General features: G+C 62.7%; 60 protein-coding genes and 1 pseudogene. 32 read left to right on the top strand and 29 right to left on the bottom strand.

The genetic code is table 11. The features are described from left to right. Positions 1-86: 86 nt before the first annotated feature. From B7Y49_RS10860 to rpsD, 3 genes are all read right to left on the bottom strand, one after another. Complete coding sequence (locus B7Y49_RS10860) at positions 87-1,055, bottom strand: agmatine deiminase family protein (protein WP_374127607.1); 969 nt, start codon at positions 1,053-1,055, stop codon at positions 87-89. A gap of 11 nt (positions 1,056-1,066) precedes the next feature. Further along, positions 1,067-2,701, bottom strand: a complete 1,635-nt coding sequence (locus B7Y49_RS10855; RefSeq protein ID WP_374127606.1) for a M28 family metallopeptidase — start codon at positions 2,699-2,701, stop codon at positions 1,067-1,069. 130 nt (positions 2,702-2,831) lie between these two features. Continuing rightward, entirely contained in the window at positions 2,832-3,446 is a 615-nt protein-coding gene (gene rpsD, locus B7Y49_RS10850) for a 30S ribosomal protein S4 (protein WP_374127605.1), read from the bottom strand. Between the two features lie 249 nt (positions 3,447-3,695). On the opposite strand from rpsD, the gene B7Y49_RS10845 reads away from it, so the two are divergent. Further along, positions 3,696-4,001 (top strand): chorismate mutase, encoded by a 306-nt coding sequence (locus B7Y49_RS10845; protein WP_374127604.1) that lies wholly within the window; start codon positions 3,696-3,698, stop codon positions 3,999-4,001. A 24-nt stretch (positions 4,002-4,025) separates the two neighbouring features. On the opposite strand, the gene B7Y49_RS10840 is transcribed toward B7Y49_RS10845, so the two are convergent. The 7 genes from B7Y49_RS10840 to B7Y49_RS10810 form a co-directional block, all read right to left on the bottom strand. Then, complete coding sequence (locus B7Y49_RS10840; protein WP_374127603.1) at positions 4,026-4,274, bottom strand: hypothetical protein; 249 nt, start codon at positions 4,272-4,274, stop codon at positions 4,026-4,028. A 39-nt stretch (positions 4,275-4,313) separates the two neighbouring features. Beyond that, the gene (locus B7Y49_RS10835) at positions 4,314-5,441 is read right to left on the bottom strand and encodes a TrmH family RNA methyltransferase (protein WP_374127602.1); all 1,128 of its coding nucleotides are present in this window, start codon (positions 5,439-5,441) and stop codon (positions 4,314-4,316) included. 136 nt (positions 5,442-5,577) lie between these two features. Further along, entirely contained in the window at positions 5,578-6,039 is a 462-nt protein-coding gene (gene nrdR / locus B7Y49_RS10830) for a transcriptional regulator NrdR (protein ID WP_374127601.1), read from the bottom strand. Beyond that, complete coding sequence (locus tag B7Y49_RS10825; RefSeq protein WP_374127600.1) at positions 6,040-6,192, bottom strand: hypothetical protein; 153 nt, start codon at positions 6,190-6,192, stop codon at positions 6,040-6,042. It abuts the gene before it with no gap. 2 nt (positions 6,193-6,194) lie between these two features. Next, complete coding sequence (glyA, locus tag B7Y49_RS10820; protein WP_374127599.1) at positions 6,195-7,511, bottom strand: serine hydroxymethyltransferase; 1,317 nt, start codon at positions 7,509-7,511, stop codon at positions 6,195-6,197. Continuing rightward, complete coding sequence (gene rpiB, locus B7Y49_RS10815; protein ID WP_374127598.1) at positions 7,508-7,960, bottom strand: RpiB/LacA/LacB family sugar-phosphate isomerase; 453 nt, start codon at positions 7,958-7,960, stop codon at positions 7,508-7,510. The genes glyA and rpiB overlap by 4 nt, the downstream gene beginning before the upstream one ends. 97 nt (positions 7,961-8,057) lie before the next feature. Further along, the gene (locus tag B7Y49_RS10810; protein WP_374127597.1) at positions 8,058-8,894 is read right to left on the bottom strand and encodes a LytTR family DNA-binding domain-containing protein; all 837 of its coding nucleotides are present in this window, start codon (positions 8,892-8,894) and stop codon (positions 8,058-8,060) included. 97 nt (positions 8,895-8,991) lie between these two features. Here B7Y49_RS10810 and B7Y49_RS10805 point away from each other — a divergent pair, with 97 nt between their 5' ends. The 8 genes from B7Y49_RS10805 (at position 8,992) to B7Y49_RS10770 (ending at position 15,912) form a co-directional block, all read left to right on the top strand. Then, on the top strand, positions 8,992-9,558 hold the full coding sequence (locus tag B7Y49_RS10805) for a DUF1579 domain-containing protein (RefSeq protein WP_374127596.1): 567 nt from the start codon (positions 8,992-8,994) through the stop codon (positions 9,556-9,558). Positions 9,559-9,623: 65 nt separating this feature from the next. Continuing rightward, positions 9,624-10,193, top strand: coding sequence for a sigma-70 family RNA polymerase sigma factor (locus tag B7Y49_RS10800; RefSeq protein WP_374127595.1), 570 nt, complete (start codon positions 9,624-9,626; stop codon positions 10,191-10,193). Next, positions 10,186-10,920, top strand: a complete 735-nt coding sequence (locus tag B7Y49_RS10795; protein ID WP_374127594.1) for an anti-sigma factor domain-containing protein — start codon at positions 10,186-10,188, stop codon at positions 10,918-10,920. Before B7Y49_RS10800 ends, B7Y49_RS10795 begins: the two co-directional genes overlap by 8 nt. A gap of 148 nt (positions 10,921-11,068) precedes the next feature. Beyond that, positions 11,069-11,623: a fasciclin domain-containing protein gene (locus tag B7Y49_RS10790; protein ID WP_374127593.1), complete on the top strand. Its 555-nt coding sequence runs from the start codon at positions 11,069-11,071 to the stop codon at positions 11,621-11,623. Between the two features lie 279 nt (positions 11,624-11,902). Then, positions 11,903-13,126 carry a DUF3419 family protein gene (locus tag B7Y49_RS10785; RefSeq protein WP_374127592.1) on the top strand — a complete coding sequence of 408 codons (1,224 nt, stop codon included), beginning with the start codon at positions 11,903-11,905 and terminating at the stop codon, positions 13,124-13,126. 23 nt (positions 13,127-13,149) lie between these two features. Continuing rightward, on the top strand, positions 13,150-13,779 hold the full coding sequence (locus tag B7Y49_RS10780; protein ID WP_374127591.1) for a class I SAM-dependent methyltransferase: 630 nt from the start codon (positions 13,150-13,152) through the stop codon (positions 13,777-13,779). Positions 13,780-13,784: 5 nt separating this feature from the next. Continuing rightward, a complete protein-coding gene (locus tag B7Y49_RS10775) occupies positions 13,785-14,225 on the top strand; it encodes a DUF3429 domain-containing protein (protein WP_374127622.1) in 441 nt (146 codons plus the stop codon). Positions 14,226-14,367: 142 nt separating this feature from the next. Continuing rightward, positions 14,368-15,912: a DUF1570 domain-containing protein gene (locus B7Y49_RS10770; RefSeq protein ID WP_374127590.1), complete on the top strand. Its 1,545-nt coding sequence runs from the start codon at positions 14,368-14,370 to the stop codon at positions 15,910-15,912. Between the two features lie 2 nt (positions 15,913-15,914). Here the strand turns inward: B7Y49_RS10770 and murI are convergent, their stop codons facing one another. Continuing rightward, the gene (murI, locus tag B7Y49_RS10765; protein ID WP_374127589.1) at positions 15,915-16,709 is read right to left on the bottom strand and encodes a glutamate racemase; all 795 of its coding nucleotides are present in this window, start codon (positions 16,707-16,709) and stop codon (positions 15,915-15,917) included. A gap of 110 nt (positions 16,710-16,819) precedes the next feature. Between murI and plsY the strand changes: the two genes are divergently transcribed. Genes plsY through B7Y49_RS10750 form a run of 3 tightly spaced genes read left to right on the top strand, consistent with a single transcriptional unit; the run spans position 16,820 to position 19,051 of the window. Further along, positions 16,820-17,425, top strand: a complete 606-nt coding sequence (plsY, locus tag B7Y49_RS10760; RefSeq protein ID WP_374127588.1) for a glycerol-3-phosphate acyltransferase — start codon at positions 16,820-16,822, stop codon at positions 17,423-17,425. After that, the gene (gene dprA / locus B7Y49_RS10755; RefSeq protein WP_374127587.1) at positions 17,418-18,530 is read left to right on the top strand and encodes a DNA-processing protein DprA; all 1,113 of its coding nucleotides are present in this window, start codon (positions 17,418-17,420) and stop codon (positions 18,528-18,530) included. The genes plsY and dprA overlap by 8 nt, the downstream gene beginning before the upstream one ends. Then, positions 18,527-19,051 (top strand): hypothetical protein, encoded by a 525-nt coding sequence (locus B7Y49_RS10750; RefSeq protein WP_374127586.1) that lies wholly within the window; start codon positions 18,527-18,529, stop codon positions 19,049-19,051. The genes dprA and B7Y49_RS10750 overlap by 4 nt, the downstream gene beginning before the upstream one ends. 31 nt (positions 19,052-19,082) lie before the next feature. Here B7Y49_RS10750 and B7Y49_RS10745 read toward each other — a convergent pair whose 3' ends face one another. Further along, a complete protein-coding gene (locus B7Y49_RS10745; protein WP_374127585.1) occupies positions 19,083-19,787 on the bottom strand; it encodes a CAP domain-containing protein in 705 nt (234 codons plus the stop codon). Between the two features lie 186 nt (positions 19,788-19,973). On the opposite strand from B7Y49_RS10745, the gene topA reads away from it, so the two are divergent. Further along, positions 19,974-22,490, top strand: a complete 2,517-nt coding sequence (gene topA, locus B7Y49_RS10740) for a type I DNA topoisomerase (RefSeq protein WP_374127584.1) — start codon at positions 19,974-19,976, stop codon at positions 22,488-22,490. Between the two features lie 145 nt (positions 22,491-22,635). Here the strand turns inward: topA and B7Y49_RS10735 are convergent, their stop codons facing one another. The 3 genes from B7Y49_RS10735 to panC form a co-directional block, all read right to left on the bottom strand. Next, positions 22,636-23,043: an MAPEG family protein gene (locus B7Y49_RS10735; protein ID WP_374127583.1), complete on the bottom strand. Its 408-nt coding sequence runs from the start codon at positions 23,041-23,043 to the stop codon at positions 22,636-22,638. Positions 23,044-23,122: 79 nt separating this feature from the next. Next, the gene (locus tag B7Y49_RS10730; protein ID WP_374127582.1) at positions 23,123-23,419 is read right to left on the bottom strand and encodes a hypothetical protein; all 297 of its coding nucleotides are present in this window, start codon (positions 23,417-23,419) and stop codon (positions 23,123-23,125) included. A 224-nt stretch (positions 23,420-23,643) separates the two neighbouring features. After that, the gene (gene panC, locus B7Y49_RS10725; RefSeq protein ID WP_374127581.1) at positions 23,644-24,498 is read right to left on the bottom strand and encodes a pantoate--beta-alanine ligase; all 855 of its coding nucleotides are present in this window, start codon (positions 24,496-24,498) and stop codon (positions 23,644-23,646) included. A 144-nt stretch (positions 24,499-24,642) separates the two neighbouring features. On the opposite strand from panC, the gene B7Y49_RS10720 reads away from it, so the two are divergent. The 4 genes and pseudogenes from B7Y49_RS10720 to B7Y49_RS10705 all read left to right on the top strand — a co-directional run bounded on the left by B7Y49_RS10720 (position 24,643) and on the right by B7Y49_RS10705 (position 27,940). Next, complete coding sequence (locus B7Y49_RS10720) at positions 24,643-25,404, top strand: division plane positioning ATPase MipZ (RefSeq protein WP_374127580.1); 762 nt, start codon at positions 24,643-24,645, stop codon at positions 25,402-25,404. Positions 25,405-25,417: 13 nt separating this feature from the next. Continuing rightward, positions 25,418-25,678: a J domain-containing protein gene (locus B7Y49_RS10715; protein ID WP_374127579.1), complete on the top strand. Its 261-nt coding sequence runs from the start codon at positions 25,418-25,420 to the stop codon at positions 25,676-25,678. 38 nt (positions 25,679-25,716) lie between these two features. Further along, a pseudogene (pgmG, locus tag B7Y49_RS10710) lies at positions 25,717-27,103 on the top strand (phosphoglucomutase/phosphomannomutase PgmG). An 81-nt stretch (positions 27,104-27,184) separates the two neighbouring features. Then, positions 27,185-27,940: an exonuclease domain-containing protein gene (locus B7Y49_RS10705; protein ID WP_374127578.1), complete on the top strand. Its 756-nt coding sequence runs from the start codon at positions 27,185-27,187 to the stop codon at positions 27,938-27,940. A 131-nt stretch (positions 27,941-28,071) separates the two neighbouring features. Here B7Y49_RS10705 and gyrB read toward each other — a convergent pair whose 3' ends face one another. Further along, positions 28,072-30,582, bottom strand: a complete 2,511-nt coding sequence (gene gyrB, locus B7Y49_RS10700; RefSeq protein WP_374127577.1) for a DNA gyrase subunit B — start codon at positions 30,580-30,582, stop codon at positions 28,072-28,074. 470 nt (positions 30,583-31,052) lie between these two features. Between gyrB and B7Y49_RS10695 the strand changes: the two genes are divergently transcribed. The 3 genes from B7Y49_RS10695 (at position 31,053) to B7Y49_RS10685 (ending at position 33,380) form a co-directional block, all read left to right on the top strand. Further along, the gene (locus B7Y49_RS10695) at positions 31,053-31,682 is read left to right on the top strand and encodes a hypothetical protein (RefSeq protein WP_374127576.1); all 630 of its coding nucleotides are present in this window, start codon (positions 31,053-31,055) and stop codon (positions 31,680-31,682) included. Positions 31,683-31,881: 199 nt separating this feature from the next. Next, positions 31,882-32,928, top strand: a complete 1,047-nt coding sequence (locus B7Y49_RS10690) for a hypothetical protein (protein ID WP_374127575.1) — start codon at positions 31,882-31,884, stop codon at positions 32,926-32,928. Continuing rightward, positions 32,925-33,380, top strand: coding sequence for a MarR family winged helix-turn-helix transcriptional regulator (locus tag B7Y49_RS10685; protein ID WP_374127574.1), 456 nt, complete (start codon positions 32,925-32,927; stop codon positions 33,378-33,380). The genes B7Y49_RS10690 and B7Y49_RS10685 overlap by 4 nt, the downstream gene beginning before the upstream one ends. A gap of 53 nt (positions 33,381-33,433) precedes the next feature. Here B7Y49_RS10685 and B7Y49_RS10680 read toward each other — a convergent pair whose 3' ends face one another. The 4 genes from B7Y49_RS10680 to B7Y49_RS10665 all read right to left on the bottom strand — a co-directional run bounded on the left by B7Y49_RS10680 (position 33,434) and on the right by B7Y49_RS10665 (position 37,833). After that, positions 33,434-33,886: a hypothetical protein gene (locus B7Y49_RS10680; protein WP_374127573.1), complete on the bottom strand. Its 453-nt coding sequence runs from the start codon at positions 33,884-33,886 to the stop codon at positions 33,434-33,436. A 307-nt stretch (positions 33,887-34,193) separates the two neighbouring features. Next, entirely contained in the window at positions 34,194-35,789 is a 1,596-nt protein-coding gene (locus B7Y49_RS10675) for an isocitrate lyase (RefSeq protein WP_374127572.1), read from the bottom strand. A gap of 131 nt (positions 35,790-35,920) precedes the next feature. Further along, complete coding sequence (gene recF, locus B7Y49_RS10670) at positions 35,921-36,994, bottom strand: DNA replication/repair protein RecF (protein ID WP_374127571.1); 1,074 nt, start codon at positions 36,992-36,994, stop codon at positions 35,921-35,923. A 50-nt stretch (positions 36,995-37,044) separates the two neighbouring features. After that, the gene (locus tag B7Y49_RS10665) at positions 37,045-37,833 is read right to left on the bottom strand and encodes a Coq4 family protein (RefSeq protein WP_374127570.1); all 789 of its coding nucleotides are present in this window, start codon (positions 37,831-37,833) and stop codon (positions 37,045-37,047) included. Positions 37,834-38,031: 198 nt separating this feature from the next. Here B7Y49_RS10665 and B7Y49_RS10660 point away from each other — a divergent pair, with 198 nt between their 5' ends. Together B7Y49_RS10660 and B7Y49_RS10655 are read left to right on the top strand one after the other, a co-directional pair. Continuing rightward, on the top strand, positions 38,032-38,244 hold the full coding sequence (locus B7Y49_RS10660; protein ID WP_374127621.1) for a helix-turn-helix transcriptional regulator: 213 nt from the start codon (positions 38,032-38,034) through the stop codon (positions 38,242-38,244). After that, entirely contained in the window at positions 38,231-38,911 is a 681-nt protein-coding gene (locus B7Y49_RS10655) for a hypothetical protein (RefSeq protein ID WP_374127569.1), read from the top strand. Before B7Y49_RS10660 ends, B7Y49_RS10655 begins: the two co-directional genes overlap by 14 nt. A 3-nt stretch (positions 38,912-38,914) precedes the next feature. Here the strand turns inward: B7Y49_RS10655 and dnaN are convergent, their stop codons facing one another. After that, positions 38,915-40,027 carry a DNA polymerase III subunit beta gene (gene dnaN / locus B7Y49_RS10650; RefSeq protein WP_374127568.1) on the bottom strand — a complete coding sequence of 371 codons (1,113 nt, stop codon included), beginning with the start codon at positions 40,025-40,027 and terminating at the stop codon, positions 38,915-38,917. Positions 40,028-40,224: 197 nt separating this feature from the next. On the opposite strand from dnaN, the gene B7Y49_RS10645 reads away from it, so the two are divergent. From B7Y49_RS10645 to B7Y49_RS10630, 4 genes are read left to right on the top strand one after another with little or no spacing between them, the layout of a single operon-like run. Next, positions 40,225-40,869, top strand: a complete 645-nt coding sequence (locus tag B7Y49_RS10645) for a histidine phosphatase family protein (protein ID WP_374127567.1) — start codon at positions 40,225-40,227, stop codon at positions 40,867-40,869. Then, the gene (locus B7Y49_RS10640; protein ID WP_374127566.1) at positions 40,866-41,354 is read left to right on the top strand and encodes a hypothetical protein; all 489 of its coding nucleotides are present in this window, start codon (positions 40,866-40,868) and stop codon (positions 41,352-41,354) included. Before B7Y49_RS10645 ends, B7Y49_RS10640 begins: the two co-directional genes overlap by 4 nt. Positions 41,355-41,400: 46 nt before the next feature. Then, positions 41,401-42,624, top strand: coding sequence for a 23S rRNA (adenine(2503)-C(2))-methyltransferase RlmN (gene rlmN / locus B7Y49_RS10635; RefSeq protein WP_374127565.1), 1,224 nt, complete (start codon positions 41,401-41,403; stop codon positions 42,622-42,624). Continuing rightward, entirely contained in the window at positions 42,599-43,006 is a 408-nt protein-coding gene (locus B7Y49_RS10630) for a hypothetical protein (protein ID WP_374127624.1), read from the top strand. Before rlmN ends, B7Y49_RS10630 begins: the two co-directional genes overlap by 26 nt. A 13-nt stretch (positions 43,007-43,019) precedes the next feature. On the opposite strand, the gene B7Y49_RS10625 is transcribed toward B7Y49_RS10630, so the two are convergent. After that, positions 43,020-43,634, bottom strand: coding sequence for a flavin reductase family protein (locus tag B7Y49_RS10625; RefSeq protein WP_374127620.1), 615 nt, complete (start codon positions 43,632-43,634; stop codon positions 43,020-43,022). Between the two features lie 104 nt (positions 43,635-43,738). On the opposite strand from B7Y49_RS10625, the gene B7Y49_RS10620 reads away from it, so the two are divergent. Next, the gene (locus tag B7Y49_RS10620) at positions 43,739-44,512 is read left to right on the top strand and encodes a cytochrome b/b6 domain-containing protein (protein WP_374127564.1); all 774 of its coding nucleotides are present in this window, start codon (positions 43,739-43,741) and stop codon (positions 44,510-44,512) included. Then, positions 44,512-45,273: a molybdopterin-dependent oxidoreductase gene (locus B7Y49_RS10615; RefSeq protein WP_374127563.1), complete on the top strand. Its 762-nt coding sequence runs from the start codon at positions 44,512-44,514 to the stop codon at positions 45,271-45,273. The genes B7Y49_RS10620 and B7Y49_RS10615 overlap by 1 nt, the downstream gene beginning before the upstream one ends. A 3-nt stretch (positions 45,274-45,276) precedes the next feature. Here the strand turns inward: B7Y49_RS10615 and B7Y49_RS10610 are convergent, their stop codons facing one another. Together B7Y49_RS10610 and B7Y49_RS10605 are read right to left on the bottom strand one after the other, a co-directional pair. After that, the gene (locus B7Y49_RS10610; RefSeq protein ID WP_374127562.1) at positions 45,277-45,699 is read right to left on the bottom strand and encodes a DUF1801 domain-containing protein; all 423 of its coding nucleotides are present in this window, start codon (positions 45,697-45,699) and stop codon (positions 45,277-45,279) included. A 45-nt stretch (positions 45,700-45,744) separates the two neighbouring features. After that, positions 45,745-46,563, bottom strand: a complete 819-nt coding sequence (locus B7Y49_RS10605; RefSeq protein ID WP_374127561.1) for a hypothetical protein — start codon at positions 46,561-46,563, stop codon at positions 45,745-45,747. A 212-nt stretch (positions 46,564-46,775) separates the two neighbouring features. On the opposite strand from B7Y49_RS10605, the gene B7Y49_RS10600 reads away from it, so the two are divergent. The 3 genes from B7Y49_RS10600 (at position 46,776) to B7Y49_RS10590 (ending at position 51,580) form a co-directional block, all read left to right on the top strand. Next, positions 46,776-48,011 (top strand): argininosuccinate synthase, encoded by a 1,236-nt coding sequence (locus B7Y49_RS10600; protein ID WP_374127560.1) that lies wholly within the window; start codon positions 46,776-46,778, stop codon positions 48,009-48,011. A 242-nt stretch (positions 48,012-48,253) separates the two neighbouring features. After that, positions 48,254-49,984: a hypothetical protein gene (locus tag B7Y49_RS10595; protein ID WP_374127559.1), complete on the top strand. Its 1,731-nt coding sequence runs from the start codon at positions 48,254-48,256 to the stop codon at positions 49,982-49,984. A gap of 9 nt (positions 49,985-49,993) precedes the next feature. After that, positions 49,994-51,580, top strand: coding sequence for a hypothetical protein (locus B7Y49_RS10590; RefSeq protein ID WP_374127558.1), 1,587 nt, complete (start codon positions 49,994-49,996; stop codon positions 51,578-51,580). Between the two features lie 4 nt (positions 51,581-51,584). Here the strand turns inward: B7Y49_RS10590 and B7Y49_RS10585 are convergent, their stop codons facing one another. The 4 genes from B7Y49_RS10585 to B7Y49_RS10570 are packed head-to-tail and all read right to left on the bottom strand — an operon-like array spanning position 51,585 to position 54,160. Next, positions 51,585-52,721 carry a GNAT family N-acetyltransferase gene (locus B7Y49_RS10585; protein WP_374127557.1) on the bottom strand — a complete coding sequence of 379 codons (1,137 nt, stop codon included), beginning with the start codon at positions 52,719-52,721 and terminating at the stop codon, positions 51,585-51,587. A gap of 10 nt (positions 52,722-52,731) precedes the next feature. Next, a complete protein-coding gene (locus tag B7Y49_RS10580; protein WP_374127556.1) occupies positions 52,732-53,211 on the bottom strand; it encodes a RidA family protein in 480 nt (159 codons plus the stop codon). A 32-nt stretch (positions 53,212-53,243) separates the two neighbouring features. Then, positions 53,244-53,867 (bottom strand): HAD family hydrolase, encoded by a 624-nt coding sequence (locus tag B7Y49_RS10575; RefSeq protein ID WP_374127555.1) that lies wholly within the window; start codon positions 53,865-53,867, stop codon positions 53,244-53,246. Continuing rightward, a complete protein-coding gene (locus tag B7Y49_RS10570; RefSeq protein WP_374127554.1) occupies positions 53,864-54,160 on the bottom strand; it encodes a DUF3572 family protein in 297 nt (98 codons plus the stop codon). The genes B7Y49_RS10575 and B7Y49_RS10570 overlap by 4 nt, the downstream gene beginning before the upstream one ends. Positions 54,161-54,201: 41 nt before the next feature. Here B7Y49_RS10570 and B7Y49_RS10565 point away from each other — a divergent pair, with 41 nt between their 5' ends. Further along, positions 54,202-54,564 (top strand): response regulator, encoded by a 363-nt coding sequence (locus B7Y49_RS10565; protein ID WP_374127553.1) that lies wholly within the window; start codon positions 54,202-54,204, stop codon positions 54,562-54,564. Between the two features lie 91 nt (positions 54,565-54,655). Here the strand turns inward: B7Y49_RS10565 and rpmG are convergent. Beyond that, a partial coding sequence (gene rpmG / locus B7Y49_RS10560) for a 50S ribosomal protein L33 (RefSeq protein WP_374127619.1) occupies positions 54,656-54,819 on the bottom strand: 164 nt, incomplete at its 5' end.

Raw genomic sequence — 54,819 nt, 5'->3', positions numbered from 1 at the left:
AAGTCGAAGCCCAGGCGCTGCGCTTGCCCTTCGTCTTCGCTCAGGGCGAACGGATGCGGAAAAATAGGAATCCCGCGAAATGATTCCTACCCCGGAATCTGCTGGCTGATGCAGTGGAAGCTACCGCCGCCGGTCAGGATGTGATCAGCGCGCTGGCCGATGACATCGTGGTTGGGGAACAACGCCGCAACGGCATCGACCGCCGCATTGTCATTGGGTGCGCCATAGAGCGGCACCACGACCGCCGCATTGCCGATGTAGAAGTTCATATAGCTGGCCGGCACGATCTCCTCATCATGCAGGATCCGCCCGGGTGAGGGCATGCGGACGACATCGACCCCGAACGCCTCGGCCTTTTCGGCGGCGACCTGATAAACACGCCAGTTAGGATCATTGTCCGACCCCTCCGGGATCGCCAGCCGCCCCGGTGCCACGAACCGCGCCAGATTATCGACATGCCCGTCGGTATGATCGTTGAGCAGCCCCTCCCCGAGCCAGAGGATGTCGGTAAAACCCAGATCGCGCTTGAGCATCTCGGCGATCATCGGCCGGGTGAAACCGGGGTTGCGATTGGGGTTGAGCAGACATTGCTCGGTGGTGACGACCAGCCCGGTCCCGTCGCCGTCGATCGCCCCACCTTCGAGCACCCAGTGGCACTCCTCCACCTCGACCCGGCGGGTCCGCGCCAGCCGCGCGCCGATATCGTCATCGCCGGGCAGATCATATTTGCCGCCCCAGCCATTGAAACGAAAATCGCGCGCATGATGCGGCGAGACGAAGATCGGGGCGGTATCGCGCAGCCAGATGTCGCCGAACGGCTCGACGATCACCTCGGCAAAGGGCGCGAGTTTGCGCGCGGCGGCGCTCGCCTCGGCATCGGCGGCGACCAGAATCACCTTCTCGCCCGCCCCATCGGCATGCACCGCGCGGGCAAAGGCCACGACTTCCTCGCGCGCGGGATCGATATCGTCGAGCCACAATTCGGGATGGCTCGGAAAGCCGATCCACACTGCCTTGTGCCGCGCCCATTCGGCAGGTTGGACCAATTTCGTCATGACAATCGCGCCTATTTGAGCTTGGCCCGCGACGCATCGCGGATGGCGCGGAATTCAGCCGTCTTGTACCAGTTGGGCCAGCGATCACCATCGGCCAGTTCACGACCAAGGCCGTAAAACAGCGTCAGATCCTCAATCGCACCGTCCCATTTCCAGCTATCGGCATATTCGTCTTGCGGCTTGTGGTAGCGGTTGGTGACATAGTCCTCTGCCGCCGCATGGCCTGCCGCGGTACCGCCCTCGACCAGATCCTCGCCGCTTTCGCCGTAGAACATCGGCACGCCGAGCTTGGCGAAGCTGAAATGATCGGAGCGGAAATAATAGCCGCGCTCGGGCGTCGGCTCGTTCACCAGAACGCGCCCCTGCGCCTTCACGTGCGGTACGATCATGTCCTCAAGCTCGGACTTGCCCGCGCCGACGACGACGAAATCCTTCGTCCGGCCGATGATGTTGACCCCGTCCATGTTCACGCCGCCGACGGTGCGCGCGAGCGGGAACACGGGATGTTCGGCATAATATTTCGAGCCGAGCAGCCCCGATTCCTCGGCTGTTACAGCCAGGAACACCAATGACCGCTTCGCCGCACCGGCTTTCTGGTGCGCCTCCGCCAGTGCAATCAACGCCGCGGTGCCGCTCGCATTGTCGAGCGCGCCGTTGCAGATGTCATCGCCGTTCACCGCATCGCAGCGGCCGAGGTGATCCCAATGCGCCGAATACATCACGACATCGTCAGGCGCGGTGGTGCCGGGCAGAATGCCGATGACATTCTTCGATGCCTGACGGCGGATCGTGTTGGCGAAAGAGACCGACGCGGTAACGCCCAGCGGCACGGCCTTGAAGCCCTTTTGCTTGGCGGCCGCTGCAAGCGCGGTGAAATCCTTGCCCGCGCCCGCAAAGATTTCCTGCGCCTTGGCCAGCTGTACCCAGCCGATCGCCGCGCTTTCGTTCAGGTGATCGCCCTTTTCGTCGAGCTCGAGCTGCGGCCCGGTCCAGGATGATTGCACCACGCCCCAGCCATAAGCGGCAGGCTCGGTATCATGGACGATGATTGCGGCAGCCGCCCCCTGACGCGCGGCTTCCTCATATTTATAGGTCCAGCGGCCATAATAGGTCATCGCCCGGCCTTCGAACAAACCATCCTTGCCGGGCATTTGCCAGTCGGGATCGTTGATGAGGATGACGACCGTCTTCCCCTTCACGTCCACGCCCGCATAGTCGTTCCAGCCGCGTTCGGGGGCGTTGATGCCATAGCCGACGAACACGACGGGCGAGTCCTTCACCTCGATCTTCGGCACCACGCGATAGGTGGCGATCACCATGTCCTGCCGGTACGCGAGGGTGACGGGGGCCTTGCCGCCTGCAATCGTCATCGGGCTGACATCGGTGGCGAGGATTTCGACGAGCGGCACATCCTGCACCCAGCTGCCGTTGTTGGCCGGCTTCAGCCCCGCCGCCTTGAACCGCTCGATCAGATAGGCGACCGTCTTGTCCTCCGCAGGCGTCGCAGGCGCGCGGCCTTCATAGGCGTCGGACGACAAGGTCTGGGTGACCGTCTTCAGCGTATCGAGCGAGATATCCGGCTTGGTCTGCGCGCTTGCGTTGGACGCAGTAGCGGCAAGCAGGATCGGCAACAGGGCAGCGCGCATCGCAACAGACTCCAGGCAATTCGAACGGCGTGCTTGTGCCAAGCCACAAGGTGCTTGTCCACAAACCAGCCCGAAACAAAAAAGGGCGGCCCCGAAGGACCGCCCCATTTTTCTCGCCGATACGAGCGAATTAACGCGAGTAGAACTCGACGACCAAATTTGGTTCCATCTTCACCGGATAGGGCACTTCATCAAGCGTGGGCACGCGGGTGAAGGTGATCTTGGCGGCACCGTCTGGTGCGACATATTCGGGGATGTCGCGCTCGGCCAGGCTCTGCGCTTCCATCACCAGCGCCATTTCCTGCGCCTTGGTACCGAGCGTGATCTCGTCACCGGGGAAGCAGCGACGCGACGCGATGTTGCACTTCACGCCGTTGACCTTGATGTGGCCGTGCGAAACCAGCTGGCGTGCGGCAAATACCGTCGGCGCGAACTTGGCGCGATAGACGATCATGTCGAGCCGCTGCTCGAGCAGGCCGATCAGATTCTGGCCAGTATCACCCTTCATCCGAGCGGCTTCGTGATAGCAAGCGCGGAACTGCTTTTCAGTCACATCGCCATAATAGCCCTTCAGCTTCTGCTTGGCGCGCAGCTGAATGCCGAAATCGCTGACCTTGCCCTTGCGGCGCTGGCCGTGCTGGCCGGGACCATATTCCCGCTTGTTGACAGGGCTCTTGGGGCGACCCCAGATATTCTCGCCCATCCGGCGATCGAGCTTGTACTTGGCGCTTTGGCGCTTCGACATCATTCTTCCTTCAATTGCCAACAACGCCCCATGCCACCGTGGCACAGGGCTTCCCGGTCATCGCGCTGCTGGTTTCGATCCGAAAGGCGATCCGAAGGGCAGGGCCGCCGCTTCACCGGGGTGCGGGGCCAATTGCGAAGGCGGGCGGTTAGCCGCCACCCGTCCCAGAGTCAAGCTGGGCATCGTGTACCCCGTATCGCTGGCCGTGACGCTGGACAGGTGCGTGCTGGATCGCCAAAAGCGCGTCGCATGACCGATACGATCCTTTCCGGCCCCGATTGCTCGACAATGGCCGAGGTCCGCGCCGGGGTCGACCAGGTCGACCGTGAGCTCGTCGCGCTGCTTGCCCGGCGCTTTGCCTATATGGACGCCGCCGCCCGCATCAAGCCAACCCGGAGCGCCGTGCGCGATGAAGCTCGCAAGGCACAGGTGATTGCCAATGCGCGCGCGCAGGCTGCACAGGCGGGTGTGCCGGATGCGCTGGTCGGCGCACTATGGGAAATGCTGGTCGAGGCGTCGATCGCCTATGAATTCGACGCGTTCGACCGCCGCTGATTCCTGATCAGCGCGCCGACTGGATCAGTTGGCGCGATTGCCCCGAACGGTCCCGTCAGTACCCTCAACGGCGCTGACGCCTTCCCATTCTTCCTTCGTCTTGCAGATCGTGGCCGCAATCCGCGACGCCGATCGGGGGTCTGATTTGCAGATCTTCTTGGGACGTTTGACCTTGGCGGGCTTGGTTGGTTCGGCAGCCACCGAAGCCGGGTCCTGCGCCGGGGCGATGCCTGGCAGTGCGATCAGGACGAGCAGGGAAATCAAATAACGCATCAACAGGAATCCGCTTCAAAAAAGTTCGATATAAATGACTTAGCTGCGATCGCGCGGCTTATCCAGCGCTGAAAGCACCCCGCGCATCGTTCGCACCTCCTGGCTCGACCAGCCGGGTTTGGTCAGCAGGGTGCGCAAAGTTCGTCGCGTGACGGGGGTGCGATCGGGCGGAAAATAGAACCCGGCCCGGTCGAGCATCACATCCATCTGCTGGATCATGCCCTCCAGCTCCTCCTGCGGCGCGGGTTCGGGCAGTTCGGTGGTGGGGGGACTGGCGAGCGCCACCCCCTTGCTCCATTCATAGGCGACCAGAATCACTGCCTGCGCCAGGTTGAGCGATCCGAATTCGGGGTTGATCGGCACGGTGATGATCGTGCGGGCAAGCGCCACATCATCGGTTTCCAGCCCGGCGCGTTCGGGACCGAACAGAATCGCCGCGCGGGTAGGGGCGGCGTGAATATCACGCGCCGCTTGCTCGGGCGTCACCACCGGCTTGGTCACGCCGCGTTTGCGTACCGTGGTGGCATAGACCTGTGCGCAATCGGCAACCGCGTCGGCAACGCTGTCGAACACAACGGCGTTTTCAATGACGGTGTCGGCCCCCGATGCCGCAGGCCCCGCCGACGGATTCGGCCAGCCATCGCGCGGTGACACCAGCCGCAACTCGACCAGCCCGAAATTGAGCATCGCCCGCGCCGCCTTGCCGATATTCTCGCCGAGCTGGGGGCGGACGAGCACGATGACGGGGGGCGGGGCGCGATCGGCGCTTGTGCTTCGACTTCGCTCAGCACGAACGGTTGAAGAGCCAACATCATTATGAGTTGGATTTTGGACGCTGGAACTTTCTACCACCCCCGTTCGCCCTGAGCGAAGTCGAAGGGCACGCTCGGAAGGAGGGATCGCCGCATCATGCAGCGTCGCCCAATCGCTGTCGATCAATGCTTGCTTCTTCCTACGTGTCCAACCCTTGATCTGACGTTCAACCTCAAGTGCCTCAAGCCGCGTCTGAAAATACTCGGACCAGACCAGTTTTACCGGTCGTCGCCCCTGGGTGTATCCCACGATTTCCCCATGCTGATGCTGTGCGATACGCTGCTCGAGATTATCGGTATGGCCAACATAGAAACTGCCATCAGCGCAGCGCAGCATGTAAGCATAAAAACTCATTCCAATCCCTTGATTCCAAACCTCCGTTCGCCCTGAGCGAAGTCGAACGGGGCAGGTGTTGCGCGTGGGCTTCGACTTCGCTCAGCCCGAACGGGAGGGGTTTGTTGGGGGCAATTCGGATTTACCGGTCAGCCCCTCACCCCTTCGCCACTTCGCTCACATTACCGGCGAACTCCTCGAAATCGCGGGCTTCGCGGAAGTCCTTATACACGCTGGCGAAGCGGATATATGCTACCGAATCGAGTTCCTTCAGCCCGTCCATCACCATTTCCCCGATCCGCGTCGACGGGATGTCGCCATCACCCAGCGTTTCGAGCTGGCGCTGGATACTGGTGACGAGCTTTTCGATCCGGACGCCGTCGATCGGGCGTTTGCGGCACGCGATCGCCACCGATCGCATGAGCTTTTCGCGGTCGAAGGGCTCGCGGCGATCTTCGCTTTTCAGCACGGTCAGTTCGCGCAGCTGGATGCGCTCAAACGTCGTGAAACGCGCTGCACACCCCTCGCACTGGCGGCGGCGGCGGATGGCGGCGCCGTCTTCGGTCGATCGGCTGTCTTTTACCTGGCTGTCTTCATGGCCACAAAAGGGACAGCGCATTCAGCCCCGGCGCTTTGCGCGAAAATAGGTGATGCCCGCCCCGGCCACCGCACCGATGAACGGTCCGACGAACGGCACCGGAATTGCGATCACCGCGCCAATCGCCGCAGCAATCGCCATTTTTTTGGTTAGCGCTTTTTCGTCTTCGGTCATGCTTACAATCCTTCGGGATAGATCGGGAAGCGCGCGCAGAGCGCCAGTACGCGCTGGCGGACATCGGCCTCTACCGCCGGATCGCCCGCTTCGCCCTGTTGGCGCAGCCCTTCGAGCACGTCGGCGATCATATGGCCGATCTCGCGGAATTCGCCGGGGCCAAAGCCGCGCGTGGTGCCAGCCGGCGAGCCAACCCGGATGCCGCTCGTCTTGGTGGGCGGCAGTGGATCATTCGGGATGCCGTTCTTGTTGCAAGTGATCCCGGCGCGCTCGAGCGCTTCATCGGCATCCTTGCCGGTGACGCCCAGCGGGGTGAGGTCGATCAGCGCCAGATGCGTGTCGGTGCCCCCCGAGACGATCTCGGCCCCTCGCTCCTTGAGCGTTGCGGCCAGCACCTTGGCGTTTTCGATCACGGCGGCGATATAGCTTTTGTAATCGGGCTGAAGCGCTTCGCCGAACGCGACGGCCTTGGCAGCGATGACGTGCATCAGCGGGCCGCCCTGCAGCCCCGGAAACACCGCCGAGTTGAGCTTCTTGCCCAATGCCTCGTCGTTCGACAGGATCATGCCGCCGCGCGGCCCCCGCAGCGTCTTGTGCGTGGTCGTCGTCGCGATATGCGCATGCGGGAAAGGCGATGGGTGGAGCCCGGCGGCGACCAGACCCGAGAAATGCGCCATATCGACGAGAAAATAGGCGCCTACCTCATCCGCAATCGCCCGGAACTTGGCGAAATCGATCTGGCGCGGATAGGCCGAGCCGCCCGCGATGATCAGCTTGGGCTGATGCTCGAGCGCGAGCGCACGGACCTGATCGAAATCGATGAGATGGGTGACCGGATCGACGCCGTATTGCACCGCGTTGAACCATTTGCCCGACATCGCGGCCTTGGCACCGTGGGTCAGGTGGCCACCGGCATCCAGGCTCATCCCCAAAATCGTCTCGCCTGGCTTGACCAGGGCGAGCATCACCGCGCCATTGGCCTGTGCGCCCGAATGTGGCTGCACATTGGCATAGGCGCATCCGAACAGCTGCTTGGCCCGATCAATCGCCAGCTGCTCAACCACGTCCGACGGATGGCAGCCCTGATAATAGCGCTTGCCCGGATAGCCTTCGGCATATTTGTTGGTGAAGACAGAGCCTTGCGCCTGCAGCACCGCCTTCGACACGATGTTTTCGCTCGCGATGAGTTCGATCTGGGTCTGCTCGCGCGTCAGTTCTTGCCGGATCGCGCCGAACACCGCAGCATCGGCTTCGGCGAGCGTGCGCGTGAAAAAGCCGTCGGGCTGCACATCACTTAAGGTGCGGGGATTGGTGCTCATGCGTTCGACCTTTCGAGAACCGGCGCGCCGAGTTTATCAACGCGGTGTTGGTGGCGGCCGCCTTCGAAATCGGCCGATAGAAATGCAGTGATGCACGCGCGCGCCATTTCCTCACCAATCAGGCGGGCCCCAAGCGCAATCGCATTGGCATCATTATGGCGGCGCGCCAGCTCAGCCGAAAACGGTTCGGATACGAGCGCGCAGCGGCACGCCGGGTTGCGATTGGCGGCGATCGAAATGCCAATCCCCGATCCGCACAGCGCGATCCCTCGATCAACCGACCCGCTGGCAATTGCCGCACCGATCGCAGCGCCATAATCCGGATAATCGACGCTTTCCGGCCCGTGCGTGCCCAGATCAGTCACATCATGCGCCTGCGCCACCAGCCATGGGATCAGCAGCTGCTTCAGCGCAAAGGCGGCATGATCGGATGCGATGGCAAGGCGCATAAACGGCGCAGAGGCTCCAGATGATCAGAGATTGATCTTGTCCTTACGCAAACGCCGCGTCGATTGCCATATCATAGTCGCCAAACCCGACGAGGGGTTACCCGGTGGGAGGATGCAGCCAGCCCCGTCCCCGCACCGTGGCGGCAAAGCGCGCGCTGACGGGCACGTTCAGGCCACTCGATAGCGTCAGCCGCCAGCGTCGTCCGTCGCGCACGGCCCCGCTGACGGCGGCGGCCGCCACCCAGAAGCCGCGATGGACTTGGGTGCCATCGACCGCGGCCAGCGCCGTCATCGCATCGCCGAAGCGCTGGTGCAGCAGCACGCTGCCCCCGGTAGCGAGATGAAGGCGACAATAATGATCCTCGGCTTCGACAGCGATGAGATCGCTGATCCGCGCAATCCCTGCGCGCGCCAGCATCGGGGGGTGCGCCATGCTCGGCGGCGGGGCGACAACTGGCGTAGGCGCATTAGGGGGATCACGCCGCAGCACCATGATCATCACATAGATGATCGCGCCAATCACCAGCGCCCTGGCCCATATCGCACCGAGCCCGATCTGCGCATCCACCCCCACCAGCGATAACAGCCCGGAGATTTCAAACGGCAGCGTGGCACTGAGCACCGGAAAGCCGATCAGCGCCGCCCGCGTCCAATCGGACGGCCGCTTCACCAGCAGGACGAACCAGCTTTGCCATTTGGCGAAGTTGACCAGCATCAGCAGCGCCCAAAACAACGCCCGACGATCAAGCGGCAATGCGCCCGTGCCAAAGCCACCGACCAGCGTCATCACAATGGCTGCGGCAACGCTGACGGCGGGGAGAATGGGCATGCCCGGCCACGCCCGTGCGCGTTTCGCGAAGCGAGCGACGCGATTCGCGAAACCGGGCTTGCCAGCAGCGGGTGCGACGACACGAATGGGCAGGAAGCGCGGCATGATCGCCAAGGTGCCATGATGCGCTCCGCTAGGCAATTTGGGCAGGTAATTAGGGGAGGTGATCGGGATGGGAAATGTTCAGCGATATTCAAAGGTAATGGCGGGGGCTCTGGTCGCAGCGACGATGGTCGGCATCGCACCGGTACCGCACGTTTGGGCCCAACAAATGCCCGACGCACGGATTGCCGAGCAGCGGGCGGCGATGGCCAAGTTTGCCTGGATGGACGGCACCTGGCGGGGCCCGGCCACATCGCAATCGCCCGGCGGCGCACACAGCGTGACCCAGACGGAGCGGATCGGGCCAATGCTCGACGGCACCGTGCGGGTGCTGGAGGGCAAGGGGTACAACCCGGACGGATCGGTGGGATTCAACGCCTTCGCGACGATCTCCTTCAATCCCCAAACGAACGTCTATGTGATGCATTCCTATGCCCAGGGGCAGGTGGGCGATTTCAAGATCGTGCCCTCTGATCAGGGCTATGTGTGGGAAATTCCGGCGGGACCGATGACGATCCGCTACACCGCCACCTATGACGGCACGGTATGGCGCGAAGTGGGGGAGCGGATCATGCCGGGCCGGCCGCCGCAGCAATTTTTCGAAATGACGCTCAACCGCGTCGGCAAGACCGACTGGCCCGCCGCGGGGGCATTGCCGCCCAAATAACGCGGCCATCATTATCGACTAAGCAATTGTCGGGGCGGTCGCAGGCGGCTAGGCAGAGCGTGATCATGCGCGCCGCCAAAGACCCTGTTGCCGCCCGGGCACATCTTGCCGATGTCCTAATTCGGACCGGTTCTGGGGACCGTGCGGCACTAAAAGAACTCTATGCGCTCACATCTTCAAAACTTTTTGGCATTTGCCTGCGTATCTGTGGCGAGAGGCAGGCAGCGGAAGATGTGTTGCAGGAAGTGTATCTGACGGTTTGGAAGCGAGCGGCGGGCTATGAACCCGGCCGCGCGAGCCCGGTAACCTGGCTCGCCACGATCGCGCGCAACCGCGCGATCGATTGGCGCCGTGCGCAAACCAGCCGCCCCGCCGCCCCGCTCGACGAAGCTCCCGATATCGCCGATGATCGCCCGATTGCGAGCGACATGATGCTGGCCGATGGCGAAACAAGGCGCCTGCATTTGTGCCTTGATGCACTGGAGGATCGCCAGCGGCTCGCGATCCGCACGGCCTTTTTCGACGGTGTCACCTATGCCGAGCTCGCGGAACGCCAGGGCGTGCCATTGGGCACAATGAAGAGCTGGGTCCGTCGCGGGCTGCAACGGCTGAAGGAGTGCATCAGCGATGACTGATGACATGACCCCTGAGGTACCGATGACCGCCGCTGAGCTCGCACTTGGGTTGCTGGAGGGAGAGGAGCGCGCTACCGCGCTGCGCCGCACGCTCGCCGATCCCGCTTTCGCGGCGGAGGTTGAAGCATGGCGCGCGCATTTTGGCCTGTTGTTTGATGCCGTGCCCGATGTTGCCGCCCCAGCCGATGGGCTGGCCCGGATCGAGCGCGCATTGTCCCCCATTTCAACCGCCGCGAATGATGACAGCCCCGTTCGCCTGTGGCGCGGTATTGCGGTGGCGAGCAGCATTGCGGCAACATTGTTGCTGGCGCTAGTGCTGACGTCGGGGCCTGCGCCTGTTCCAGGCTCAAAGGGGCCGCAGATCGCGCAGAAAGGCGCGGCATCAACGCCCCGTCCGTTGCTCGTCGCACAAATCGCACCGGTCGAGAATGGTCAGGCCGTTGCCGCGGTTTTCGATCCGACCACGGGCAACCTGCGCGTCGCTGCGGCAGCGTTGGTCGATGCTGGGCATAGCCCCGAGCTGTGGGTGATACCGGTTGGCGGGACGCCGCATTCACTGGGCGTGCTGCATTCGAGCCAATCAACCGCCGTCGCCATCAACAAGGCCGATCGTGTGCGCTTTGCTGAAGGGGCGACGCTGGCAGTAACGATTGAGCCGGTCGGCGGATCGCCCAGCGGCAAGCCCACCGGGGCGGTGGTTGCCAAGGGGGCGCTGTCGCTGATTTGATATTCCTCGTTTTTATCGCCGTCATGTCGGCCGCAAGCGCAATACGATTATTTTTGATTGCTGGCCGCAAATTTTCTGCATCCGAATCGCTCCATTGTGCGTAGATGCAGCCGCACCTCGTAGAGGGTGTTCGCAGGAGAATTCAGCCATGAAGTCAGCAATTCGTCTTTCGCTCGTTGCCGCCGCTATCGCCCTTGCCGGTGGTGCCGTCGTCGCCAGCGAAACCAACCCGATGGTTGGTGGTGCAGCTATGTACCCAACCAAGAACATCGTTGAAAACGCTGTCAATTCCAAGGATCACACCACGCTCGTCGCCGCCGTCAAGGCAGCCGGCCTGGTCGACACGCTGATGAGCGCTGGTCCGTTCACCGTGTTCGCGCCAACCAACGATGCGTTCGCAAAGCTGCCAGCCGGCACCGTCGACACGCTGCTGAAGCCTGAAAACAAGGGCACGCTGACCGCCGTGCTGACCTATCATGTCGTTCCCGGCAAGATCAGCGCCGCCGCGATTGCTGCCAATGCTGCAGCCCATGCCGGCAAGGCAACCTACACCACGGTGCAGGGCGGCACGCTCACCTTCTCGAAGGGTGATCATGGCTGGGAAGTCACCGATGCCAAGGGTCACAAGGCGCACATCACGATCGCTGATGTGAACCAGTCGAACGGCGTGATCCACGTGATCGACGGCGTCCTGCTGCCGTAACTTTTTTTGCCTTTGCGCAAAAACTTTTGACGCCGCTGCATCCACCGATGCGGCGGCGTCGTAGTTTCTACCGTCCTTTATGCACATGAAGGGCATGGAGCTTCTGTCCCTCCAAAGCAGGGCTCCCGGGGCCTGCCGTCGCCCCTCGGCGGCAGGCCCCTTTTACTACGCATCGATAGGCCGGTTAGCCATCGCCCCCCGGGACGGCGATTCGAAACGGCTTTGCTTTACCGCGCGGTGGCGGTATCGGCGGCTAGCGAAGCGCCCAGGAGACCCGTGATGAAAGCCCCGCGAAACCGAGCTGTGCGCAGTGCGGTTCACCGCCATGATCACCTCAGCAAGCAAGGCCTGCTCGAACGCGCCTTTACCTTTGCGTTTCGCGGGCTTGTCTATGCCCAGATCTGGGAAGACCCGGAAGTCGATCTCGAAGCACTGGCGGTTACCCCCGATTGCCACATCGTCCAGATCGCGTCCGGCGGCTGCAACGTCCTGAGCTATCTGACCGCGAACCCGCGGGCGATTACCGCAGTTGACCTGAACACCGCGCATATCGCGCTCAACAAGCTCAAGCTTATCGCGGCGCGTGAGCTGCCCGATTACGCCGCCTTCCACCGCTTCTTCGCGCGCGCCAATTCCAAGGAAAACATCGCCGCCTATAAGCGCTATGTTCGCCCCCATCTGGACGAGCCGACCAAGCGTTATTGGGAAGGCCGTGATATGATTGGCCGCCGGCGGATCGGCGGCTTTGCCAAGGGCGTGTACAAGCGCGGGCTGCTCGGCAATTTCATTGGTGCGGCGCATTTCATTGCCAAGCTGAACGGCGTCGACCCCAAGGTGATGCTCGCCGCTAATTCGATGCAGGAACAGCGCGAGATTTTCGACCGCGACATTGCGCCGGTGTTCGACAAGGGATTTATCCGCTGGCTGACCGATCAGCCCGCATCGCTGTTTGGCCTTGGCATTCCGCCGTCGCAATATGAAGCGCTGGCGGGCGACAACAAGATGGCCGTGGTGCTGCGCGAACGGCTGGAAAAGCTGGCGTGCGATTTTGACCTGAAGGACAATTATTTCGCGATGCAGGCCTTTGGCCGCGGCTATGGCGATGGCCCGGCGGTCTCGCTGCCGCCCTATCTGCAGGAAGCGAACTACACCGATATCGTCGCCCGCGTCGATCGGGTTGAGGTGCGCCACGCCAATTTCATCGAGTATCTGCGCGAAATGCCCGATACCTCGCTTGATCGCTATGTCCTGCTTGATGCGCAGGACTGGATGACCGACGAGATTCTGACCAACCTCTGGGCAGAGATTACCCGGACTGCCAAGCCGAATGCGCGCGTGCTGTTCCGCACCGCAGGCGTCGAGACGATCCTGCCCGGCCGCGTGCCAGATGCGATCCTGTCACGCTGGAAATATTGGGCCGAGGAGTCGCTCGATTACACCAAGCGGGATCGTTCATCGATCTATGGCGGCGTGCACCTGTATGTGCTGGGGGAATCCGCCTGAGCGACACCGGCCATGCGGGGCATATGGATGCGATCTACCGGACGCAGCGCCATTTCTACGACCTAACCCGCAAATATTATCTGCTCGGCCGTGATCGGCTGATCCGCGATCTGGCGCCGCCGCCCGGCGGCAGCGTGATCGAGATCGGCTGTGGCACGGGGCGCAACCTGATCGCTGCTGCGCGCGCGTGGCCCGATGCGCGCTATTTCGGCATCGATATCTCCGAAGCGATGCTTGAAACCGCACGCGCCAAGGTGGCCGCCGCTGGCCTGTCGGACCGGATCATGCTGGCGCAGGGCGATGCCACGGCGTTCGATGCGCAAGCGCTGTTCGGCGTCGATACGTTCGACCGCGTGTTCCAGAGCTATACGCTGTCGATGATCCCCGACTGGCAGGGCGCCCTTCGTGAAGGGGCGGGCAAGCTCGCGCCGGGCGGGCGGCTCGATATCGTCGATTTCGGCCAGCAGGAGCAGCTGCCGGGTGCGTTCAAGCGATTGTTGTTCGGCTGGCTCGCGCAGTTCGACGTCGAGCCACGCCGCGCGCTACCCGAGGTACTGGGCGAAATCGCGCGCGCGCATGGCCTCACCGACCAGTTCACCCCGCTTTACCGCGGCTATGCCTGGGCCGGGCGGCTCTCCGCTGCCAAGGGTTGACGATTGTGACCCCGTCGCTGCCCCGCCTGCTCGGTTTCGCCGGACTGCTACCACAACTGGCGGCAGGCTATGTGCTGTTGGAGAACAACCCCGACTGGCGCTTCACCGCGCTGGCGATGGCCTATGCCTATGCCGCGCTGATCTTCAGCTTTCTGGGCGGGCTCTGGTGGGGCCTCGCCGCCGCTGCAGGCGAGCGCGCGCCGAAATGGCTGTGGGTCGCCGCCGTCGTCCCCTCGCTGATCGCGCTCGCCAGCGCCTGGCCGTGGGCAACCGGCGGCACCTGGCCCGGCCCGTCGATGATCGCGCTGGGGTCGGGGTTGATCGCGTCGCTGGTGGTCGACTGGCGGCTCCAGAAAATCGGCATCGCGCCCGCATGGTGGCTTTCATTGCGCGTCCCACTTTCGATCGGTCTTGGCGGCATCACGCTCGCGATCGGGTTGGCCTAGCGGCGCTACGGCGTTCCAGCGCACATCTTGCGACGATCCGGCACGCCATTACCCACCATCTGGCAAAAAAGCACTTTCCGTCAGGCGATTATCGCCTCTAGCCTCTGCCCGATAAGATAATGCGATCGCATCGGGGCCTGCAATGACAAGATTTTTCGCAAAGCTGCTCGTTTTACTGGCCAGTGTCGCCCTGCCCGCCGCCGCGCATGCCGAATGGCTGGAGGCGAGCCACAAGCGCTTCCTGATCTATGCCGATATGTCGCCGAGTGCGCTGAAGGACTTCGCCACCCAGCTCGAGCGGTTCGACAGTGCGATGCGTTTCCTGTTTCCCAATCCGCGCGACGAGGCGGAAAGCGCCAATCGTGTGACGATCTATGTCGTCAACAATGAAGATGCGGTCCAGTCGCTCGCGCGCGATCGTTCCGGTCAGGTTGTCGGTTTTTACCGGCCATCGGCAACGGGATCGCTGATCGTCACGCCGCAATCGGTGGCAGCAGGTAATCGCGAATTCAATTCCAAGCTGGTCCTGTTTCACGAATATGCCCATCACGTCACCCTCAGCAACAATGAGAATTACTATCCCGGCTGGGTGACCGAAGGTCTCGCTGAGTTTTTTGCGACGGCGATCATTCGCCCCGATGGATCGATCATGATCGGTGGCGCCAACAATGCGCGGATTGAGCAAATTCAGGCCAACAACCCCATGGCGGCGCGCGCGCTGCTGTCGAGCGACGAGCGCGCGCTGGACGACATTGAAACGATCCAGAAATATGCGCGCGGGTGGTTGCTGACCCATTATCTGATGCTTGGCAAAACCCGCCCGGGCCAGTTCAACGCCTATATCAAGTTGGTCAACCAGGGGGTGCCCAGCCTGGCCGCGGCTGAGCAGATTTTCGGTGATCTGACCAAGCTTGACCGCGAACTGGGTGCGTATCGCAATCAGCGCAGCCTTGCTGCGGCGGCTATCCCGCCCGGCAAACTCCCGGCCGATCCAGTAACGATCCAGCCGCTCGATGCTGGGCAGGCCGCGATGATGCCGTTTCGGCTGCGATCGGCGGTCGGGGTCGATACCAAAACCGCGCAAACCCTGGTGCCCAAGGCACGGGCTGTCGGCAACGCCTATCCGGCGAACAGCTGGGTGCAGCGCGCCCTCGCTGAAATCGAATATGATGCGAATAACGACGATGCGGCGCTGGCCGCGTGTGACCGTGCTTTGGCTGCAGACCCCAAGAACCTGATGGCGCTGGTTTACAAGGGGATGGTCGCGATGCGGCGGGCAGCGGCGGCGAAAGCAACCGATCCGGCGGTGTGGCGTGAAGCGCGGCGCTGGTACCTGAAAGCCAATGCCATCGATCCCAACTTCGCGCTGCCCTTTGTCCTATACTACGAATCCTTTGGTCGCGCCGGCGAACGCCCTAATGCCAGCGCTGTTCAAGGGCTCGTTCGCGCCATGGACCTAGTGCCGCAAGACAATGGCCTGCGGCAAACGGTGGCGATCCAGTTACTGGTTCAGGGCGATCGACAGGGCGCGCGCCGAGCGCTGGCACCTGTTGCCTTCAACCCGCATGGGGGACCGGCGAATCGAGCGCTGGCGATGCTGAAGCTGCTCGATTCGGGGGCTACGAACGACGCGGTTCTTGCCGCCGCCAAACCGCCAAAGCCAGAAACGCCGCCAAGCAAGCAATAGCGTTAAAGCGCTGCCAGTTCGTCCAATCCATGCGCCATAAGCGCTGGGGCGAGCGCGCGGGCGCGGTCGTCCAGTAACGAGAAAACTGCGGTGCCGGTGCGCGCTTTGGCCGGCCAATCCTGGCCTTGTGTCAGATACGCGACCCGGCGCGCGATTCCGGCGCTGCCATCGACAAAGCTGATTGGCCGACCAGCAGCGGCGGCAAGATCATCGGCGACCAGCGGGAAATGGGTGCAGGCGAGCACGATGGTGTCGATCGCCGCTCCACCCGGTTGGGCGAACAGCCCATCCAACGCTGCCGCAAACCGTGCTGGGTCAACCGCCTCCCCGCGTAGCCGGGCCTCGGCCGCCTCGACCAGATCGGCTGACCCGTGGCGGATCACGGTGCAGTCGGCGGCAAAGCGCGCCGCGAGATCATCGACATAGGGCTGGCGTACGGTCGCATCGGTGCCGAGCACGCCGATCGTGCGGGTAGCGCTAATCAGCGCGGCGGGTTTGATCGCCGGTACGGTGCCGACGATCGGCAAGTCGAGCGCGGAGCGCACGGCCGCCAGCGCAATTGTCGACGCGGTGTTGCACGCAATCACGATAAGCCGGGGGTGATATCGTTCGGCCAACCGCCCGAGTAGCGCAGGCACGCGCGCGGCGATCTCCGCCTCGGTTCGAATGCCATAGGGAAATCCAGCCGAATCGGCAGCATAGACAATTGGCGCGGTTGGCAGCAGTGCGCGGGTTGCAGCCAGAACCGACAGCCCACCGATGCCGGAATCGAAGAAAAGGAGCGGCCGCTGATCCATTGGCTTCGGATTAGCGCGACAATCGCTCAAGGCAACCGCGCTGACCGATCGTGGACATTGCACCCTGCGCGCGACCGGCTATCTTGGGGTTTCGTGGGGGAGCATCAGTTTTGGCAACCGAGTATCTTTGGGCAGGGCCCGCAGGCGCGCTTGTGCTCGGCTATCTGCTCGGATCGATCCCGTTCGGCGTGCTGCTGACGCGGGCTGCGGGCGCCGGGGATTTGCGGCAGATCGGTTCGGGCAATATCGGCGCGACCAATGTGCTGCGGACCGGACGCAAGGGATTGGCAGCGGCGACTTTGTTGCTCGATGCGGCCAAGGGTGCCGTCGCGATAGTGTTGAGCGAATATCTGTTTCCCGGGCACGGCGTTGTTGCCGCGGCGGGCGCGTTTCTGGGGCACCTTTATCCCGTCTGGTTGAACTTCAAGGGCGGCAAAGGTGTCGCGACACTGATGGGGATTGTGCTCGCGCTGCACTGGCCGAGCGCGATCGTGTACGCCGTGGTGTGGCTCGGGCTGCTTGGGGCGCTGCGTATCTCCTCGGTCGCGGGTATGCTCGCCGCGATCAGTGCGCCGGTGAGTGCGGCCTATTTCGGCAAATTCGATATCGTCCTGCTGCTGCTCGCGCTCGGCCTGCTGGTGCTGTGGAAGCACCGCGAGAATATCGACCGGCTGATGAGCGGCACTGAACCGCGCATCGGCGCAAAGAGTGGCTGACCAGGGCGGGGACGGGCGGGCGCAGGCCGATCGGCTTCGGCTGATCCGGTCGGCGAATATCGGCCCCGTCACCTATGCCCAACTGATCGCGCGCTTTGGGTCGGCGGCGGCCGCGATCGAAGCGATTCCGATGCTGGCGGCTCGCGGTGGCGGGCGGGCCCCGGTGCTCGCCGATCCCCGGGCGATTACGCGCGAGATGGTGGCGACCGCCCGGCTCGGCGCGCGCTATCTGTTCAGCGATGACATCGATTATCCGCCCTTACTGGCCGAGCTCGAATCTGCCCCGCCCGCGCTGATCGTTCGGGGCAACTTTACGCTCCTGCAGCGAACGAGCGTGGCCATGGTGGGCGCGCGCAATGCCTCTGCTGCCGCGTGCCGCTTTGCGCGCCAGCTGGGGCATGATCTGGCCGATGCCGGGCTCGCGGTGGTCTCAGGCCTGGCACGGGGGATCGACACAGCCGCGCATGTCGGCGCGCTGGGGGCCGATAGCAGCGATGGAGGCACGATTGCCGTCATTGCCTGCGGGATCGATATCGTCTTTCCGCCCGAAAATGCCGAGCTGCAGGAGCGGATCGCGCGCGAGGCCCTGCTGATCACCGAGCACGCGCCCGGCACCGAGCCGCTCGCGCGCCATTTTCCGCAACGCAACCGGATCATCGCCGGACTCGCGCTGGGGACGGTGGTGGTCGAGGCCGCGCCGAAATCAGGCTCGCTCATCACTGCACGGCTGGCGGGTGAGGCGGGGCGCGAGGTGATGGCCGTGCCCGGCAGCCCGATCGATCCGCGCGCGCAAGGCTGCAACGGACTTATCCGCGACGGCGCGACATTGGTGCAGAATGCCGCCGAGATTCTGGAACAGATCCGCCCGATCGATGGCCGGATGGTCCGGGCGCCCACCACGCCGTTCGGAGCGGCCCCGCCCGATGATGCGAGCGATGCTGATCGACGCGCGATCAACGCGCTGCTGGGGATGGTCGCAGTGTCAGTCGACGAACTGATCCGCCAATCGGGATTGGCCCCGGCGGTGGTGCAGACAGTGCTGCTCGAGCTTGAGCTTGCTGGGCGACTCGAACGGCATGCCGGTGGACGGGTGAGCACGAGATGATTGCCCGCGTTAAGCCAGAATTGTCGGCGCTGGAATGGTTTGCGGCGGCAATCGCATTGATGTTGCTGAGCAGCTGGTTTCTTTACGATTACCTGGTTCAATCGATCTGGCTCCTTGGCGCGCTCATCGCGTTCGGCCTTTGGTTCATCGCAGTGCTTGGGGCGATTATCGGCATTGGCGAGGGGCTCATTCGACGCGATCGCGCATGGCGCCGTTTTGCGCCCGCGTTTGTGCTGGTAATTGCGCTGCTGCTGGTGTCACCGGTGAGCAGCATCGGTCGGTGGACGCTCGCGCGCCTGTACCTCGCTCGGCATGCCGAAGATTTCGGCCCGGCAACGGCCGGCGGTGCGAGGTCGATGCGGTACATTGAGGGCGTTCCGGACGGCGGTCGCGCCATCATCCACTCGCCACGCCAGCATCCAGCTACCTTTTCGAGCGCCGACATGGCAGCGCTGACAGGAGAGCGGATTCGCGATTGCCAGCGATTGAGAAACGATGACTATCTATGCGGCTATGACTAGCAGAGATCGCCTCGCTTCGGTCCGACCTCGATTACGGGGACTGAAGCTGGCCCTCGCGATCGCTATCGTCCTCAATCAAGGTAGCCAGCGCTGCCGATGAGTCGCGCGGTACCACCGGGCGGCCATCCGCCGATGCCGACATATCGACAACACACATTGCGCCATAGGTCGCATGTGGGCCGCAGGCGACCCCGGCAAAGCGGTATAGGCCTGAAAACACCAGCAACCGGTGGCCACGCCGGGCGACGCCATCATCGACGATCAGCTGCCTCACCACGCTGCGCGGATCGGGCGGGCCATAGGTGATGACTTCGGCGACATAGGCACCGCCGCCGTGACGCGTCATTCGCGCGCTGGGGTTGAGCCCGTCTGAACTGATATGCCCCACCCGCCCGCTTTCGCCTTGATCGGCGACGAGATCGCCCGCCCCCTTGCTGAGCAGCCCGGTTTCACCGAGCGGCGGCAGCGGCGATTGGCGATCGAGAAAGGCAATCGCCTCCTCTACCGCTGCTGCGCCCTCTTTGGTCATGATGCCGTCGGGGGTTTCGCGTGAATAGGCGACTAGCCCGTCAAAGCCATTGCGATATTCGCGCAGATCATCAGCATAACCCTGCGGATCGGCGCGCGCGCGGTTGAGTTCGGCGAGCACATCGGCCTCCAGCCGGGGATCGATGTAAAAGTCGGCGGGCGCCAAGGCGAGCATCGCGAACGCCATCCAGCCGATCACCATCGCCATCCCCCTACGCCAACGTACCCGAACCGAAAGCCTGGCCCCGATCCGTCAATAATCTCCTAACGCCGCGCCCCATTCAACCCGCTGGCGATTGTCAGGCGGGTGGCAGGCCGTATATCGGCAACGGCTTGACGCCGGGCGTTCTCCCCCGCCACCCTCGCGCGTACACGTAAGGAAGCCCGAACCCCCATGCAGCTTGTGATCGTCGAATCGCCCGCCAAGGCGAAAACCATCGAGAAATATCTGGGCTCGGATTACCGCGTGCTCGCCAGCTATGGCCATGTCCGCGATTTGCCGGCGAAGGACGGATCGGTGGATCCCGACCATGATTTCGCGATGGAATGGGAAAACTACGCCGACAAGGCCAAGCAGCTCAAGGCGATCACCGATCTGGCGAAGACCGCCGACCGGCTGATCCTGGCGACCGACCCTGATCGCGAGGGCGAGGCGATCAGCTGGCATGTCCAGGAAGTGCTGCGCGCGAAAAAGGCGCTGCCCAAGGACGTCCAGCGCGTCACCTTCAACGCCATCACCAAGGCGACGGTGACCGAGGCGATGCAGCACCCGCGCGAGCTCGATACCGATCTGATCGACGCGTACCGGGCGCGGCGCGCGCTCGATTATCTGGTGGGCTTTACGCTCTCCCCCGTGCTGTGGCGCAAGCTGCCTGGCGCGAAATCGGCCGGGCGGGTACAATCAGTCGCGCTGCGGCTGATCGTCGAGCGCGAGCGCGAAATCGACGTGTTCGTGCCCCAGGAATATTGGTCGGTCACCGCTGAGATGGAGCATGACGGCACGCCCTTCACCACGCGGCTGACCAAGTGGCGCGGCGACAAGATCGACCGGTTGACGATCGGCAAGGAAGGCGATGCGATGGCCGCCAAGGCCGATGTCGAGGCCGGGCGATTCTCGGTCGCCTCGGTCGAGACCAAGCCCGCCACGCGTAACCCGCCGCCGCCCTTCACTACTTCGACGCTCCAACAGGAAGCGGCACGCAAGCTCGGCTTCTCGGCGGATCACACGATGCGGATCGCACAGAATCTCTACGAGGACGGCGCGATCACCTATATGCGCACCGATGGGGTGCAGATGGACGGCAGCGCGATTTCGGCCGCGCGGGCAGCGGTCGCTAACCGCTATGACGCGAGTTATGTGCCCGACAAGCCACGCCAATATCAGTCAAAAGCCAAGAACGCGCAGGAAGCGCATGAAGCGATCCGCCCCACCGATTTCAGCAAGGACCGCGCCGGATCGGGCGACCATAGCCGCCTTTACGAGCTGATTTGGAAGCGCGCGCTCGCCAGCCAGATGGCCTCCGCCCGGATGGAACGCACCACGATCGAGCTGGTTGATGGCAGCGGCCAGCATGGGCTGCGCGCAACGGGGCAGGTTGTGCTCTTCCCCGGTTACTTGGCGCTCTACGAAGAAGGCAGCGATGATACCGCCGACGAGGAAGCCCGCCGCCTGCCAAGGCTGCGTGAGGGCGATGCGCCGGCCAAGAAAGCGGTCAACGCGGAACAGCATTTCACCCAGCCGCCGCCGCGCTTTTCCGAAGCGTCGCTGGTCAAGCGGCTCGAGGAGCTCGGCATCGGCCGGCCTTCCACCTATGCGTCGATCATCAAGACGCTGAAGGACCGCGCTTATGTCCGCGTTGAGAAGAACCGATTCTTTGCCGAGGAGAGCGGGCGGCTGGTGACGGCGTTTCTGGAGCGGTTTTTCCAGAAATATGTCGGCTATGACTTTACGGCGGGGCTTGAGGACGAGCTCGATGAGGTCTCAGGCGGCCGCGCACAGTGGCAGGCGGTGCTCGAGGCGTTCTGGAAAGATTTCAAGCCGCGCACCACCGAAGTGATGGACTTCAAGCCTTCGGAAGTAACAGCCGAGCTCGATACCTTCCTCGAGCCCTATCTGTTTCCGGTGAAGGAAGACGGCAGCGACCCGCGGCTGTGCCCCAATTGCCAGGTCGGGCGACTCGCGCTGCGCGGCGGCAAGTTCGGGGCGTTCGTGGCCTGCTCCAACTATCCCGAATGCAAATATACCCGCCGTTTCGCGCAACCCGGCGGCGGGGAGGGTGACGATACCGGGCCCGAAGTGCTCGGCACCGATCCCGAGACCGGGCTTGAGGTATCGCGGCGATCGGGCCGGTTCGGGCCCTATGTGCAGCTCGGCGATGGCAAGGAAGCGAAGCGGGGGTCGATCCCCAAAGATCTCCCGGGCGAACTCGATCTCGAATGGGCGCTGAAACTGCTCAGCCTGCCGCGCACCATCGGTCTCCATCCCGAAACCGGCGAGCCGATCACTGCGTCAATCGGGCGCTACGGCCCCTATCTGGCGCATAACGGTAAATATGGCCGGCTGTCGTCGACCGCCGAGGTGTTCGAAACCGGCATGAACGCCGCCGTGGTAAAACTTGCCGAGGCGGCAGCGGGCGGCGGACGGCCGCAGCGCGGCGCCCAGGCACCGCTGAAGGTACTCGGGCTGCATCCGCGTACGGAACTGGAAATCAAGCTGATGGAGGGGCGCTACGGCCCTTACGTGACTGACGGCACCACCAACGCGACGATCCCCAAGACGATCGAGAAAGACGCGCTGACGCTGGAGGAGGCCGCGCAATTGATCGATGCGCGGGCGGCCGCGGCCCCGGTGAAGAAGGGCAAGAAGCCCGTGAAGAAAGCGGCGGCGAAGAAGGCGCCGGCGAAGGCCTGAAGCGATCGGTGGAGCATAATCTCCACCGCATGCTTCCAACCGTCACCCCCGCGAAGGCGGGGGTCCAGCTTTTTTGCAACGGTCGAGAAGAAGCTGGATTCCCGCCTTCGCGGGAATGACGGCGGTGGCGTGTACGTGCCTGTCGCTACTGGCCTAAAAACGGCCCCAGCACGGTCCAGATCAGCCACCCGGCAAGCCCGAGCAGGATCAGCAAAGTACCGACGATACCGATCGATCGCGCCGGCCCCGGTGGTCCAGGCGGATTGAACAGGCCGATCGCGTTGAGCACGCGACACAGCACAAAGCCTCCCGCCAGCCCGGCAAGGATCGTGAAATCCACTCCACTCGCTTCGAGCAGGCCAATGAGGGTGATGCCGATCGGCATATATTCGGAAAGATTGCCGTGCGCGCGGATCGAGGACACCAGGTCCTGATGCCCGCCATCGCCGAAGGCGGCGCTATATTTCATGCGCAGGCGGATCGTGTTGAGCGCGAGCAGGACGAGCAGGATCGCAAGCGATGCCGCCGTCAGCGCGGTAATGATCAGATGCATGGCCCCACCCCCGATAATGTCGGGAGGAGCCTATGCGCTATTCACCGCCGGGTAAATCAGGCCCGGTCGGCGGGGAAACTCAGGCGGCGCGGCGGATCGTCTGCTGGAGAAACGCGCGAGCGGCGCGCTGTGCTTCGGCAATTTCCCGCGCGGTCATGTCTTCGGCGATGTCGGCGCGGCATTGCTGTGCTGCTTCGCTACCGGCAACCGCCGCGAGATTGAACCATTTATGCGCTTCGACCAGATCGATGCCGACCCCCGCGGCCCCGGTCGAATAAACAATCCCCAGATCATAGCAGCCACTATAATCACCGCGCGCTGCATCGGCGATCCGGCTTTCAATCAGGAACGTTGCACTCTTCAAGCTGTTGGCCATCATTGCCACCCCTTGTCATGCCCCATTTGGCATCTCGGGTTGTGGCGGAAACACGGTCAATAAATGGTTAACGCAGCAAAATCGTCCGCATTAAGCCTGAAACACTTCCGTTCAGCCTGAGCGAAGTCGAAGGCCAAGCGTATCGCCCGGTGCTTCGACTTCGCTCAGCACGAACGGCACAGGTTGATGATTGAACACTTTATTCGCGCCGTTCGACTTACCACTCAGGTGGTCGCGATGGGCTCCACCGCGATGTTGTCGATAAGGCGCGTGCCGGCAATCCGAGCTGCGGCGAGCAGGCGGCGGGGGCGGGCCGGATCGGGCATCGGCGCGAGCGTTTCGGCATCGACTAGCTCGACATAGTCGACCGTATCGAACCCACCTGACAGCAAAGCCTCGCGCGCGGTGGCGAGCGCCTGCACGGCATCGCCGCCCTGGCCGATGACCCGTGCGGCGACGCCCAGCGCACGCGGCAGGGCAACCGCGCGCGCGCGATCTTCGGGCGCGAGGTAGATATTGCGGGAGGACAGCGCGAGCCCGTCATCATCGCGCTGGGTGAGCACGCTGATAATCTCAATCGGCAGGTTCAGATCGGCAACCATCCGCCGGATGACGGCAAGCTGCTGAAAATCCTTTTCCCCGAACAGTGCGACATCAGCGCCGACCTGGTTGAACAGCTTTGCCACCACCGTCGCCACGCCATCGAAATGGCCGGGCCGGGCGGCGCCATCGAGCCCCTCGCTTACCCCGCTGACGGTGATGCTGGTGGCGAATCCATCCGGATACATTTCCTCAACGCCGGGTAGCCACAGGACCGCGCACCCGGCATCGGCGAGCATCCGTGCATCCGCCTGCTCGCGCCGGGGATAGCGGGCCAGATCTTCACCGGGCGCAAATTGCTTGGGGTTGACGAAGATCGACGCGACCACCTTGTCTGCCACCAGCTTGGCAGCCTCGATCAGCGCGATATGCCCGGCATGGAGCGCGCCCATCGTCGGCACCAGCGCGATCCGTGCCCCTTCACCGCGCAGCGTTGCAATCGTCTCACGCAGGGAAACTAGCTGACGGATGGTTTGCACGTAGGGGTGGCCTTCGATATGGACGGGGCGGGCCTTCTATGGGGGCCGGTGCGAACGATCAACACATCAAATGCTTTAACAAAGGATGCAGTCGGGTTGTCTAGCAGGGGGTCGTCTGGCGAACCGGGCAAAGCGCATGTTATCGTGTTCGCCAACGAAAAGGGCGGGACCGGCAAGTCGACGACCGCGGTGCATGTCGCGATTGCTTTGGCCGCGCGGGGCGCACGCGTAGCCGCCTATGATCTCGATCATCGTCAACGCACGATGGGCCGCTATTTCGATAATCGCGCCGATACCATCAAGCGCATCGGCCGAGATCTGCCGATGCCGCGCCATCTGACGCATGACGGCGAAAGCCTGCCACGCTTTACCGAACAGCTTGATGGACTGACCGCCGATGTCGATTTTCTGGTGATCGACACACCCGGCCGCGACGATCGCTTTGCGCGCATGGCCGCCCAGCGCGCCGACACCCTTGTCACGCCGATGAACGACAGTTTCGTCGATTTCGATCTGATCGGCCAGGTCGATCCGATCACCTACAAGGTTACCCGCCCCAGCTTTTACGCCGAGCTGATCTGGGACGCCCGCAAGGCTCGCGCCAAGGCCGACGGATCGACGATCGACTGGGTCGTGCTGCGCAACCGGCTCCAGCATATCGAGGCGCGCAACATGCGTCGCGTATCCGATGCGCTCGATCAGCTCGCAAAGCGTGTGGGTTTCCGCATTATCCCCGGGCTTGGCGAGCGCGTGATTTACCGCGAGCTGTTCCCCAAGGGCCTGACGATGATCGATTCGCGCGATTTCGGCGAAATGGGGCTGGCGCATGTCGCTGCGCGGCAGGAGCTGCGCGAGATGATGTCAGCACTGGCTCTGCCCGAGCCTGTCTTGCCCCTGTTCGCCTAATGGCATTCGCCTGATGATCAAACTACTTCTGATCGCCGCGCTCGCGGTCGGTATCGTCTTGTGGTTGCGCCGCTTGATGACACCTCGACCGACCCTCGACGAGGCCGAGGCGCGCGCGATTCTGGGCATCGGCGCGGGCGCAGGCCCTGACGAAATCCGCAACGCCCACCGCAAGCTCGTCAGCGCGGTTCATCCCGATCGCGGCGGATCGGCGGAACTCGCCCGACGGATCAATATGGCGCGCGATGTGTTGCTGAAACGCACCGCTGAATAAAAACCAATTGCTTTTCCTATCCCCAAAGGACCTCTGGCATGACCCATCAGTTCGATCGCACCTCGCTGCGTGAGTATGACATTCGCGGCATCGTCGGCAAAACACTCGGCGAGGCCGATGCCCGCGCCATTGGGCACGGCTTTGCGACTCGGGTGCGCCGGGTGGGCGGCACGCGCGTGGCGGTGGGCTATGACGGGCGGCACAGCTCGCCCGCGCTCGAAGCCGCGCTGATCGAGGGGCTGACGGCATCGGGGGTCGATGTGGTGCGTGTTGGCATGGGGCCAACGCCGATGCTCTATTACGCCGAAGCGACGCTGGAAGTGGATGGCGGCATNNATCCAAATCACCGGCAGCCATAATCCGGCCGAGTATAATGGCTTCAAGATGGTGCTGCAGCATTTGCCCTTTTTCGGGGCGGACATTCAAGATCTGGCTCGGCTCGCGGCCGCGGGCGATTGGGAGACGGGCCAGGGCACCGTTACCCAGGTCGATATCGTCGACGATTATGTCGGGCGGCTGATGGCGGGCTATGCCGGTGGCGCTTACCGGATCGGCTGGGATGCGGGCAATGGCGCCTCGGGTCCGGTCATCGAGAAACTCACCAAGCTGCTCCCGGGTGAGCATCACCTGCTGTTCACCGATGTCGATGGCGATTTTCCCAACCATCATCCCGATCCTACCGATGAGAAGAATCTGGCCGATCTCAAGCGGCTCGTCGCGGAGAAGAAGCTCGATTTCGGCCTGGCTTTCGACGGTGACGGTGACCGGATCGGCGCGATCGACGGCGAGGGCCGGGTGATCTGGGGCGATCAAATCCTCTCCATTCTTGCCGTCCCGGTGCTGAAGGAACTACCCGGCGCGACGATCATCGCCGATGTGAAGGCGAGCCAGATGCTGTTCGATCGGGTGCGCGAACTGGGCGGCGAGCCGCTAATGTGGAAAACGGGGCACAGCCTGATCAAGACCAAGATGAAGGAAACCCACGCCCCGCTGGCAGGCGAGATGAGCGGGCACATCTTTTTCGCACATGAGTTTTACGGGTTCGACGACGCACAATATGCCGCCGTTCGGCTGATCCGTGCGGTGCACATGATCGGCAAGACGATGACCGAGATCAGGGGCGCGATGCCAGCCTTCGTCAACACCCCCGAAATGCGATTCCAAGTTGATGAGAGCCGCAAATTCGCCGTGGTCGACGAAGTGCTCGACCGGCTGGAGGCCGAGGGTGCGGACGTAAACCGCACCGACGGCGCGCGCGTGAGCACGCCCGATGGCTGGTGGCTTCTGCGCGCGTCCAACACGCAGGACGTGCTTGTGGCGCGTGCCGAGGCGAAGGACCAGGCGGGGCTCGACCGGCTGATGGCGATGATCGACGCGCAGCTTGCGGCTAGCGGCCTGGTTCGGGGACCGCAGGCGGCGCATTGAGAAGCGGGTTCGCGCGAACCCGCTTTCTCTTCGCCCGCAAAGCCACTCGCAATTTGGCGCCAGAACCGCCAATCAATGCAAATGGCTTCCCACAGCATCATTCGCGTCATCGATCTTGAAACCACCGGTCAGGCACCGCCGCTGCACGGGGTTTGCGAGATTGGCTGGCAGGATGTTGCGCAAGGGCCCGATGGGCGGTGGGAGATTTCGGGCGAGGGCGGCAGCATGTTGGTGCATCCGGGCCGCGCGATCCCCCCGGTGACGCAGGCGATCCACCATATCCTCGACGAGGAGGTGGCCGATGCGCCGCGCTGGAATGATTGCGCGCGCCCTATTCTCGACCCCTATCCGCGCCGACTGGCGCTAGCCGCGCACCGCGCCGACTTCGAGATGAAATTCTGCTCGCCCGCGATGACGCGCAGTGCCGACTGGATTTGCACCTGGAAATGCGCGCTGCGGATTTGGCCCGAAAGCCCGAGCTTTTCCAACCAGGTGCTGCGCTATTGGCGGCGGCCTGAGGGGATCGATCATCAACGCGGCCTGCCCGCCCACCGCGCCTTTCCCGATGCCTATGTGACCGCGTTTCATCTGCGCGATATGCTCAACATGACGAGTGTGGCGCAACTGATCGAATGGTCGAACCTGCCCGGTCTGTTACCGCGCGTGCGCAACGGCCCTGATCGCGGCAAAGACTGGCGCGAACTTGAGGAGGATGTGCTGGCCACCTTCGCCGCCGATCGCGACCCGGACGTGCGCTATACTGCCGAACAGGAGCAGGCCCGCCGAAAGGGCGGTGGCGAGATCGGGCGGCAGAGTTTGCAGGGCGCGCTGCTTTAGGGGTTCCGCAGCTCTTGCGAAAGCATCCTTACCCTCCGTTCGCCCTGAGCGAAGTCGAAGGGCACGCACAGCGCTTGGGCTTCGACTTCGCTCAGCCCGAACGGATGGGGGCGATTAGACTTACCCTTTTCTCAGACGTCGAGGTTGGCCACCGACAGCGCATTTTCCTGAATGAACTCGCGGCGCGGTTCGACCACATCGCCCATCAGCCGGGTGAAGATCTCATCCGCGACATCGGCCTGTTCAACCTCAACGCGCAGCATCGAACGGTTTTGCGGATCAAGCGTCGTTTCCCACAACTGATCGGCGTTCATCTCGCCAAGGCCCTTGTAGCGCTGGATCGAGAGGCCCTTGCGACCTGCCGCCAGGATTGCGTCGAGAAGCTGGCTGGGGCGTGCGACCATCGTTTCACCCTTGCCGAGGGTTACCGGCGCGTCGTCATCCTCATCGACCGCGTCGGCCTCTGCCTGCGCAGCGGCAGCGGCCTTGGTCGACACGAGCTTGGCGGTTTGCGCGAAGGCATCGCCCTGTTCCTCAGCCAGCGCGTGGAGTTTACGCGCCTCCGCTGAGCCGATGAACGCTGCCTCGATGATGTGGTGATCGGTCACACCGCGCCAGACGCGCTTGAAGTGGATGCTGCCTTCCTCGGTCAGCGTTGCCGACCAGCGCGCATCGGCATCGGCGGCGTCGAGTCCGGTCACGGCGGTTGCCAGCAGCGCGGCCCGCGCGCTTGCGTCAAGCGCCGGATTGAGCACACCACCCATCGCCAGCGCTTCGACCAGCATCGGATCATAGCGACGCGGCACATAGCGCATCAGCGTGCGCATCCGCCGGGCGTGATCGACCAGGCTGCGCAGATCGGACCCGGTCCGCGCCCCGCCAGCGCCCTCAAGCACGGACAGCGCCACGCCATTCTCGACCAGATATTCGTCAAGCGCGCTATCGTCCTTCAAATAGACTTCGCTGCGCCCGCGCGTTGCCTTGTACAGCGGCGGCTGGGCGATGAAGAGGTGCCCGTTGGTGATGATCTCGGGCATTTGCCGGTAGAAGAACGTCAGCAGCAGGGTCCGGATATGCGCGCCGTCGACGTCAGCGTCGGTCATGATCACGATTTTGTGGTAGCGCAGCTTTTCAACGTTGAAGTCATCGCGACCGATGCCGGTGCCCATCGCTTGGATGAGCGTGCCGATCTCCTTCGATGACAGCATCCGGTCAAACCGCGCGCGTTCGACGTTCAGGATCTTGCCGCGCAGCGGCAGGATCGCCTGAAAATGCCGGTCGCGACCTTGCTTTGCCGATCCGCCTGCCGAGTCACCCTCGACCAGGAATAGTTCGGACTTGGCGGGATCACGCTCCTGACAGTCGGCAAGCTTGCCGGGCAGCGAAGCGATGTCCATCACGCCCTTGCGCCGGGTCAGTTCGCGGGCCTTTTTCGCGGCTTCGCGCGCGGCGGCGGCATCGATGATCTTGCCGACAATCGCGCGGCCATGCGCCGGATTTTCCTCGAGCCACTCGGCCAGCTTGTCGGCCATCAGGCTTTCGAGCGGCTGGCGGACTTCGGAACTGACCAGCTTGTCCTTGGTCTGCGAACTGAACTTCGGATCGGGCAGTTTCACCGAGACGATCGCGGTCAGCCCCTCACGCATGTCGTCACCGGTCAGCGTCACCTTCTCCTTTTTCAGGAGCCCCGATTTCTCGGCGTAATTGTTGAGCGTGCGCGTCATCGCCGCGCGGAACGCGGCCAGATGCGTGCCACCATCGCGCTGCGGGATGTTGTTGGTGAAGCACAGGACGTTTTCGTAATAGCTGTCATTCCACTCGAGCGCGACGTCGATCGTCACGTCGTCGCGGGTGCCATTGATCGCCACCGGCTCGGGCATCAGCGGGATTTTGTTGCGATCGAGATATTTCACGAACGCGGCGATCCCGCCCTCGTAATAAAGCTCGACGGTCTTCACGTCCTCATGGCGCGCATCGCTCAGGAACAGGCGGACGCCCGAATTAAGAAAGGCGAGCTCGCGGTAGCGGTGCTCGAGCTTGTCGAAATCGAATTCAGTGATTTTGAAAGTGGCGGGCGACGGGAAGAACGTCACCTTGGTACCCTTGCGGCCCGGCGCAGGGCCGACGACCTTCAAGGGCGCCACCGCATCACCGAAGGCGAAGCGCATATAATGCTCGGTCTCGTCGCGCCAGATCGTAAGATCGAGCCATTCGCTGAGCGCATTGACCACCGACACGCCAACGCCGTGGAGACCGCCCGACACCTTGTATGCGTTGTCGTCCGAGGTGTTTTCGAATTTCCCGCCCGCGTGAAGCTGGGTCATGATCACTTCAGCGGCGGAAACGCCTTCCTCGGTGTGGATGCCGGTCGGGATGCCGCGGCCATTATCCTGCACGGATACCGAACCGTCAGGGTTCAGCGTGATGTCAATCCGGTCGCAATGTCCGGCCAGCGCCTCGTCGATGGCGTTGTCGGATACCTCGAACACCATGTGGTGCAGGCCCGAGCCGTCATCTGTATCGCCGATATACATACCGGGTCGCTTGCGGACCGCATCGAGCCCTTTGAGCACCTTGATCGAATCGGCGCCGTAATCATTTGCGTTGGGGACGTTGGGGGGGGTATCTGGGTCTGTTGCCATAGCGAGCATATAGGGATTCAGGTCCCCATAGGGAAGCAAAATGGCGCGGACGACGCTCAGCGCTCGCTTGCCTGCGGTACCCGCCAGGATCGCGCTCCCCATATGTTGGAGCATGCGCTACAATTCGTGGTGCCGGCGTAGCGATTGCCCCAACAACGAGTGGTACTATTACCAAAACGCCCTTGGCACCTCATCGAGAGTGACGGCCATCCTGGTAGTCGGAAGAGCGCTGGTCTGAGTAAATGGCCTTTTGATTAAACCATAGTCATTATAGAGAAATCTCTGATATCGCTTTACGTACCGCAATATCGGTTGTGCCGTCTATTACGTCTTATCGGCAGGTGCGACAGCTTTCGCTGTCGCACCCCAATCCTTATGGCGCGATCTAAGACTTGTAGTATTGGAATTGACATGATTGGAAGTTCGTATAAGTTTTCACTTGCAATTTGAAATCAAAAGGAATCGCCCTGATGGCCGATTTTGAAATCGTACCTAGTCTTCGCTTCGTAGCGCGCAAGGCATGGGGTGCTGACAGTGGATTGCCGCGTCTGGGTACTGTTGTCTCACGCGCTAACCGGACCCATGTATTTGCGCACCATACGGTCATGGTCGATAACGATAGTACACCGAATTTGTGGGAGGGCGACGCCGAGATATTTGCGATGATGCGGCGATTGCAAACGGTACGGCCCGATCTCGGACTTGATGTCCCATATAATTTTATCGCTTTTCTCACCGCAGGGAACGGTGGCGTGACGATCTGCGAGGGTCGCGGCGAGGACCGGTCGGGTGCGCACACTGTGGGGCACAATACCAAAGCGATCGCGGTCTCTTTCGCTGGCGATTTTCAAAACCGGATCATCGATCCGACCGAAATTTCATCGCGGATGCCGCTCATCTCAAAATTTCTTGGCTGGCTGAAGTTCAGCGCCAGCCATCCACAATATGGCATGTTCGAGCCATTATCGAAGCTGGGAACGATGCGTCCGGCAGGACGTCAGATCTTTTTTCACCGAGACGTTAAGAATACCGACTGCCCAGGATCAAAACTCGAGCAGCATTTGAAAACGGTAACGTTCGAGCGCCCGACCGCTCCATAAGAGTGTCAGAACATTTTACTGACGCCGATACCTTAATCGAATCATTGGCAACATGCCGGCTTGACATAGATAGATATCTAATCATATGGTTAGATGTCTATCTAAGGGATGAATCATGGCGTGGTCGCGCAGGTCGATTATCATTGGTGCGGGCACGGCCTCGGTGGCCCTTGTCGGCGGCGGGGCAGCCTGGCGGGTCATGCGCACGCCGACTACCGCGATCGCGCCGTGGACGATCGATCCGCGCCGCCCCACCGACCCCCGGCTCGATGCACTGCGCTATGCGATCCTCGCGCCGAACCCGCATAACCGCCAGCCCTGGCTGATCGAACTGGTCGGCACCGACCGGGTGCTGCTGCGCTGCGATCTCGACAAGCGCTTGCCGGAGACCGATCCGTTCGATCGGCAGATCACGATTGGGTTCGGCACGTTCATCGAAGTCGCTCGGATCGCGGCGGCGGAGCGCGGCTATGCGATCGACGTGACCGCCTTCCCAGCCGGGGAACCCCTACCGCGGCTCGATGCCCGCCCGATTGCAGAACTGGTCTTCCGCCGGGATGCCGGCATCGCCCGCGATCCGCTGTTCTCGGCCATCACCCATCGCCACACCAACCGCGCGCTTTATGATTCCGCGCCACCGAGCCCGGCCCAGCTGAACGCCGTTGCGCGCGACACGGGCTTGACCAACACCGATCCTGCACTTCTTGCCCAGATCACCCCTTTGGCCGTCCGGGCGATGACAATCGAGACAGTCACGCCGCGCACTCATGGTGAGACGGTGCGGCTGATGCGGATCGGGACCGCCGAGATGGACGCAAACCCCGATGGCCTCCCGATTGGCGGCCCGGGGGTGGAGGCGTTGAGTGCGGTCGGGATGATCGATCACGAGACCATGGCCGATCCATCGTCCAGCGCCTTCAAAATGGGCCTTGATGTCGTCCAGAAAAGCTGTGGATCGATCCCCGCCATCATCTGGATCACCACACCCGGTAACAGCCGGGCCAAACAGCTCGAGGCAGGGCGGCGCTATGTGCGGGCCCAATTACGCGCGACGACCTTGGGGCTTGCGATGCACCCGCTGAGCCAGGCGCTGCAGGAATATCCCGAAATGGCGGCTGATTTTGACCTCGTCCACCGGTTGCTGGGCGCGCAAGGCACCGAACGGGTGCAGATGCTCGCGCGGATCGGCACAGCGCCACCCTCCTTGCCAGCGCCGCGATGGCCGTTAGAAAAACATCTGGTATGACCGTTGTGCCGCCGACTGACCCTGCCGCCTTCGAATTCTTCAACGAAATCGGCATTATCGATCAACTCGCCGGCACGATATTCGAACGGGCCATGCCGCAGGGGCTGACGCGGGCGCAGTTCACCGTGCTCAACCATTTCGTCCGGCTCGGGCATAAGGAACGATCTCCGGCCCAGCTCGCAAGTGCCTTTCAGGTGACTCGCCCGACGATGACGAGCACACTGGCGCGCATGGCGCGCGACGGGCTGGTGGTGATCCGCGACGATCCGGCAGATGGCCGCGCCAAGCTCGTATCGATCACCGACAAGGGCCGCGCCGCCCGCGAAGCGGCGATCGCGGCAATGGCCCCGCTGGCGCCGATGCTCGACGCGGTGATCGATCCCGATGAGCTCGCCGCGATGCTGCCGGTGCTGCGCCGGGTCCGGATCGCGCTCGATACGGCAAGGGATTGATCATTCCAGGTGCTCGAGGCCCGATGAGGTGACCGCCGCAAAAGCTGGTTCTGCTACTGCCCTGTTTCGAAAGGGGAGGGCAGCGGCATCGTCTGGGTGATCTCCGGCGGCTCATAAGGCGCGGGGCCGTAATTAGCGCACAGTGTGGCCGAAATTTCTCCACCGACCGAACTATTCGTCGGCTTGCGGAATGCAGCCTTCTGGAGCTGCCGCTTAATCCAGGCGGAGACGCCCGTCGAAGCCTCCTCGGCAGGAGCAACTAATATCGCGCCGGACCGGCACATGGCCGCGATCGCATAAGTGCGTGGCTCGGCCTCGGTCTGGGTGGGACGGAATCGGAACACTGCTGCAGCGACGCCATTCACATTTGCCCCCGACCGGCGTGCCATTTCCACCACCACGCCGCGCTGATCGCGGGTAATGAACGTCCAATTGTCGAAGGCGCTTGCCGGGATGGAAAGCACAGGTATCGAAAGCAAAGCGAAGATAACCGCAACAAAACGCATGACAAATCCTTTCTGACAAGGAAGCATGAGTAAGGTTTCAAAATTGACACTTTTGGAGATCGGTGTCGAGTGTGGAATTGATCTGCACTGGCGGCGACTTGCCAACAAGATGAAGCGTATTGATCTCGTCTCAACTGAACTGTCGCCAACGCGAAGGCCCGCCGCCGCGTTACCGCGACGACGGGCCAGGCTTTCCTCCCCAGGAAAGTCGTATCCGGTCGCGTTATCCCGCAATCCGGTGAAATTGCCGCGCTTGGGGCGGCAAACTCGTTACTGCTTCGGCAGTAGACTGGTTCCCCGCTGCCGTTCAGGCAGCGAACTGGTTCATCGTGTTGTGTGCGCCGCCGGCCTTCAAGGCCGCTTCGCCCGCGAAATATTCCTTGTGATCGTCACCGATGTCGCTGCCCGACATGTTCTGGTGCTTCACACAGGCGATCCCTTCGCGGATTTCCTTGCGCTGCACGCCCTTCACATAACCGAGCATGCCCTGGTCGCCGAAATACTCCTTGGCGAGGTTATCGGTGCTGAGCGCCGCGGTGTGGTACGTCGGCAGCGTGATGAGGTGATGGAAAATCCCCGCGCGCGCTGCAGCATCGCGCTGGAAGGTGCGGATGCGCTCATCGGCCTCGTTACCCAGATCGGTGCCGTCATAATCGACCGACATCAGCCGTGCACGATCATAGGCCGACACATCCTTGCCCTCAGCGCTCCACGCATCGAACACCTGTTGGCGGAAATTGAGTGTCCAGTTGAAGCTGGGCGAGTTATTGTAAACCAGTTTGGCGTTCGGGATCACCTCGCGAATGCGATCAACCATCGACGCGATCTGCTCGATATGCGGCTTCTCGGTCTCGATCCACAGCAGGTCGGCACCGTGCTGGAGCGAGGTGATGCAATCGAGCACGCAGCGATCAGCGCCCGTACCTTCGCGAAACTGGAACAGGTTCGACGGCAGGCGCTTCGGCCGCAGCAGCTTGCCGTCACGGTTCAGGATGACATCGCCGTTGCGCGCGGTCGCGGGATCGATCTCTTCGCAATCGAGGAAGCTGTTATACTGGTCACCCAGATCGCCCGGCTCCTTGGAAACCGCGATTTGCTTGGTGAGGCCAGCGCCCAGTGAGTCAGTGCGGGTGACGATAATGCCGTCCTCGACGCCGAGCTCCAGAAACGCGTAGCGGCAAGCGCGGACCTTCGCGAGGAAGTCCTCGTGTGGTACGGTGACCTTGCCGTCCTGGTGGCCGCACTGCTTTTCATCGGACACCTGGTTTTCGATCTGGAGTGCGCAGGCACCCGCCTCGATCATCTTCTTGGCGAGCAGATAGGTGGCTTCGGCATTACCAAAGCCTGCGTCGATATCGGCAATGATCGGCACGACATGCGTCTGATACCCGTCGATCGCGGTCATCAGCTGCTTTTCCTTGATCTGATCACCGGCATCACGCGCGGCATCGAGATCACGGAACATCATGCCGAGCTCACGCGCATCGGCCTGGCGCAGGAAGGTGTAAAGCTCTTCGATCAGCGCAGGCACGCTCGTCTTCTCATGCATCGACTGATCGGGAAGCGGGCCGAATTCGCTGCGCAGTGCAGCGACCATCCAGCCCGACAGATACAAATAACGGCGCTCGGTCGATCCGAAATGCTTCTTGATGCTGATCATCTTCTGCTGGCCGATGAAACCGTGCCAGCAGCCGAGCGACTGCGTATAGTTCGCCGGGTCAGCGTCGTACGCTGCCATGTCCTTGCGCATGATTGCCGCGGTGAAGCGCGCAATGTCGAGCCCCGACTGGAACCGGTTCTGCAGACGCATCCGCGCGACCGATTCGGCGCTGATCCCGTCCCAGGTGCCGCGCTGGCTTTTGATAAGCGTGCCAACCTGCGCGATATGATCCTGATAACTCATCCGGGGAAGCCTTTGGCCATGAATACAGGGACGCCTTAGACAAGTTTACACGAGAGAAAGCCCTTAAACGTGTGTTTTTGCGGTCGCACTGTGCAACTTCATCCGGCTCGATTTGCAATAATGTAAATATTTTACAGAGTCGATCCGACGACGACGCCCTCTGCCACGGTGTAGCGTGTTGCCCCGCCCGGCACTGCTTCGAACAGCGCCGGTTCGGTGCCCGTCATCCACACCTGCCCCTTGCCCGCCAATCGATCGAACAGCGCTGCGCGCCGGTGCGGATCGAGATGCGCCGCGACTTCATCCAGCAGCAGCACCGGCGCCTGCCCACCACGCGCTGCGACCAGATCGGCATGGGCAAGGATGATCGATAACAGCAACGCCTTCTGCTCGCCGGTAGAACACAGAGCCGCCGCCTGCCCCTTGTCTAGATGGACCACCGCCAGATCGGTACGGTGCGGCCCGGCCAAGGTGCGCCCCGCCGCTGCATCGCGGGCACGCCCTTGCGCCAGATCACGCACAAGCATGTCGCCCGCCCCGGTCCAGCCCTCCAGCGCCAACCCGGCCCGCGCGAACGGCCCCGCTGCCTGTGCCGCCAAGGCCGCCCCCAGTTGTGCAACGGCATCGCGGCGCGCCTCGTCGATCGCGGCGCCATGTTCGGCCATCTGCGCTTCAAGTGCGCGCAGCCAATCGGTGTCGGGCGCCCCTTCTTCCCCCAGCAAGCGATTGCGCGCCCGCATCGCCGCCTCGTAGCGATTGCTGTGGACGGCGTGGCTCGGGGATAAGGCCAGTGTCAGCCGATCGAGGAAACGCCGCCGTTCGCTTGCCGGTTCAACGAACAGCCGGTCCATCGCCGGGGTGAGCCACAACACCGTCAGCCATTCGGCCAGCGCGGTCGCGGCGACGGGCGCGCCCTGAACGCGGACAATCCGTCGTTCGGGTGCGGCAGGTTGGGCTCCAGTGGCAATGTCCACATCACCGCAAATCGCCGCCGCCACCCCGAATCCACCACTACCACCTTGCCGCGCCATTTCAGCCAACGGCGCGCGGCGCAGTCCCCGCCCGGGCGCGAGCAGCGATACCGCTTCAAGGATATTGGTCTTGCCCGCGCCGTTGTCCCCGCTCAGCACGACGAAGCCCGGCCCCGGTTCAAGCGTGGCCGCGGCATGATTGCGAAAATCGGTAAGCACGAGGCGCGACAACATCGCCCCCGCCTTAGCGCGTTTGCTGGTTTGTCGCGCGTTTTCCGTCGGGATCAGGCGGCGAGCTTCACCTCGGGCACATCATCTTCCTTGGGCGCGCTGAGATAGGACGCCATTGCTGCGCCAAGCTCCCGCTGCGCCTTCAGATAGGCGACCGGCGGGGTCAGGCCCAGCCGCTGGCGCGCTGCCTCGATCGGCTCGTGGAGCAGCTTTTCATAATCCTCGCCCGCCAGCCACTTGGCTTTGCGGCCGCGCACATAGCCTTCCCACACCGCTTTCGCGAACAGCAGATTGCCGGTCACGCCAATGCTCTTCAGCGCTGCCGCGCCGCCGATAAACGCCCAGCCGAGCCCGCCGACCTGCGCATAGGAAAACGCAACCAGTGCGGCTTCGCCCAGCGATTCATCGGCTTTATAACCGTTCAGCACATGCCAGATGTCGTGCGTGTCGCGCACGCGGCGGCCGAACCACGCATAGGGATGGGGCATATCATCTTCGCTGATCACGCGGCTGACCTCGACCAGCCCGTCGGCCGAATAGCCGGTCCGCTCGAGAAAATCGCGGTATGCCGCCCCCACCGTGCCCGGCGCGAACTGCGCGACATAGCTGGGTTGCGAGAATTTCGCGGCAAGCTCGACCCGTTCATAGGCCATCCGGCCACCCTCGGCGGTCGCAATGAAACGCGCATAGTTCATCGGCGCATTGCCGACATTGAGCGCGCGCATGATGCGGAACACCTGCGTCGTATCATCGCCATTGTTCAATAGCTTGCGGATCGCATCGAACGCGGTTTTCCAGTCACGACGCCCTGTGGTGCCGGGAAAGGGCGGAAGCTTGGCCATGAAGCGACTCCTGTGCGGGATACTGACAATGATGTCAGTATGTATGATCACGAAGGATGAATCAATCATTGTCAGTGGCGCAGGCGACAAATAGACAAGAACTCTTGACAATCTCGCCAAAAATGACAAGAGCTCTTGTCATATGATTGCTCCTCGCCCCCTTCGAGTCGTTTGCTCTCAGCAGTTGTGGTGCTGAGCGTGGAGAACCGGTTGCGCGTTTTGCGGGCGGAGGCTGGCATCAGTCAGGGCGATCTGGCCCGCTGGCTGGGCGTCTCGCGCCAGACGATCAACGCGGTCGAAACGAACAAATATGATCCGAGCCTGCCGCTCGCGCTGAGAATGTCCAAGGTTTTTGGAGTGCCTGTCGATGCCATCTTCCTCGATGATTGGATCCCCGATGAACGCCCCTGATGCCCCATCCGCCCCATCGCCGCGCCGCAGCTTTTCGCGCCGTTTGCTGACCGTGTTCGGCATCAGTGCGCCGATCGGCGGGGTGGTCGGTTATTTTGTCGGGCGTGCCCTTAAGCAATCGGGGGCTACCCTGCCCGATTTATCAGTCGCCGACGTGGCCAGCGTGATCATTGGCATCGTGCTGCTGTTCAGCGCGGCCTATGCCTATGTCGCCACAACCAGCCCGGCGCGCTGGAACCGCATGGTCGAGAAGCAGCCGGACGATGAGTCCGTCGATCCCGATGCGCTGCGATCCGGCCGGTGGCAGGCGCTGGTCGCCGCGCTGGCGGGCATCATGATCATGACCCCGCCGCTCGCCATGCTGAACGGGTTCGGCACGCAGACATTAGGCGCGATTGCCGTGGGGCTGTTCGTGCTGCTGGCGGTGCAAAGCTGGATCAACTGGAAGCTGTGGCGTGAAGGCGACGAGCTGACTCGCGCGGTGATCGCACAGACTGGCGCTGTCTGTTTCTGGGTGCTCCAGCTCGGCCTGTTCGCCTGGGCGACGATCACCAAGCTGAAGTTGGCGAGTGACACCGACAGCTGGTCGCTGATGACGGTGTTGATGGGCGCCTATCTGATCGTATCGGTGGTCATTTCCACCCGGCGCGGGCTGGTCAACGTTTGACCGTCACACCCGCATCGGCATGATGACGTAGAGCGCGGGCGCCTTGTCGTTCTCGCGGATCAGCGTGGGGGCGGCGGCATCGGCGAGGTGGATTTCCACCGTGTCACCGTGCACCTGCCCCAATATGTCGAGCAGATAGCGGCTGTTGAAGCCGATTTCGAACGGTGCGGCGGCGTAATCGCCCGATACTTCTTCGGCCGCGGTGCCGTTTTCGGGGCTGGTGACCGATAACGTGATCTTGTCGCGATCGAGCGCCATTTTCACCGCGCGGGTCTTTTCGGTCGCGATCGTCGAGACGCGGTCGACGCCTTCCTCGAACGCGCGCGGATCGATCTTCAGGATCTTGTCGTTGCCCGTCGGGATCACCCGGCTGTAATCGGGGAAGGTGCCGTCGATCAGTTTCGACGTCAGCAGCGCCTGACCGAGATCGAAACGGATCTTGGTGGCGGAAAGCGAGACGCCGACCGAGCCGTCGATCTCATCGAGCAATTTGCGCAGTTCAGCGACGCATTTGCGCGGCACGATGACGTCGGGCATCCCCTCTGCCCCATCGGGCCGGGTGACGGTGACGCGGGCGAGCCGGTGGCCGTCGGTCGCCGCGGCCTTCAGCACGGGCAGCGGATCATCCGATACGTGCAGGAAAATGCCGTTCAGATAATAGCGCGTTTCCTCGGTCGAAATCGCAAAGCGCGTCTTGTCGATGATCTGCTTCAATGTTTCGGCGGGCAGCTCGAAGCTGGTCGGCAATTCGCCTTCGGCGATCACCGGAAAATCGTCACGCGGCAGGGTGGACAGCTGAAACTTGGCGCGCCCGGCCATGATCGTCATGCGGCCTTCGGCAGCGCTCAGGCTCACCTGGCTGCCTTCGGGCAGCTTGCGGGCAATATCGAACAGCGTGTGTGCCGAAACCGTGGTCGCACCCGGCGTTTCGACACTGGCAGCGATATGTTCATTGATCTGGAGATCGAGATCGGTCGCCATGAGCTTGATCGTGCCGTCTGCCGTTGCTTCGATCAGCACGTTCGACAAAATCGGGATGGTATTGCGCCGCTCGACCACCGACTGGACGTGGCTCAAGCCCTTCAACAAGGTGGCGCGTTCGATCGTCGCTTTCATTGGTCTCCCCCGGGCCGCCGCCCATGATAATCGCACCGTCGCATCATCTTCACCCAAGCAAGGACTGCACCGGGTACAATTCGCCGTGTCTCTTTCCTTAAACATAAACAGGGCCGGGGCAAGCGCCCCCGGGCGTCCCACCGTTGGAATGCTTTTTGACCATTGCTTTTGATTCAGGCGCAGTGAAAACCCCAGCCATGATCAAGGGGCACATCCGCAAAGGCCGGGATTTCATCGCCCGCCACGGCGAGACTGTTTTCAATGCTGCCCGCCGGTTGCAGGGCGAGGCAGCGCACACGCCGCTAACGCGTGCAGGCTTTGCCCAGGCCGATGAGATGGGGGCAGCGCTTGCAGCCTATCTGGGGCCGAAGCCGCCGCTGACGTTATGGGCATCGAGCACCGGCCGCGCGCTGCAGACACTAGCGGTGATCACCGAGCATCTCGGGCTCGACTGGCATGATGCGCAGCATGACGACCGGCTGGTCGAAATTGGCATGGGGTGCTGGGGCGGGCGATATTATGCCGATGTCATGACCGAATTCGGGACGATCATCGAACCCGGCACGGGGCTGTTATTGCCCGCGCCCGATGGCGAAACCTATGGTCAGATCGCCACACGCGTCAGCGACTGGCTGGCCGAAACCAATGACGATCCCGGCGACCGGCTGGTCATCATGCACGGCATTTCTAGTCGGGTGTTGCGCGGGGTGATGACCGGCGCTGCCGTGCATCCGGTGCTCGGCGCGCCGACCTTGCGGGGGCTGCCGCAAGGATCGCTGGTCATGATCGAGCAGGGCGTGGAGACGATCGTCCATCTCGGCACCGGGCGCGCACCGGCGTGAAGCGGATCGCGTTCCTGCTGGTGCTGGTCAGCGCCGCCACCCCGGCCATCGCCCGCGAGCCGCTCGGCATTTTCGATCGCTGGGGCGCATTTCGCGATCCCTCCCCGCTGAAATGCTTCGCGATTTCGACCCCGATCGAGCGCAGCACCGGCGGCGGCAACTGGCGTCCCTTTGCCAGCATCGCGACTTGGCCCGGCCAGAACGCCCGCGCGCAACTCCATATCCGCCTCAGCCATGAACGCGATCCGCGCGCCCGCGTGACGATCAGCGTCGGTGAGCGTCGGTTCGAGCTGGTCGCCGGCAATGCCGATGCCTGGGCCCCCGACGCGCGAACCGACGCGGCGATTGTCGCTGCGATCCGATCGGGTCGCTCACTCAGCGTCGAGGCACTCGGCAAAGGCGGCCGTCCATTCGTCGATGTCTATGCGCTGCGCGGTGCGGCAACCGCAATCGATGCCGCGGCTTTGGGGTGCGTCGGGCGCTAAACCGGACCGGGTAGAAAAACGCCACCTTTTGCCCTATGTGCCCGCGATGCAGACCACCGAAGCGCTGACCATGCCCATCCCCGGGCACATCGATCCCGTACCCGTGCCGCGCACCTTTGTGCCCCGTGCCGACGGGCGGATCGACTTGATCGGCTTGAGCAAGGCCGATCTGCGGATGGCGCTCGAAACCGCGCAGCTTGAGCCCAAACAGGCGAAACTGCGCGCCAAGCAGCTGTGGCACTGGATGTATAATCGCGGCGCGACCGAGTTTTCGGTGATGACCGATATCTCCAAAACAATGCAGCCCTGGCTCGAACAGCGCTTCGTGATCAGTCGGCCCGAAGTGGTCGAGGCGCAGGTATCGAGTGACGGCACGCGCAAATGGCTGCTTCGGTCGGACGCGGGCGACGGGCAGGGCGCCCAGGATTACGAAATGGTGTTCATCCCCGATGCGGATCGCGGCACGCTCTGCGTCTCGAGCCAGGTCGGCTGCACGCTCAACTGCCGCTTCTGCCACACTGGCACGATGCGGCTGGTGCGCAACCTGACCGCGGGCGAGATCGTGGGGCAGGTGATGCTCGCGCGCGACGGGCTGGGCGAATGGCCGAGCCAGCCCGAGGGGCGCTTGCTCACCAACATCGTGATGATGGGCATGGGCGAGCCGCTCTATAATTTCGATGCGGTCCGCGATGCGCTGAAACTGATCATGGACGGCGACGGGCTGTCGCTCAGCAAGCGGCGGATCACGCTGTCGACCAGTGGCGTGGTGCCGATGATGGCGCGCGCGGGCGAGGAGATCGGCGTCAATCTCGCTGTGTCGCTCCACGGCGTGACGAAAGAGGTGCGCGACGAGATCGTCCCGCTCAACCGCAAATACGGCATCGAGGAGCTGTTACAGGCCTGCGCGGATTATCCCGGCGCGAACAACGCGCGGCGGATCACGTTTGAATATGTGATGCTGAAGGACAAGAATGACAGCGACGCGGATGCGCGCGAGCTCGTCCGGCTGATCAAACAGTATCAGCTGCCCGCCAAGGTGAACCTGATCCCGTTCAACCCCTGGCCGGGTTCGAATTACGAATGCTCGACGCCGGAACGCATCCGATCCTTTTCGAGCATCGTGTTCGGCGCGGGCATTTCCGCCCCGGTGCGCACCCCGCGCGGGCGCGACATCGATGCCGCGTGTGGCCAGCTGAAAACCGCGAGCGAGCGGATGAGCCGGGCCGATCTCGACCGGCTGGCCGATGAGAAGCAGGTCGCGCTCGGGTGATCGATCGGTCGGCGGGATCATGATCGACATCCCGCAGTCGCCTGACCCAAAGTCGCTTCGAGCCATCAAGACGATCCACACCGTGATTTGGGCGTTCTTCGTCACGGCAATCGCTGCAATCTGGATAGGTGCAGCGACATCGAACCTGGTCGCTGCGGCCTGGGCAATCGGCGTTGTGCTGGTCGAAGTGGCCGTCCTTGCCGTCAATCAAGGCCGGTGCCCGCTTGGTGCCATCGCAGCACGCTACACAAACGACCGCCAACCAAATTTCGATATTTACCTGCCAAATTGGCTCGCGGCCCGGACCAAGTCGATCTTTGGCACATTGTTCGTCGGCGGTGTGCTGTTTGCATTGGCACGGTGGTTCGTGGGCGCCCCGTGAAACAGGCGACCCTTCACCCCGGACGCTTCATGCGAAACAGCGCCTCCTCTGACAGTTCGAAATAATCGCCCCAGCCGCCACCACGGGTAATCGGCCGGGCACGGGCCGTTTGATACACGCCGTCGTCGATCATCGCGGGGTCGATATGCACGCCCACCACTTCGCCCAGGATCAGCCAGCTATCGGTATCGACCCCGGCAGCGCTGGTCAGGCGGATCGTCTGGCTGGTGCGGCATTCGAAACTGACCGGGCTGGCCGCGACTCGATCAGGCCCGACGAGCCGTGAGGGCACCCCTTCGAGCCCGGCGAGCGCGAATTCGTCGACACCAGCCTCTACCATCGCTGATGACGCATTCATCGCGTCGGCTAGGGAGCGCGTGACGAGGTTCCAGACGAATTCGCCCGTCGCCGTTGCATTCTCGGCACTGTCCTTCCACCCGATCGAGGCGAAACCGATAATCGGCGGCATGTAATTGAACATGTTGAAAAAGCTGTAAGGGGCCAGATTGCGGACGCCGGCCACACTCGTGGTGCTGATCCAGCCGATCGGCCGCGGCGCAACGATGGCGCTGAGGGGATCATGCCTCAGCCCGTGCCCGTGCGCAATCTGATAGAAATGGTGCGTTATCGTCCGAGCTCCACTATAGCTGTCACCAATCGCGGTGCCGATACGTATGCTGCTTTGAAGCCGCTCGCCACCGCAGCGGATACCCGCGTTTTGAAGGGCGTATGATGGACGCAGCAATCGACCCAAATGCGGCAAGCCCGCCAGCCGCCAGTCCGGCTCCGGCACCTGCAGGCCATGGCGCGGCTCGGTGGATCTACAAGCATAATGCGTCGACGCGCGTGTGGCATTGGCTGAACGTCGTCGCGGTCTTCATCATGATCGGCAGCGGGCTCGGCATCCTGAACGCCCACCCGCACCTCTACTGGGGGCAATTCGGCGCAAACCCCGATCCGGCCTGGCTGCATTTGCCGCGCGCGCCGGGGTGGATGACGATTCCGGGCAGCTACAATCTGGCGCTGTCGCGGCGTTGGCATCTCTTCTTTGCGCTGGTGCTCGGCTTTTCGTTGCTTGGCTTCATGATCTCCAGCCTGATCAACCGGCATTTCCAGAAGCAGCTGGCGATCAGGGCAGCCGAACTGACCCCGTCGCATCTGTGGTACGACATCAAGGAGCATGCGGCGCTGCGCTTCCACGATCCCAAGGATCCGGCGGCGTTCAACGTCCTGCAAAAGATCGCCTATGCCAGCGCGATCTTCATCATGATCCCGGCGATCATCTTTACCGGGCTGGCGATGTCCCCTGGCATGGATGCGGCCTGGCCGTGGCTGATCGATCTGTTCGGCGGACGTTCTTCTGCCCGGTCGATCCATTTCATCGCGATGGTCGCGCTGATCGGCTTCATCATCGTCCATCTGGCACTCGTCATTCTGGCGGGACCGATCGACGAGGTGCGATCGATGATCACGGGCTATTGGCGCGTACCGAAGGATGAACACTGATGTCGGGATTGATTTCACGCCGTGCGCTGGTTGGCGGCGCTGCTGCCGGGGCCGGGCTGCTCCTGTCGGGTTGCGATAAGCTGGCGCAGAACCAAAGCTTTCGCGAGATTTTGTTCTCCGCCGATAACGTCCACCGCTGGACGCAACAGGCACTGTCGAACCGCAACTCACTGGCCAAAGAATTTCGGCCTGATCAGATGTCGCCGGTGTTCCGCGCCAATGGCACGCTGAACCCTGGCACGCCCGATTACACCGCGATGGTGGCGGAGAAGTTCGCAAACTGGAAGCTCAAGGTGACCGGGCTCGTCAACCGCCCGCTCGATCTGTCGCTGGCCCAGCTCCAGTCAATGCCTGCCCGCACGCAGATCACCCGGCACGATTGTGTCGAAGGATGGAGCGCGATCGGCAAATGGCATGGGCCGACGCTTGGCAGCATCCTGAAGGCCGCGGGCATGAAGGATAACGCCCGCTGGGTGATCTTCCACTGCGCCGATATCTATCGCGGCCACAATTATTACGAATCGGTCGATCTGTTTGATGCCTTCCACCCGCAGACGATCCTCGCGTGGCAGATGAACGACAAGCTGGTGACGGTACCCCATGGTGCGCCGATCCGCCTGCGCGCCGAGCGGCTGCTGGGGTATAAACAGGCCAAATATGTGATGGGCGTGGAGGCGGTTGCTTCGCTCGACGGCATTGGCCTCGGCAAGGGCGGTTATTGGGAAGACCATGTCGATTATGACACCTATGCGGGCATCTGAGGCTCAGTCTTTCGGATAGCGCGCGTTCATCCAGTCCCACGCATCGCGCACCATCGATTCGAGCACAGCCAGATCCACATCGGCAAGCCGGTTCACATACAGACATGACTTGCCGATCTTGTGCTTGCCGAGCGCGGCCAGCCGGACGCCTTCCTCTGCAAAGCCCGGCATGATGTAGAGGACGATATTGGCCGCACGCGGCGAAAAGCCAATCCGGCACATGTCGCCTTCATGCCCGCTTTCATAGCGATAATGATAGCTGCCGAACCCGATGATCGATGGCCCCCACATGCGAGGCTGTTCGCCCGTCACCCGCGTCATCATGTCCAGAACAACGTGCGCATCGGCCTGTCTGCCCGGATGGGAGACGGCATCGATGAAGTCGTCGACGCTGCTCGCGGTCGGCTTGGTCTTGTTCTCTGCCAATGAACGACTCCTCAGGCTGTCGACCGCCACAACGCGCGGATCACCCTATTTCTTACCGCCCCGGGTTACATAATTGAAGCTCAGCACCGTAATCGGCGTTTTGTCCGGTGTGCTGACCTTCAACTCGCCATAAATATAGTCATATTGATGATAATAAGAGTGAGTGGTGATCACAACGTAGGTGTCTCTAAGCCTACCATTGCCACCACGGTTGGTCATGCTGGAGGCCCAGTTCTTCGATCTTCGCATCGGCGTGCCGGTCCATAGCCAGCGATCCCAGCCGGGCGCTTCGTCGACGCCATCATACCGGCCGACATGGAGGGTGGTTGGCCTCGACCACAAAACCTTCGACATGCGTGCGATGATCGCCTTTTGGTCCGTTTGACCGACAATCACGATCGCACATTCCTGTTCGTCAAGGCCGGTATCGTTCGGCACTTGCTTCAGCCGCAGCAAGATCGTCCACCCCTTTTCCTCATCGCGCGATCCATAGGCGCGCGCGCCCGGCCCCACGGCACCAAGCTTGGCCAGATCCTGGCTATCGATCTGCTGCCAATCAGGATCTTTGACAGGCGCCGTGCCGCGACCCGTTAACCGCATCGATTCGACGCAATAATATTGATAATAATCAACCACATCACGCATCGGCGGTCGCATGGTAGATCGTGCTCGTGGACGTGCTGCCACGACAATGTCCCGCACGGAGTCGCTCGTTGACTGGGGTTGCTGCTTCGGCGTCTCCTGCCACGCCCACGCCGCCATCGGCCCCATCAGCAACATGAGCGCAAGGCAAGCCGCAATAGCGTGACGGACGATTGCAGGTAAACAGGCCATAGTGGGCGACCCAATCATGATCTCGATCATGGCCAAGCTGTCAATTCTGCCCGGAGTTGTCGATAGGGCTCGTGTGAAATCTCCAAAATTCTCAAGAATTTGGCACATAATCTGGACGCTGGCTTGCCGTCCTGCGCGCGCGATGCCGATTGCGTCGGCGGCTTCCGGGGCGCTTGCGCGTTAGAGGATAGCACCATAGAGCGCGGGGCCATTCCCGCACCGCATGTATCCCGGAGTTTTCCATGACCGATCGGAACACCCACCCCGATATCAAACGCGTCGTGCTCGCCTATTCGGGCGGGCTGGATACCAGCGTGATCCTGAAATGGCTGCAGCAGACCTATCAATGCGAAGTGGTGACGTTCACCGCCGATCTGGGCCAGGGCGAGGAACTCGAACCCGCGCGCCGCAAGGCCGAACAGGCCGGCGTGAAGCCCGAACATATCTTCATCGATGATCTCCGGGAGGAATTTGTCGGCAATTATGTATTCCCGATGATGCGCGCGAATGCGCTGTACGAGGGGCTGTACCTGCTCGGCACCAGCATCGCCCGCCCGTTGATCGCCAAGCGCCAGATCGAGATTGCCCGGATGCTGAATGCCGATGCCGTCAGCCACGGCGCGACCGGCAAGGGCAATGATCAGGTGCGCTTCGAGCTCGGCTATTACGCGCTCGCCCCCGACATCAAGGTGATCGCGCCGTGGCGTGAATGGGATTTGACGAGCCGCACCAAGCTGATCGAATTTGCGGAGGCGCACCAGATTCCGGTGAGCAAGGACAAGCGCGGTGAGGCACCTTTTTCAACCGATGCCAACATCCTCCACACCAGTTCCGAAGGCAAAGTGCTCGAGGATCCCTGGGAGGAAGTGCCCGATTACGTCTATTCGCGCACCGTGAACCCCGAGGATGCACCCGATACGCCAGAGATCATCACGATCGATTTCGAGCGCGGCGATGGCGTTGCGCTGAACGGTGAGGCGATGTCGCCCGCCACGCTGCTGGCGAAGCTCAACGATCTCGGTCGCGCGCACGGCATCGGTCGGCTCGATCTGGTCGAGAACCGCTTTGTCGGCATGAAATCGCGCGGGATGTACGAAACGCCCGGCGGCACGATCTATTATCAGGCGCATCGCGGCATCGAGCAGCTGACGCTCGACCGGGGGGCGGCGCACCTGAAGGATGAACTCGCCCCGCGTTATGCCGAACTGGTCTATAACGGCTTCTGGTTCTCGCCCGAGCGCGAGATGCTGCAGGCGGCGATCGACCATAGCCAAATCAAGGTGACCGGCACCGTGCGGCTGAAGCTGTACAAGGGCGGTGTCTATGTGATTGGCCGCAAATCGCCCTATTCACTCTACAGCGAAAAGGTTGTGACCTTCGAGGACGATCAGGGAGCCTATGATCAGCGCGATGCGGCGGGCTTCATCAAGTTAAACGCGCTGCGGTTGCGGCTGCTCGGGCGGCGCGACCAGCCGTAGAGTTGATGGCTTCAACCTATTCCGTTTGTCCCGAGCACCGTCGAGGAACGTGCCGCAAGTGCTGCGCACGGTGTCTCGACTTCGCTCGACACGAACGGAGGGTTGTAGCGATACAATTTCACGTCGCATTGCTCTAACCGCCAGATTCAAGCCGCGACGCTAAGCGCGCCTTAACGCTGCTCCGGTAATCACCGGTTATGGCGCGGCGGGGACATTGGCGGTCGATCATCGGCGATGGGGCAGTGGCGATTGCCATTGCGGCCGTGCTGACGATCGCCTGGGCGTGGCGCGATTGGGCCAATCTGGCGCAGCTTCACTTGCCCGACACCGATGATGCGATGCGGCTGCAACAAATCCGCGACTGGTTGGGCGGCCAACCTTTTCGCGATCTCAGCCAGCACCGCCTCGGCATCGACGGGTTGGCGATGCACTGGTCGCGACTGCCCGATCTCGTGCCAGCCGCGATCATCGCGCAGCTGACGCCCAGCCTTGGGGCTGCGCGCGCGGCGCTGGTGGCCGTTATCGCTTGGCCAGCAACGTTGTTCGTGGCGGCCCTGTGGCTGATCGGCGGCATTGCCCGCGCGATCGAGCCTGCCACCGCCCGCACCGCCATCATCGTTGCGGCAGTGGGCTATCCTGTCACGACCTTGTTCATGCCAGGCCGGATCGATCATCACGGTTTCCAGATCGTGCTGATGCTGGTGATGGTGCGCGCGCTGCTGATGCTACCCGGGGCGGTGAGCAACACGGTGAGCGGTGCGCTGATCGGCGTTGCAGCTTGCGCCAGCCTGGTGATCGGGCTGGAAACCGCGCCCTTTATCGTCGTCGCGGCGATGATCGTGTGGGCGCGATGGGCGAGCGGCGGGCCGGGTGCGCAACTAATGGGCTTTGGCCTGACATTCGGCCTCTGCCTTGCTTTTGCGCGCATCGTCTTTGCGCCCGATGGCTGGACCTATCCCGCCTGCGACGGGTTTACCAAGATCGCCTGGCAGGGCGCTCAATTGGCGAGTTTTGCGCCGATCATCCTCGCGCTGGGGGGATCGGGGATGACTTCTCCACGCCACCGCGTCGCGGCCAGCGGCTTGATCGCGCTGGTTGGTGCAGCGATGCTGGTGCCCGTCGCGCGGCCCTGCGCCACGCCCTATGGTGCTGTTGACCCCCTGCTCGCGCGACTGTGGCTCGACAATGTCGGGGAAGCGCAATCGCTGCTCGTTGCCGCCCCAGGGGGTGCCATCGGCTATATCGGGCTGCTGGTCGTCGGGTTGATCGCCAGCAGCGTCTGCGCCTATCGGCGGCGCAGCCTGATCTGGGTCGTCCTGATCTGCTTCCAGCTTGCGTCGCTGATCTTGTGCTTCGTCCAACTGCGCGGTGCCTATGGCGGCGCCATCCTGGCGGCGCCGGCCCTTGCCACCGTCATCACCGCCGCACGCAGGCGGGGGCCGGGCTGGCTGGCGGGGGCCTGGATCGGCTCGGCCGGCATGGTTTATCCGATTGCTGCACAGGCATTGGGCGCGCCCGCATCCCCCCAGACGCCGCCGCATCCTACGCCATCAAGCTCCACTGTCAGCTGCACGAGCGCCGACGCCATCGCCGTTCTTGCCAGCCTGCCGCCTGGCACCGTGATCGCCCCGATGGACATGGGCGCTTATGCGATTGCGGGCACACGCCACCGGCTGATCGCGGCCCCCTATCATCGCAACAATGCCGGCAATGCTTCGATGTATCGCTTTTACCTGAGCGGGCCAGAAGCGGCGCGGTCGATCGCCGACCGGGTTGGGGCCGATTATGTCGTGCTCTGCGGCGGCGGATTCGATTCACTCGATCTCGCCTGGGTGCGTGATTCGAACCGGCTGATCGGCGCCCTTGAAGCGGGTCGTCCCCCGGCCTGGCTGGTGCCAATCAACCAATATCGCCTGCCGATCCGTATTTTTGCGGTGCAACACGGGTTGTCGACCCCGCCCACTCCGCACTAGAGCGGGGGCATGCAGGGGGACACGGCCGAACGGCTTCATTGGTGGCAGACACGGCAGTTCGTGGCGATCGCGGCCGTTATGGCGGCGATTCCGTTGCTGTGGCCCGATATCCCACCGCTTGTCGACCTGCCCGGCCATATGGGGCGCTACCGCGTTCAGCTCGACCTCGATACTTACCCCTGGCTCACCGAATGGTATAACTTCAACTGGGCGTTGATCGGCAATTTGGGGCTCGATCTGCTGATCATCCCCCTTGCGCCGATCTTCGGGCTCGAGCTCGCGGTCAAACTGATCGTGCTGACCATCCCGCCGATGATCGTGACCGGGCTGTTGTGGATTGCGCGCGAAGTGCATGGTCGCATCCCCGCCACGGCGCTATTCGCGCTGCCGCTGGCCTATAGCTTTCCTTTCCATTTCGGCTTCGTCAATTTCGCGCTGTCGATGGCGCTGGCGCTGAATGCCTTTGCGTTGTGGTTGCGGCTCGCGCGGCTCGGCAAGCTCCAGCTGCGTGCGATCGTCTTTGTGCCGATCAGCTGCCTGTTATGGTTGTGCCATACTTTTGGCTGGGGGTTCCTGGGCGTCCTCGCCTTTTCAGCGGAGATGATCCGCCAGCATGATCTGGGCCATCGCTGGTTGAATGCCTGGGTACGCGCCTGCCTCAACTGCGTGCCGCTCGCGCTACCGATGGTGCTGATGGTGGTGTGGCGCAGTGGCGGCGGGGTGAGCGGGCAGACCGGCGACTGGTTCAACTGGCGCGCCAAGGTTGGCTGGTTGACGATGGTGTTGCGCGATCGCTGGCAGGCATTCGATATCGCATCGACAGCGGTGCTCTACCTGATCCTGTTCAAGGGATTTCGTGATCCCAATATCGAATATTCACGCAATCTGGCGCTATCGGCGCTGTTCCTGCTCGCCGTCTTCATCCTGCTGCCCCGCGTCGTATTTGGCTCGGCCTATGCCGATATGCGGCTGGCCCCGTTCATGCTTGCGATTGCCCTGATCGCGCTGCGCCCCCGCAAGGGCCTGTCGATCCGCGGCGCGGCGACGCTGGCGGCGATGGGGATGGCATTCTTCAGCGTGCGGGTGGCCGCTAGCACGGCGAGCTTCTGGCAATATGACCAAAGCTATGATCGCCAGCTTAAGGCGCTTGCCCATATTCCCATCGGCGCCAAGCTGATTACCTTTGTGGGTGAGACCTGTTACAATGAGTGGTTCATGAGCCGGCTCGAACATGTGCCCGCGCTCGCGCTCGAACGCCGCATGGCCTATTCGAACGATCAGTGGTCAATGGCAGGCGCGCAGTTGCTGACGACCCGGTACAAGGCGGCGCGCGGTTTTCGCCATGATCCCTCGCAGATCGTCACGCACGTCCAGTGCCCGCGCGAATGGTGGCGGCCAATCTCGCGCTCGCTCGCCAAATTCCCGCGCGACGCCTTCGATTATGTCTGGCTGATCCAGCCACCCGAATATGATAAAAAGCTGGAGGCAGGGCTGATCCCGCTTTGGCGTGACGGCACGAGCGCGGTGTTCCGCATCGATCACGCCAAGCCTGCGGTGCAATTGACTCGCGAAGAACTGACCCCGCCGCCCCGGTGAGGCGTCACGCTTTTTTGAACGGGGTCATCTCGCCAAGATATTCCCTGTCCGCCGCCACGGCCTCGCGCTCGCGCACCAGGAAATCGGCGATCGCGTGCCGGAAATTGCGATCGGGAATGAAATGCGCTGACCAGGTGGCGACGGGCGCATAACCGCGCGCCAGCTTGTGTTCGCCTTGCGCGCCGGCCTCCACCGATTGCAGCCCCCGCGCGATCGCCGCGTCGATTGCTTGGTAATAGCAGAGCTCGAAATGAAGAAACGGCACGTCCTCCGTCGCGCCCCAATAGCGGCCATACAGCGTATCGGTGCCGATCAAGTTGAGTGCGCCCGCAATCGGCCGCCCATTGCGTTCGGCGAGGATCAACAGCACCCGGTCGCCCATTCGCTCGCCCAGCAGTGAGAAGAAGCGGCGGCTGAGATAGGGGGTACCCCATTTGCGTGCGCCCGTGTCCTGATAGAACACCCAGAACGCATCCCAATCAGCCTCGGTCAGGTCTGTGCCGGTAACGTGGCGGATCGTCAGCCCCTCGACCGCTCCACTTCGTTCCTTGCGGATGGCCTTGCGCTTGCGGCTGGCGAGTGCGCCCAGAAAATCGTCGAAGCTGGCATAGCCGTCATTGCGCCAATGGAATTGCGTACCGGCGCGAATCAGCCAGCCGGCCTGTTCGAACAAGGGCAGCTGTTCCGGGCTGACAAAGGTCGCGTGCGCGCTCGACAAGCCTTGCTGTGTGGTTACCGCCTCAATCGCGCCGATCAGCGCCGGGGCGAGCGCAGGATCGCGCAGCAATAGCCGGGGGCCGGGCGCCGGGGTGAAGGGCACCGCCACCTGGAGCTTGGGGTAGTATTGCCCGCCCGCCCGGTGCCAGGCATCGGCCCAGGCGTGATCGAACACATATTCGCCCTGGCTGTGCCCCTTGGCATAGGCTGGTGCAATCGCCGCAGGCTTGCCATCCGGACCGTCGATCACGATCGGGATCGATTGCCACCCTGCGCGCGGTGAGACGCTGCCCGATTCCTCAAGGATTGAGAGAAAAGCGTGGCTGAGGAACGGATTGTCTGCGCCCGAACAGGCATCCCAATCGGCAGCGGCAATGCTGGCGACGCCCGGTGATAATCGAGCGACGAGATCGCGCTCGCTCATAATGGTGCCATCAACTCCCGCTGACCGACGGACCAACCTGGACGATCGCGTCAACTTCCACCACCGCGCCCAGCGGGAGAACCGCGACGCCCACCGCACTACGCGCATGTTTGCCAGCCTCTCCGAACAAGGCGACCATCAGTTCGGATGCGCCATTGGCGACCTTGGCCTGATCGGTGAAATCCACCGTGCTGTTGACGAACACGCCCAGCTTGACGATCCGAACGACCCGGTCGAGCCCGCCCAGTGCCTTTTGCATCTGTGCAACCAGCATCAGCGCACAGCGTTCGGCGGCCATTTGCGCATAGGCCAGGTCACGGTCTTCCCCGACCCGACCCTTCATCAGCACGCCCTCATCGAACGGCAACTGGCCAGAGATGTGGAGCAGCCCGCCCACTTCAACCGTCGGAACATAGGCAGCCACGGGCGCGGCAGCGACAGGCAGGGCGAGGCCGAGTTCGGCAAGCTTGGCGGCGATTCGATCAGTCATGCCACAAGCCAAACCACGCAGCCCCAAATGGGTCAAGCGCTGGCAGGCACACCGGCGGCAAAGCGCGCCGCGATCCAGTCCTTCGCCTCGCGCCAGTCATCGATGCGGGCGTGGGCGGCGGGAGCCGGCACCACATTCGGCGCCAGTTGGGGTTCGGATACCATATGCAGCCGGTGGACCTGCGGCGCATGATCGGCACAGGACTGGAGGTGTACCGCCAGATCGTCCACGAACACCGTTACCGGATCGCCGTGTTCGGCGACCAGCTCGGCAACGCGCGTTCCCTTGCCGCCCTGATTAGTGACCACACGGTGGGTAATCCCGAATGACTCGAGCTGCGCGATACGGGCGGGGCGGCAATGATCCTGCACGTTGGTGAGGACGACGATATTGGCAATCGCCGCCAATGCCTCGATCGATTCGCGGGCATGCGGCACCAAAGTCTGGCGATTCATCTCGGCGGGGAAGAAGCCGCTAAGGTATGTCCACATTTCCTCACGCGCCAGTGGCGTTCCGTCGCGGCGGGACATGCTCGTGGCCATGTCGTGATGGGCGAGGTTGAAATCTATGTCATGAGCCTCCCCCAGCCAGGTGCCGAAATGGCGGGCCATGTGAAGCAGCACTTCGTCGCAATCGGTGATGAGCAAGGGTTTCATTGGGCATCCAGCAGTTGGCGCGCACGCACCAGCGCGGCGGGGTTGATAGCAAGATCGGCCGCACAGGCCACAAGGTCGGGTTCGTGCGATTCGAGAAAGCCGAGAAGGGCGGCAAGCGTCACGGGATCGCTTGCATTCGCGCGCAGCGCCTGCGGATCGAGCCCGGTCAGCGCGAGCAGACGGCTGGCACGATCGGCATCGGCCAATGCCCAGGCAAGCGCGCGCAAGCCGATCAGGCCGGCGTCTTCAACAGAAGCTGTGTCAGAGTCTCTATTTGTCACGGGCGGGCGCATTGCCTATTCGCTTGGGCCTGAAGAAAAGGATCGAAGCGCACGTGGCAAAAAGGGTGCTGGTTGTCGAGGACAACGAACTCAACCTCAAACTTTTCTGTGATTTGTTGCGCGCGCATGAATATGTGGCCGAAGGGGTGCGCGACGGGCGCGAAGCGGTGGCACGCGCGCGCGCTTTCCTGCCCGATCTGATCATCACCGATATCCAGCTGCCGCATCTGAGCGGCTATGAACTGATCGCGCAGCTTAAGGGCGATCTGGCGCTGCGCACCATCCCGATCATGGCGGTTACCGCCTATGCCGGTCGCGACGACGAGGAACGGATCAGGGCAGCGGGCGCGAACGCCTATGTATCCAAACCGATCGCGCTGGCGGCGTTTGTGGCGCAGGTGAAGGCGCTGATCTAGACAAGCAAAAGGCCGCGCGGGTGTTTCCCTGCGGCCCTTGATCCCAACAGACGTCGGGAAGATCGGAGGACGGCTTACGCCGCCCGGCCAATCACTTGATCTTGGCTTCCTTGAAGTCGACATGCTTGCGCACGACGGGGTCATATTTGCGGAAGGTGAGCTTGTCGGTCTGGGTGCGCGGGTTCTTCTTGGTGACATAGAAGAAGCCGGTATCGGCCGAGCTGACGAGCTTGATCTTGACGGTGGTCGGCTTTG

Origin of the sequence: Sphingomonas sp. 28-62-11 (genome assembly GCF_002278865.1) — a bacterium.
In the GTDB taxonomy this organism is placed as follows: Bacteria; Pseudomonadota; Alphaproteobacteria; order Sphingomonadales; family Sphingomonadaceae; genus Sphingomonas.
The sequence above is the reverse complement of the archived record's forward strand: the minus strand, read 5'-3'. Positions and strand labels throughout refer to the sequence as shown.

Bases quoted from the DNA above. Each gene is read 5' to 3' on its own strand.
- B7Y49_RS10825 (WP_374127600.1), bottom strand. From the start codon at position 6,192: ATGACCGAAGACGAAAAAGCGCTAACCAAAAAAATGGCGATTGCTGCG.
- B7Y49_RS10745 (WP_374127585.1), bottom strand. From the start codon at position 19,787: ATGGCGATGGTGATCGGCTGGATGGCGTTCGCGATGCTCGCCTTGGCG.
- B7Y49_RS10730 (WP_374127582.1), bottom strand. From the start codon at position 23,419: ATGGCCAACAGCTTGAAGAGTGCAACGTTCCTGATTGAAAGCCGGATC.
- B7Y49_RS10685 (WP_374127574.1), top strand. From the start codon at position 32,925: ATGACCGTTGTGCCGCCGACTGACCCTGCCGCCTTCGAATTCTTCAAC.
- B7Y49_RS10795 (WP_374127594.1), top strand. From the start codon at position 10,186: ATGACTGATGACATGACCCCTGAGGTACCGATGACCGCCGCTGAGCTC.
- dnaN (WP_374127568.1), bottom strand. From the start codon at position 40,027: ATGAAAGCGACGATCGAACGCGCCACCTTGTTGAAGGGCTTGAGCCAC.
- B7Y49_RS10680 (WP_374127573.1), bottom strand. From the start codon at position 33,886: ATGCGTTTTGTTGCGGTTATCTTCGCTTTGCTTTCGATACCTGTGCTT.
- B7Y49_RS10805 (WP_374127596.1), top strand. From the start codon at position 8,992: ATGGCGGGGGCTCTGGTCGCAGCGACGATGGTCGGCATCGCACCGGTA.
- recF (WP_374127571.1), bottom strand. From the start codon at position 36,994: ATGTTGTCGCGCCTCGTGCTTACCGATTTTCGCAATCATGCCGCGGCC.
- B7Y49_RS10780 (WP_374127591.1), top strand. From the start codon at position 13,150: ATGGATGCGATCTACCGGACGCAGCGCCATTTCTACGACCTAACCCGC.
- B7Y49_RS10835 (WP_374127602.1), bottom strand. From the start codon at position 5,441: ATGAGTTTTTATGCTTACATGCTGCGCTGCGCTGATGGCAGTTTCTAT.
- B7Y49_RS10620 (WP_374127564.1), top strand. From the start codon at position 43,739: ATGGACGCAGCAATCGACCCAAATGCGGCAAGCCCGCCAGCCGCCAGT.
- B7Y49_RS10645 (WP_374127567.1), top strand. From the start codon at position 40,225: ATGATCAAGGGGCACATCCGCAAAGGCCGGGATTTCATCGCCCGCCAC.
- B7Y49_RS10590 (WP_374127558.1), top strand. From the start codon at position 49,994: ATGCAGGGGGACACGGCCGAACGGCTTCATTGGTGGCAGACACGGCAG.
- B7Y49_RS10845 (WP_374127604.1), top strand. From the start codon at position 3,696: ATGACCGATACGATCCTTTCCGGCCCCGATTGCTCGACAATGGCCGAG.
- B7Y49_RS10630 (WP_374127624.1), top strand. From the start codon at position 42,599: ATGAGAAGCAGGTCGCGCTCGGGTGATCGATCGGTCGGCGGGATCATG.
- B7Y49_RS10570 (WP_374127554.1), bottom strand. From the start codon at position 54,160: ATGCGCCCGCCCGTGACAAATAGAGACTCTGACACAGCTTCTGTTGAA.
- B7Y49_RS10605 (WP_374127561.1), bottom strand. From the start codon at position 46,563: ATGATCGAGATCATGATTGGGTCGCCCACTATGGCCTGTTTACCTGCA.
- B7Y49_RS10585 (WP_374127557.1), bottom strand. From the start codon at position 52,721: ATGAGCGAGCGCGATCTCGTCGCTCGATTATCACCGGGCGTCGCCAGC.
- topA (WP_374127584.1), top strand. From the start codon at position 19,974: ATGCAGCTTGTGATCGTCGAATCGCCCGCCAAGGCGAAAACCATCGAG.
- gyrB (WP_374127577.1), bottom strand. From the start codon at position 30,582: ATGGCAACAGACCCAGATACCCCCCCCAACGTCCCCAACGCAAATGAT.
- rpsD (WP_374127605.1), bottom strand. From the start codon at position 3,446: ATGTCGAAGCGCCAAAGCGCCAAGTACAAGCTCGATCGCCGGATGGGC.
- B7Y49_RS10690 (WP_374127575.1), top strand. From the start codon at position 31,882: ATGCGCACGCCGACTACCGCGATCGCGCCGTGGACGATCGATCCGCGC.
- rpiB (WP_374127598.1), bottom strand. From the start codon at position 7,960: ATGCGCCTTGCCATCGCATCCGATCATGCCGCCTTTGCGCTGAAGCAG.
- B7Y49_RS10665 (WP_374127570.1), bottom strand. From the start codon at position 37,833: ATGGCCAAGCTTCCGCCCTTTCCCGGCACCACAGGGCGTCGTGACTGG.
- B7Y49_RS10695 (WP_374127576.1), top strand. From the start codon at position 31,053: ATGGCCGATTTTGAAATCGTACCTAGTCTTCGCTTCGTAGCGCGCAAG.
- B7Y49_RS10790 (WP_374127593.1), top strand. From the start codon at position 11,069: ATGAAGTCAGCAATTCGTCTTTCGCTCGTTGCCGCCGCTATCGCCCTT.
- B7Y49_RS10675 (WP_374127572.1), bottom strand. From the start codon at position 35,789: ATGAGTTATCAGGATCATATCGCGCAGGTTGGCACGCTTATCAAAAGC.
- B7Y49_RS10785 (WP_374127592.1), top strand. From the start codon at position 11,903: ATGAAAGCCCCGCGAAACCGAGCTGTGCGCAGTGCGGTTCACCGCCAT.
- B7Y49_RS10615 (WP_374127563.1), top strand. From the start codon at position 44,512: ATGTCGGGATTGATTTCACGCCGTGCGCTGGTTGGCGGCGCTGCTGCC.
- B7Y49_RS10575 (WP_374127555.1), bottom strand. From the start codon at position 53,867: ATGAAACCCTTGCTCATCACCGATTGCGACGAAGTGCTGCTTCACATG.
- B7Y49_RS10860 (WP_374127607.1), bottom strand. From the start codon at position 1,055: ATGACGAAATTGGTCCAACCTGCCGAATGGGCGCGGCACAAGGCAGTG.
- B7Y49_RS10855 (WP_374127606.1), bottom strand. From the start codon at position 2,701: ATGCGCGCTGCCCTGTTGCCGATCCTGCTTGCCGCTACTGCGTCCAAC.
- B7Y49_RS10840 (WP_374127603.1), bottom strand. From the start codon at position 4,274: ATGCGTTATTTGATTTCCCTGCTCGTCCTGATCGCACTGCCAGGCATC.
- B7Y49_RS10770 (WP_374127590.1), top strand. From the start codon at position 14,368: ATGACAAGATTTTTCGCAAAGCTGCTCGTTTTACTGGCCAGTGTCGCC.
- B7Y49_RS10800 (WP_374127595.1), top strand. From the start codon at position 9,624: ATGCGCGCCGCCAAAGACCCTGTTGCCGCCCGGGCACATCTTGCCGAT.
- murI (WP_374127589.1), bottom strand. From the start codon at position 16,709: ATGGATCAGCGGCCGCTCCTTTTCTTCGATTCCGGCATCGGTGGGCTG.
- glyA (WP_374127599.1), bottom strand. From the start codon at position 7,511: ATGAGCACCAATCCCCGCACCTTAAGTGATGTGCAGCCCGACGGCTTT.
- B7Y49_RS10735 (WP_374127583.1), bottom strand. From the start codon at position 23,043: ATGCATCTGATCATTACCGCGCTGACGGCGGCATCGCTTGCGATCCTG.
- B7Y49_RS10810 (WP_374127597.1), bottom strand. From the start codon at position 8,894: ATGCCGCGCTTCCTGCCCATTCGTGTCGTCGCACCCGCTGCTGGCAAG.
- B7Y49_RS10750 (WP_374127586.1), top strand. From the start codon at position 18,527: ATGATTGCCCGCGTTAAGCCAGAATTGTCGGCGCTGGAATGGTTTGCG.
- rlmN (WP_374127565.1), top strand. From the start codon at position 41,401: ATGCAGACCACCGAAGCGCTGACCATGCCCATCCCCGGGCACATCGAT.
- nrdR (WP_374127601.1), bottom strand. From the start codon at position 6,039: ATGCGCTGTCCCTTTTGTGGCCATGAAGACAGCCAGGTAAAAGACAGC.
- B7Y49_RS10715 (WP_374127579.1), top strand. From the start codon at position 25,418: ATGATCAAACTACTTCTGATCGCCGCGCTCGCGGTCGGTATCGTCTTG.
- B7Y49_RS10705 (WP_374127578.1), top strand. From the start codon at position 27,185: ATGGCTTCCCACAGCATCATTCGCGTCATCGATCTTGAAACCACCGGT.
- B7Y49_RS10600 (WP_374127560.1), top strand. From the start codon at position 46,776: ATGACCGATCGGAACACCCACCCCGATATCAAACGCGTCGTGCTCGCC.
- B7Y49_RS10655 (WP_374127569.1), top strand. From the start codon at position 38,231: ATGAACGCCCCTGATGCCCCATCCGCCCCATCGCCGCGCCGCAGCTTT.
- B7Y49_RS10580 (WP_374127556.1), bottom strand. From the start codon at position 53,211: ATGACTGATCGAATCGCCGCCAAGCTTGCCGAACTCGGCCTCGCCCTG.